General features: G+C 63.8%; 50 protein-coding genes and 1 pseudogene (2 of these 51 only partly in view). 37 read left to right on the forward strand and 14 right to left on the reverse strand.

The window, feature by feature from the left end; translation table 11 throughout:
* The 14 genes from murC to NKH30_RS15160 all read left to right on the forward strand — a co-directional run.
* Positions 1 to 423, forward strand: the final stretch of a protein-coding gene (gene murC / locus NKH30_RS15095; protein ID WP_352769040.1) for a UDP-N-acetylmuramate--L-alanine ligase. It extends 984 nt beyond the left edge of the window; 423 of the gene's 1,407 nt are visible here — the last part of the coding sequence; its start codon lies off the left edge, out of view; it ends in the stop codon at positions 421 to 423.
* Positions 420 to 1,385 (forward strand): UDP-N-acetylmuramate dehydrogenase, encoded by a 966-nt coding sequence (gene murB / locus NKH30_RS15100; RefSeq protein WP_031211769.1) that lies wholly within the window; start codon positions 420 to 422, stop codon positions 1,383 to 1,385. The genes murC and murB overlap by 4 nt, the downstream gene beginning before the upstream one ends.
* Before the next feature lie 314 nt (positions 1,386 to 1,699).
* Complete coding sequence (locus NKH30_RS15105) at positions 1,700 to 2,626, forward strand: D-alanine--D-alanine ligase (protein WP_352539522.1); 927 nt, start codon at positions 1,700 to 1,702, stop codon at positions 2,624 to 2,626.
* The gene (locus tag NKH30_RS15110; protein ID WP_352996012.1) at positions 2,614 to 3,555 is read left to right on the forward strand and encodes a cell division protein FtsQ/DivIB; all 942 of its coding nucleotides are present in this window, start codon (positions 2,614 to 2,616) and stop codon (positions 3,553 to 3,555) included. Before NKH30_RS15105 ends, NKH30_RS15110 begins: the two co-directional genes overlap by 13 nt.
* Positions 3,552 to 4,859, forward strand: a complete 1,308-nt coding sequence (gene ftsA, locus NKH30_RS15115) for a cell division protein FtsA (RefSeq protein WP_352471565.1) — start codon at positions 3,552 to 3,554, stop codon at positions 4,857 to 4,859. The genes NKH30_RS15110 and ftsA overlap by 4 nt, the downstream gene beginning before the upstream one ends.
* A gap of 68 nt (positions 4,860 to 4,927) precedes the next feature.
* Positions 4,928 to 6,598, forward strand: a complete 1,671-nt coding sequence (gene ftsZ, locus NKH30_RS15120; RefSeq protein ID WP_254818983.1) for a cell division protein FtsZ — start codon at positions 4,928 to 4,930, stop codon at positions 6,596 to 6,598.
* A gap of 279 nt (positions 6,599 to 6,877) precedes the next feature.
* On the forward strand, positions 6,878 to 7,825 hold the full coding sequence (lpxC, locus tag NKH30_RS15125; RefSeq protein ID WP_352471566.1) for a UDP-3-O-acyl-N-acetylglucosamine deacetylase: 948 nt from the start codon (positions 6,878 to 6,880) through the stop codon (positions 7,823 to 7,825).
* Positions 7,826 to 8,029: 204 nt separating this feature from the next.
* Complete coding sequence (locus NKH30_RS15130) at positions 8,030 to 8,899, forward strand: outer membrane protein assembly factor BamD (protein ID WP_352501057.1); 870 nt, start codon at positions 8,030 to 8,032, stop codon at positions 8,897 to 8,899.
* A gap of 13 nt (positions 8,900 to 8,912) precedes the next feature.
* The gene (gene recN / locus NKH30_RS15135) at positions 8,913 to 10,586 is read left to right on the forward strand and encodes a DNA repair protein RecN (RefSeq protein ID WP_352471568.1); all 1,674 of its coding nucleotides are present in this window, start codon (positions 8,913 to 8,915) and stop codon (positions 10,584 to 10,586) included.
* Positions 10,587 to 10,828: 242 nt separating this feature from the next.
* A complete protein-coding gene (gene ligA, locus NKH30_RS15140; RefSeq protein WP_352996014.1) occupies positions 10,829 to 13,036 on the forward strand; it encodes an NAD-dependent DNA ligase LigA in 2,208 nt (735 codons plus the stop codon).
* Entirely contained in the window at positions 13,036 to 13,770 is a 735-nt protein-coding gene (locus tag NKH30_RS15145; RefSeq protein ID WP_352996090.1) for a DUF2461 domain-containing protein, read from the forward strand. Before ligA ends, NKH30_RS15145 begins: the two co-directional genes overlap by 1 nt.
* A 75-nt stretch (positions 13,771 to 13,845) precedes the next feature.
* The gene (locus NKH30_RS15150; RefSeq protein ID WP_352996016.1) at positions 13,846 to 14,574 is read left to right on the forward strand and encodes an AzlC family ABC transporter permease; all 729 of its coding nucleotides are present in this window, start codon (positions 13,846 to 13,848) and stop codon (positions 14,572 to 14,574) included.
* The gene (locus tag NKH30_RS15155; protein WP_352667125.1) at positions 14,571 to 14,867 is read left to right on the forward strand and encodes an AzlD family protein; all 297 of its coding nucleotides are present in this window, start codon (positions 14,571 to 14,573) and stop codon (positions 14,865 to 14,867) included. Before NKH30_RS15150 ends, NKH30_RS15155 begins: the two co-directional genes overlap by 4 nt.
* Positions 14,868 to 15,183: 316 nt before the next feature.
* On the forward strand, positions 15,184 to 16,074 hold the full coding sequence (locus NKH30_RS15160) for a LysR family transcriptional regulator (RefSeq protein WP_352996018.1): 891 nt from the start codon (positions 15,184 to 15,186) through the stop codon (positions 16,072 to 16,074).
* Here NKH30_RS15160 and NKH30_RS15165 read toward each other — a convergent pair.
* A complete protein-coding gene (locus NKH30_RS15165; RefSeq protein ID WP_352767760.1) occupies positions 16,064 to 17,908 on the reverse strand; it encodes an aminopeptidase P family protein in 1,845 nt (614 codons plus the stop codon). The genes NKH30_RS15160 and NKH30_RS15165 overlap by 11 nt on opposite strands.
* 200 nt (positions 17,909 to 18,108) lie before the next feature.
* Here NKH30_RS15165 and NKH30_RS15170 point away from each other — a divergent pair, with 200 nt between their 5' ends.
* On the forward strand, positions 18,109 to 18,288 hold the full coding sequence (locus NKH30_RS15170; protein ID WP_352450114.1) for a hypothetical protein: 180 nt from the start codon (positions 18,109 to 18,111) through the stop codon (positions 18,286 to 18,288).
* A gap of 39 nt (positions 18,289 to 18,327) precedes the next feature.
* On the opposite strand, the gene NKH30_RS15175 is transcribed toward NKH30_RS15170, so the two are convergent.
* Together NKH30_RS15175 and NKH30_RS15180 are read right to left on the reverse strand one after the other, a co-directional pair.
* Positions 18,328 to 19,200 carry a 50S ribosomal protein L11 methyltransferase gene (locus NKH30_RS15175; RefSeq protein WP_352767762.1) on the reverse strand — a complete coding sequence of 291 codons (873 nt, stop codon included), beginning with the start codon at positions 19,198 to 19,200 and terminating at the stop codon, positions 18,328 to 18,330.
* A gap of 11 nt (positions 19,201 to 19,211) precedes the next feature.
* Positions 19,212 to 19,790, reverse strand: a complete 579-nt coding sequence (locus NKH30_RS15180) for an SCO family protein (RefSeq protein WP_352450110.1) — start codon at positions 19,788 to 19,790, stop codon at positions 19,212 to 19,214.
* 204 nt (positions 19,791 to 19,994) lie between these two features.
* On the opposite strand from NKH30_RS15180, the gene NKH30_RS15185 reads away from it, so the two are divergent.
* The 3 genes from NKH30_RS15185 to NKH30_RS15195 all read left to right on the forward strand — a co-directional run bounded on the left by NKH30_RS15185 (position 19,995) and on the right by NKH30_RS15195 (position 21,823).
* Positions 19,995 to 20,483: a CreA family protein gene (locus tag NKH30_RS15185; RefSeq protein ID WP_254818969.1), complete on the forward strand. Its 489-nt coding sequence runs from the start codon at positions 19,995 to 19,997 to the stop codon at positions 20,481 to 20,483.
* Positions 20,484 to 20,579: 96 nt separating this feature from the next.
* Positions 20,580 to 21,221: a DapH/DapD/GlmU-related protein gene (locus NKH30_RS15190; RefSeq protein WP_352471576.1), complete on the forward strand. Its 642-nt coding sequence runs from the start codon at positions 20,580 to 20,582 to the stop codon at positions 21,219 to 21,221.
* Positions 21,222 to 21,391: 170 nt separating this feature from the next.
* Positions 21,392 to 21,823 (forward strand): low affinity iron permease family protein, encoded by a 432-nt coding sequence (locus tag NKH30_RS15195; protein ID WP_031211766.1) that lies wholly within the window; start codon positions 21,392 to 21,394, stop codon positions 21,821 to 21,823.
* A gap of 69 nt (positions 21,824 to 21,892) precedes the next feature.
* On the opposite strand, the gene NKH30_RS15200 is transcribed toward NKH30_RS15195, so the two are convergent.
* Positions 21,893 to 22,765: an SDR family NAD(P)-dependent oxidoreductase gene (locus NKH30_RS15200; RefSeq protein WP_352815434.1), complete on the reverse strand. Its 873-nt coding sequence runs from the start codon at positions 22,763 to 22,765 to the stop codon at positions 21,893 to 21,895.
* 130 nt (positions 22,766 to 22,895) lie between these two features.
* Between NKH30_RS15200 and NKH30_RS15205 the strand changes: the two genes are divergently transcribed.
* Positions 22,896 to 23,177, forward strand: coding sequence for a hypothetical protein (locus NKH30_RS15205; protein WP_023676741.1), 282 nt, complete (start codon positions 22,896 to 22,898; stop codon positions 23,175 to 23,177).
* 7 nt (positions 23,178 to 23,184) lie between these two features.
* Here NKH30_RS15205 and NKH30_RS15210 read toward each other — a convergent pair whose 3' ends face one another.
* Positions 23,185 to 23,760 (reverse strand): TMEM175 family protein, encoded by a 576-nt coding sequence (locus tag NKH30_RS15210; RefSeq protein ID WP_023676740.1) that lies wholly within the window; start codon positions 23,758 to 23,760, stop codon positions 23,185 to 23,187.
* Positions 23,761 to 23,916: 156 nt separating this feature from the next.
* On the opposite strand from NKH30_RS15210, the gene NKH30_RS15215 reads away from it, so the two are divergent.
* Positions 23,917 to 25,125, forward strand: coding sequence for an MFS transporter (locus NKH30_RS15215; protein WP_352831197.1), 1,209 nt, complete (start codon positions 23,917 to 23,919; stop codon positions 25,123 to 25,125).
* Positions 25,126 to 25,134: 9 nt separating this feature from the next.
* Here the strand turns inward: NKH30_RS15215 and NKH30_RS15220 are convergent, their stop codons facing one another.
* Positions 25,135 to 26,607 carry an MATE family efflux transporter gene (locus NKH30_RS15220; RefSeq protein WP_352996021.1) on the reverse strand — a complete coding sequence of 491 codons (1,473 nt, stop codon included), beginning with the start codon at positions 26,605 to 26,607 and terminating at the stop codon, positions 25,135 to 25,137.
* A 191-nt stretch (positions 26,608 to 26,798) separates the two neighbouring features.
* Between NKH30_RS15220 and NKH30_RS15225 the strand changes: the two genes are divergently transcribed.
* The gene (locus tag NKH30_RS15225; protein ID WP_352815429.1) at positions 26,799 to 27,584 is read left to right on the forward strand and encodes a L,D-transpeptidase; all 786 of its coding nucleotides are present in this window, start codon (positions 26,799 to 26,801) and stop codon (positions 27,582 to 27,584) included.
* Positions 27,585 to 27,730: 146 nt separating this feature from the next.
* On the opposite strand, the gene NKH30_RS15230 is transcribed toward NKH30_RS15225, so the two are convergent.
* Positions 27,731 to 29,209, reverse strand: a complete 1,479-nt coding sequence (locus NKH30_RS15230; protein WP_352996023.1) for an esterase-like activity of phytase family protein — start codon at positions 29,207 to 29,209, stop codon at positions 27,731 to 27,733.
* 247 nt (positions 29,210 to 29,456) lie between these two features.
* Here NKH30_RS15230 and NKH30_RS15235 point away from each other — a divergent pair, with 247 nt between their 5' ends.
* The 6 genes and pseudogenes from NKH30_RS15235 (at position 29,457) to NKH30_RS15260 (ending at position 35,944) form a co-directional block, all read left to right on the forward strand.
* Positions 29,457 to 30,446, forward strand: coding sequence for a TIM barrel protein (locus NKH30_RS15235; protein ID WP_352539537.1), 990 nt, complete (start codon positions 29,457 to 29,459; stop codon positions 30,444 to 30,446).
* Positions 30,447 to 30,487: 41 nt separating this feature from the next.
* Entirely contained in the window at positions 30,488 to 31,546 is a 1,059-nt protein-coding gene (locus NKH30_RS15240; RefSeq protein ID WP_352539538.1) for a sugar ABC transporter substrate-binding protein, read from the forward strand.
* Positions 31,547 to 31,602: 56 nt separating this feature from the next.
* Positions 31,603 to 33,129 (forward strand): annotated as a pseudogene (locus NKH30_RS15245) (sugar ABC transporter ATP-binding protein).
* Between the two features lie 16 nt (positions 33,130 to 33,145).
* A complete protein-coding gene (locus tag NKH30_RS15250) occupies positions 33,146 to 34,123 on the forward strand; it encodes an ABC transporter permease (protein ID WP_352767773.1) in 978 nt (325 codons plus the stop codon).
* The gene (locus NKH30_RS15255; RefSeq protein WP_023721163.1) at positions 34,120 to 34,995 is read left to right on the forward strand and encodes a MurR/RpiR family transcriptional regulator; all 876 of its coding nucleotides are present in this window, start codon (positions 34,120 to 34,122) and stop codon (positions 34,993 to 34,995) included. Before NKH30_RS15250 ends, NKH30_RS15255 begins: the two co-directional genes overlap by 4 nt.
* 31 nt (positions 34,996 to 35,026) lie before the next feature.
* On the forward strand, positions 35,027 to 35,944 hold the full coding sequence (locus NKH30_RS15260) for a ribokinase (protein WP_352996026.1): 918 nt from the start codon (positions 35,027 to 35,029) through the stop codon (positions 35,942 to 35,944).
* A gap of 10 nt (positions 35,945 to 35,954) precedes the next feature.
* Here the strand turns inward: NKH30_RS15260 and NKH30_RS15265 are convergent, their stop codons facing one another.
* Positions 35,955 to 36,980, reverse strand: a complete 1,026-nt coding sequence (locus NKH30_RS15265) for a LacI family DNA-binding transcriptional regulator (protein WP_352996028.1) — start codon at positions 36,978 to 36,980, stop codon at positions 35,955 to 35,957.
* Between the two features lie 196 nt (positions 36,981 to 37,176).
* Between NKH30_RS15265 and NKH30_RS15270 the strand changes: the two genes are divergently transcribed.
* From NKH30_RS15270 to NKH30_RS15290, 5 genes are all read left to right on the forward strand, one after another.
* Entirely contained in the window at positions 37,177 to 38,211 is a 1,035-nt protein-coding gene (locus tag NKH30_RS15270; protein ID WP_352996030.1) for a Gfo/Idh/MocA family protein, read from the forward strand.
* Entirely contained in the window at positions 38,211 to 39,116 is a 906-nt protein-coding gene (locus NKH30_RS15275) for a sugar phosphate isomerase/epimerase family protein (protein WP_502911476.1), read from the forward strand. The genes NKH30_RS15270 and NKH30_RS15275 overlap by 1 nt, the downstream gene beginning before the upstream one ends.
* 165 nt (positions 39,117 to 39,281) lie before the next feature.
* Complete coding sequence (locus NKH30_RS15280; RefSeq protein ID WP_352996034.1) at positions 39,282 to 40,295, forward strand: substrate-binding domain-containing protein; 1,014 nt, start codon at positions 39,282 to 39,284, stop codon at positions 40,293 to 40,295.
* Between the two features lie 86 nt (positions 40,296 to 40,381).
* Positions 40,382 to 41,179: an ATP-binding cassette domain-containing protein gene (locus tag NKH30_RS15285; RefSeq protein WP_352996036.1), complete on the forward strand. Its 798-nt coding sequence runs from the start codon at positions 40,382 to 40,384 to the stop codon at positions 41,177 to 41,179.
* A complete protein-coding gene (locus NKH30_RS15290) occupies positions 41,176 to 42,225 on the forward strand; it encodes an ABC transporter permease (RefSeq protein WP_352450091.1) in 1,050 nt (349 codons plus the stop codon). Before NKH30_RS15285 ends, NKH30_RS15290 begins: the two co-directional genes overlap by 4 nt.
* A gap of 12 nt (positions 42,226 to 42,237) precedes the next feature.
* Here the strand turns inward: NKH30_RS15290 and NKH30_RS15295 are convergent, their stop codons facing one another.
* A complete protein-coding gene (locus NKH30_RS15295; RefSeq protein WP_352996038.1) occupies positions 42,238 to 44,961 on the reverse strand; it encodes an ATP-dependent helicase in 2,724 nt (907 codons plus the stop codon).
* A gap of 252 nt (positions 44,962 to 45,213) precedes the next feature.
* Between NKH30_RS15295 and NKH30_RS15300 the strand changes: the two genes are divergently transcribed.
* Positions 45,214 to 47,526 carry a glucose/quinate/shikimate family membrane-bound PQQ-dependent dehydrogenase gene (locus NKH30_RS15300; protein ID WP_352767781.1) on the forward strand — a complete coding sequence of 771 codons (2,313 nt, stop codon included), beginning with the start codon at positions 45,214 to 45,216 and terminating at the stop codon, positions 47,524 to 47,526.
* A gap of 10 nt (positions 47,527 to 47,536) precedes the next feature.
* Here the strand turns inward: NKH30_RS15300 and NKH30_RS15305 are convergent, their stop codons facing one another.
* Both NKH30_RS15305 and NKH30_RS15310 read right to left on the reverse strand, forming a co-directional pair.
* Positions 47,537 to 47,968: a hypothetical protein gene (locus NKH30_RS15305; protein WP_352614313.1), complete on the reverse strand. Its 432-nt coding sequence runs from the start codon at positions 47,966 to 47,968 to the stop codon at positions 47,537 to 47,539.
* Positions 47,969 to 47,977: 9 nt separating this feature from the next.
* On the reverse strand, positions 47,978 to 48,127 hold the full coding sequence (locus tag NKH30_RS15310) for a hypothetical protein (protein ID WP_023676719.1): 150 nt from the start codon (positions 48,125 to 48,127) through the stop codon (positions 47,978 to 47,980).
* A gap of 275 nt (positions 48,128 to 48,402) precedes the next feature.
* Here NKH30_RS15310 and NKH30_RS15315 point away from each other — a divergent pair, with 275 nt between their 5' ends.
* Entirely contained in the window at positions 48,403 to 49,302 is a 900-nt protein-coding gene (locus tag NKH30_RS15315; protein ID WP_352996039.1) for a dienelactone hydrolase family protein, read from the forward strand.
* On the opposite strand, the gene NKH30_RS15320 is transcribed toward NKH30_RS15315, so the two are convergent.
* A complete protein-coding gene (locus NKH30_RS15320) occupies positions 49,303 to 50,205 on the reverse strand; it encodes an EamA family transporter (protein WP_352996041.1) in 903 nt (300 codons plus the stop codon).
* A 90-nt stretch (positions 50,206 to 50,295) separates the two neighbouring features.
* Here NKH30_RS15320 and NKH30_RS15325 point away from each other — a divergent pair, with 90 nt between their 5' ends.
* On the forward strand, positions 50,296 to 50,775 hold the full coding sequence (locus NKH30_RS15325; protein WP_352996092.1) for an Lrp/AsnC family transcriptional regulator: 480 nt from the start codon (positions 50,296 to 50,298) through the stop codon (positions 50,773 to 50,775).
* 72 nt (positions 50,776 to 50,847) lie between these two features.
* Here the strand turns inward: NKH30_RS15325 and NKH30_RS15330 are convergent, their stop codons facing one another.
* The gene (locus NKH30_RS15330; RefSeq protein ID WP_023676715.1) at positions 50,848 to 51,045 is read right to left on the reverse strand and encodes a hypothetical protein; all 198 of its coding nucleotides are present in this window, start codon (positions 51,043 to 51,045) and stop codon (positions 50,848 to 50,850) included.
* Positions 51,046 to 51,192: 147 nt separating this feature from the next.
* Positions 51,193 to 51,678 (reverse strand): thioesterase family protein, encoded by a 486-nt coding sequence (locus NKH30_RS15335; RefSeq protein ID WP_352996043.1) that lies wholly within the window; start codon positions 51,676 to 51,678, stop codon positions 51,193 to 51,195.
* Positions 51,679 to 51,797: 119 nt separating this feature from the next.
* On the opposite strand from NKH30_RS15335, the gene NKH30_RS15340 reads away from it, so the two are divergent.
* Positions 51,798 to 53,213, forward strand: coding sequence for an FAD-binding oxidoreductase (locus NKH30_RS15340; RefSeq protein WP_352978198.1), 1,416 nt, complete (start codon positions 51,798 to 51,800; stop codon positions 53,211 to 53,213).
* Between the two features lie 94 nt (positions 53,214 to 53,307).
* On the forward strand, positions 53,308 to 56,504 hold the 5' portion of the coding sequence (locus NKH30_RS15345; protein WP_352996045.1) for an AsmA family protein. The gene runs 925 nt beyond the window's last position; only the first 3,197 of its 4,122 coding nucleotides appear in the window; the start codon lies at positions 53,308 to 53,310; the stop codon falls past the right edge of the window.

Here is a 56,504-nt window from a genome sequence, read left to right on the forward strand (position 1 = left end):
AACGGTGTCGATATGTTCGACGATTACGGTCATCATCCGGTCGAGATCACGGCGGTACTGAAGGCTGCGCGCAGCGCCACCAAGGGCCGCATCATCGCCGTTACCCAACCGCATCGCTTCACCCGGCTGCGCGATCTGTTCGATGAGTTTTCCGTCTGCTTCAACGATGCCGATACGGTGATGGTGGCGCCCGTCTATGCGGCCGGCGAGGAGCCGATCGACGGCGTTACGTCCGACGCACTGGTGTCGCGCATCCGCTCCGGCGGCCATCGCGACGCACGCTACATCGAAGGTCCAGCGGCGATTGCGCCGATCGTGCGCGAGGTGGCGAAGCCGGGCGATTTCGTCGTCTTCCTCGGCGCCGGCAACATCACCCAATGGGCCTATGCGCTGCCCAGGGAACTCGGCGGGACCATCTCATGATGCGCGGCCAGGCGTTGATCGAGAAGCTTGGCGACCGGCTTGCCGGACTGCGCGGCCGCATCACGCCCAATGCCGAGATGGACAAGATCACCTGGTTTCGAGCCGGCGGGCTGGCGGACGCATTGTTCCAGCCGGCCGACGAGGACGATCTTGCCACGTTCCTGAAGGCGGTGCCGGAGGAAATTCCGCTGACCATCGTCGGCGTCGGCTCGAACTTGCTTGTCCGTGACGGCGGCATTGCGGGCTTTGTCATCCGGCTTTCGGCCAAAGGCTTTGGCGAGACCGAAGTGATTGCGCCGACCACGATCAAGGCGGGTGCCGCGACACCCGACAAGCGCCTTGCGGCCGTTGCCTACGAGGCCGGCATCGGTGGCTTTCATTTCTACCACGGCATTCCCGGCGCCATTGGCGGAGCGCTGAGGATGAACGCCGGCGCCAATGGCGTCGAGACGCGCGAGCGCGTGGTCGAGGTACGGGCACTCGACCGCAAGGGCAATGTTCATACGCTGAGCAATGCCGATATGGGCTATGCCTATCGCCATTCAGCGGCGCCGTCCGGGCTGATCTTCACGTCGGCGCTGCTCGAAGGCATTCCTGAGGACAAGGCGGCGATCAAGGCCGCGATGGATGCTGTCCAGAACCATCGCGAGACCGTGCAGCCGATCCGCGAAAAGACCGGTGGCTCTACCTTCAAGAATCCTGAGGGCACCTCCGCCTGGAAGGAGATCGACAAGGCCGGCTGCCGCGGCCTGATGGTCGGCGGGGCGCAGATGTCGCCGATGCATTGCAACTTCATGATCAACACCGGAACGGCCACGGGCTACGAGCTTGAATATCTCGGTGAGACGGTGCGTGCGCGCGTGCTCGAAAGATCAGGCATCCGGCTGCAGTGGGAGATCAAGCGCATCGGTAATTTTCGGCCGGGCCATGCCGTCCAGGAATTTCTCGGGCAGTTGCTTTAGGCAAGCTGACCGCCGTTGCCTTTCGGACTCATGAATTCACATTTTGCTGCCGTTTTTGCGGAAAGTGAATCCATCGGAATCGTAAGCACTTGCCAGCGAATCAACTCTCTGATTCTCTGCCCTGAAGCGTTTCCTGATTTGAGTCGTTTCGACGCGTTACTCGCGTTTCCGTCTGGGGGGCAACCTGCCGGGAGACTCGGACTCAATGTTGCGGAAACACGGGAGCGAAGTTGCTCGGGCGCATTTGAGTGCGCGCGATGCTTTTCGGGGCATGCACGATGGTGCAGGCCTGCTGTGAGAGGAAATGACGGGGAATGACAAGCAAGCATGTGGCCGTTCTTCTGGGGGGATTCTCGTCCGAGCGGCCCGTGTCCCTGTCGTCGGGTAAGGCCTGCGCCGATGCGCTCGAGGGAGAGGGCTACCAAGTCACCCGCGTCGACGTCTCGCGCGACATCGGCTCGGTGCTCAGCGCGCTCAAGCCTGACGTCGTCTTCAATGCGCTGCACGGCCCTTTCGGCGAGGACGGCACCATCCAGGGCATCCTCGAGTACCTCGCCATTCCGTACACCCATTCCGGCGTGCTTGCCTCGGCGCTTGCGATGAACAAGGAACAGGCCAAGAAGGTCGCGAAGGCGGCCGGCGTTCCGGTGGCGGAGTCGAAGGTGGCCAATCGCTTCGCCATCCAGAACAAGCACCCGATGAAGCCGCCCTATGTCGTCAAGCCGGTCAACGAAGGATCGAGCTTCGGTGTCGTCATCGTGCATGAAGGCCAGTCGCATCCGCCGCAGATCATCGGCTCGTCCGAGTGGAAATATGGCGATACGGTCATGGTCGAGCGTTATGTGCACGGGCGGGAATTGACCTGCGCGGTGATGGGCGATGTGGCGCTCGGTGTCTGCGAGATCATCCCGACCGGCCATTCCTTCTACGACTATGATTCAAAATACGTCGCGGGCGGATCAAAACACGAATGCCCGGCAAAACTTTCACCGAATATTTACCAAAAAATACAGACACTGGCGCTCAAGGCTCATCAAGCCATCGGCTGTCGGGGCGTTTCCCGGTCGGACTTCCGTTATGACGATCGTCACTCCGAAAACGGCGAAATTGTCTGGCTCGAGGTCAACACCCAGCCGGGTATGACGCCGACGTCTTTGGTGCCGGAAATCGCCGCGCAAGCGGGACACTCGTTCGGCGATTTGTTGAGTTGGATGGTGGAGGACGCTTCGTGTCTGCGTTGAAGTGGGGACAGGGCAAGGGGAAGGGCACGGCCGGGCCGGCGCTGTTCGGCATGCCGTTGTCGTTCGACCATTTCGTGCTGCCGCGCCTGCTCCGCCGGCCGGTGCGCGTGCTGGCGCGCCTCGGCGAAGGCGACTTCGAAGCGCCGCCCTATTGCGCTGCCATGCTGTCGGCGGCACTGCTTGTTTCGAGCAGTGCCTATGGCGCCTATCTCGGCGGATATTCCGACGCCATCGTCCAGAGTGTCACCGCCCGCACCGGCTTTGCCGTCGACCAGGTCAAGGTCGTCGGCAACCGCGAAACGTCCGAGATCGATATTCTCGACAGGCTGGAACTCGACGGCTGGACCTCGCTGATCGGCTTCGATGCCGAAGCCGCGCGCGAACGCATCACCACGCTACCCTGGGTCGAAGCCGCGGCAGTGCGCAAGGTCTACCCGCATACGCTGGAAGTGCGCGTCGAGGAGCGCGAGCCGTTCGCGCTGTGGCAGCAAGGCAGCGCGCTTTCGGTCATCGAGAAATCCGGCACCGTCATTGCGCCGTTCTCCGGCGGCAAGCAGATATTGCTCCCGCTGATCATCGGCACCGGCGCGCCGGCCACAGCGCCGGATTTCCTGGCCAAGATCAAGAATTATCCGGAGCTCGCCGCGCGGGTCAAGGGCTACATCCGCATCGGCGAACGGCGCTGGGATCTCAAGCTTGAAAACGGCATCACGATCAAGCTTCCCGAAGACGGTGAGGATCAGGCGATTGCCGACCTGGTCAGGATGGATCACGAGAACGGGCTTTTGACGCGCGACATCGCCGCCGTCGACATGCGCCTTTCCGATCGTCTGGTCGTCCAGTTGACGCCGGAAGCGGCGACACAGCGCCAAGCCGCGCTCGACGAAAAGCCCAAGATGCTGAAGCGCAAGCCGGAGACGAAGATATGAGCTGGCTTGGCGGCAATAGCGATGCCTCGTCGCGCCGGTCCGGCATCCTGACGGTGCTGGATGTCGGGTCCAGCAAGGTCTGCTGCGTGGTGGCCAAACTCAAGCCGCGCGAGGATGGCAAGCTGCTGCGCGGACGCTCGCATCGCGTCCAGGTGATCGGCATCGGCCACCAGAAATCGCAAGGCGTGAAATCCGGCGTCGTCATCGATCTCGACCGTGCCGAGCACGCCATCCGTCTTGCCGTCGACGCCGCCGAACGCATGGCGGGACTGACGGTCGATTCGCTGATCGTCAACATGACTGCCGGCCGGCTGAAGAGCGAGGCTTTTTCGGCCACCATCAATCTCGGCGGCCATGAGGCCGACGAGGCCGACATCAAGCGCGTGCTTGCCGCCGGCGCCAAGCAGGCGTTGCGGGCCGAGCGCGAGGTGATCCATTCGCTTCCCGTAGCCTTTTCGCTGGATGCCGAGCGCGGTGTGCGCGATCCGCGCGGCATGGTTGGCGACCAGCTTGGCGTCGACATGCACGTGCTGACAGGCGACGCAGCGCCCTTGCGCAATCTGGAGCTCTGCATCAACCGCTCGCATCTGTCGGTCGAACGCATGGTGGCGACGCCCTATGCCAGTGGGCTTGCTGCGCTCGTCGACGACGAGCTCGAAATGGGCGCGGCCTGCATCGACATGGGCGGCGGCACGACGACGATCTCGGTGTTTTCGGAAGGCAAGTTCGTCCATGGCGATGCCATCGCGATCGGCGGCAACCACGTCACGCTGGATATGGCCAAGGGCCTGTCGACCTCGCTCGATGCCGCCGAAAGGCTGAAAGTGATGCATGGCTCGGCGCTGCCTGGCAGTGCCGACGACCGCGACCTGGTTTCCATCCATCCGATCGGCGAGGACGGCGAGGTGCCGTTGCAGATCCCGCGCTCGGTGATGACGCGCATCATCCGCGCCCGCATCGACGAGACGCTGGAATTGTTGCGCGACCGGCTGAACAAATCCGGCTACGGCAACGCCGTCGGCAAGCGGGTGGTGCTGACCGGCGGTGCCAGCCAGCTTGCCGGCCTGCCAGAAGCAGCACGCCGCATTCTCGGCCGCAATGTGCGCATCGGACGCCCGCTTGGCGTGGCAGGCTTGCCCGAGGCGGCCAAGGGGCCGGCTTTCTCGACCCCGGTCGGACTTCTGATCTATCCACAGATGGCGAGCTTCGAGAGCCGGCCGGCGAAGGGAATTTCCGGTCTTCGGATGACCGGAACAGGCGGAAAACTGCATCGAATGAGTCAGTGGTTGAGAGACAGTTTTTAATTTTGACGGGGACAGCCCCATAGGCGGCCGCGGCGGCGAAGCGGCGGGAAAGGCAAAGGACGGAGACAATGACCATCAATCTGCAGAAGCCGGACATCACCGAGCTCAAGCCGCGCATCACCGTGTTCGGTGTCGGCGGCGGCGGCGGCAATGCCGTCAACAACATGATCACCGCCGGCTTGCGCGGCGTCGAGTTCGTGGTGGCCAACACCGACGCGCAGGCACTGACGATGTCGAAGGCCGAGCGGCTGATCCAGCTCGGCGCGCATGTCACCGAGGGTCTCGGCGCCGGATCGCAGCCTGAAGTCGGGCGCGCGGCGGCGGAGGAATGCATCGACGAGATCATCGATCATCTCTCCAACACGCATATGTGCTTCGTCACTGCCGGCATGGGCGGCGGCACCGGCACCGGGGCGGCTCCCGTCGTTGCCCGCGCTGCCCGCGAAAAGGGTATCCTCACCGTCGGCGTCGTCACCAAGCCGTTCCACTTCGAAGGCCAGCGCCGCATGAAGACGGCCGACATGGGTATCGAGGAACTGCAGAAATGCGTCGATACCCTGATCGTCATTCCCAACCAGAACCTGTTCCGGCTGGCCAATGACAAGACCACCTTCGCCGATGCCTTCGCGATGGCCGACCAGGTGCTCTATTCGGGCGTTGCCTGCATTACCGACCTGATGGTCAAGGAAGGCCTGATCAATCTCGACTTCGCCGACGTCCGCTCGGTCATGCGCGAAATGGGCAAGGCGATGATGGGAACCGGCGAGGCTTCGGGCGAGGGCCGCGCAATGGCCGCGGCGGAAGCCGCCATCGCCAACCCGCTGCTCGACGAGACCTCGATGAAGGGCGCCAAGGGCCTGCTGATCTCGATCACCGGCGGCCGTGACCTGACCCTGTTCGAAGTCGATGAGGCGGCAACCCGCATTCGCGAAGAGGTCGACCAGGACGCCAACATCATTCTGGGCGCCACCTTCGACGAGGAACTCGAAGGCGTCATCCGCGTGTCGGTGGTCGCCACCGGCATCGACAAATCGGCGGCCGAAATCGCTGCCGCGCCGATCGCCATCCGCGCGGCTCCGCCGAAGCCGGTCAGCCGCCCGGCGGCCCAGGTCACGGAAATGCGCCCGGCGCCTGTCCAGCAACCAATCTATGAACCACGTGCTGCCGACCCGGTCGCCGAGGCCATTCAGCTCGCCGAAGCGAATGCGGCAGCGATGGCGCAGGCCCGCCCGGCACCGGTCGCGCATGCGGAAGACTTCCGTCCGCAGAGCAAGATTTTCCAGGCGCCTCCCGCTCAACCGCAGCCAATGATGCAGCCAGCGGTTCAGCAAGCGATGCAGCCCGCTCCGCATCGTGAAATGCCGCAGCCGGTTGCCGCGGCACCCCAGCGCATGCCGCGGGTCGAGGATTTCCCGCCGCAGGTGAAGGCCGAAGTGGAAGCCAAGGCCCGCCCCGCCGACCACGAGAACAGCGGCCCGATGGGGTTGCTCAAGCGCCTGACCAACGGCTTGACCCGCCGCGAAGAGGAGCCTGCAAGACTGCAGCCGGCGCAGCCTCGCGAACCGAAACTGCGCCAGGCGCCGGCGGAAGTGCGCCGCCTAGCCAGCCAGGATCCGCAGCTTTACGCACCGCGCCGCGGCCAGCTGGACGAGCAGGGCCGCCTGACGCCGCAGAGCCGGGCTGTCCAGGAAGACGATCAGTTGGAGATTCCCGCCTTCCTGCGCCGACAAGCCAATTGATCTGTTAACGGTTCGTAACAGTTGTTAACAGGCGAGCAGGAAACTGTTCGCCTGTTAAAATTAAAAGCAATTTCAAAACAAGGACTTATGCGGCAATCCCGCGCTGGAGCGCGGTTACAACGAGTAAGAAACCGTGATTTGGAGTCTCCCTGCGGGACCATTATCTTCGCCACCGACCAAAGTCGGTTTGCTGGGAGTCTCGGGGAAGTGGCCCTGCCTGCCGATTAATCAAGAGCCGCGCCCTCAGGGCAGATGAAGCGGACCTAGGCAGCATGGGCTATGGGGATTGTTTTGCACGACTATCAGACGACACTTAAATCGCGTGCGACGCTGACCGGCATCGGCGTTCACAGTGGCAATCCGGTCACCGTCCATTTCCTGCCGGCGGACGCCGATACGGGTGTCGTCTTCCAGCTTTCGAATGCAAGCGGAAGCCACGAATTTCGCGCGCTCGTTTCCGAGGTCGGTGCCACCGACCTCTGCACCATGCTCGGCGATCCGCAGGGCGAGCACATTGCCACGGTCGAGCATCTGATGGCGACGCTTTTCGGGCTTGGGATCGACAATCTCGTCATCGAAATCGACGGCCATGAGGTGCCTATCCTCGACGGTAGCGCAGTGATGTTCATCGAGGCCATTGACCAGGCAGGCGTCGAAACGCTGCCGGTCAAGCGTCGCTACATCAGGGTGGTCAAGCCGGTTCGCATCGAGAACGGCGCCTGCTGGGCGGAGTTCCGGCCCTATGATGGCACGCGCTTCGAGATCGAGATCGATTTCGAAAGCCCGGCGATCGGGCGCCAGCTTTTTGCATCCGACATGAACGCCGACATTTTCCGGCGTGACGTCGCGCGGGCCCGCACTTTCGGTTTCATGAAGGACGTCGAGCGGCTGTGGGCGGCCGGCTATGCGCTCGGCTCCTCGTTGGAAAACTCCCTGGTGATCGGCGACGACAACCGCGTGATCAATATGGGAGGCCTGCGCTATCCCAACGAGTTCGCGCGCCACAAGACGATGGATGCGATGGGCGACCTGGCGCTCGCCGGTGCCCGGTTCATCGGCTGCTTCCGCTCCTATCGTGGCGGCCACAGGCTGAACGCAGCTGCGCTGCGCCGTCTCTTGTCCGACCGTTCGGCTTTCGAGATCGTTGAGACGACGCGCCGCGAGCGCGGGCGTACCGCGGAGATGAGCGCCGTCAACGCACCCCTCTATGCGCCCTGGATGATCTGATTCTTAAGGTCTTGCGGCTCCCGTTGCGGTCAAGCTGTGTTGCATGGATGCATCACCGGCCTGCCAAATTACACAGCTTTCCAGGTAGCGCCAAAGCGCCACAAAAATGTGCGATTGGCCGGGGATAGCGTTGCCGGGCAAGGCAATTATGGTTTATGGCTGCTGCCGTCGACTGAAATGACGCCGAAAGGGCGGAATCCAAACATGTTTTTCAAGCGAGTTGGTCAATCGAAGGCGCCGCGGCGGGCTGTTTTCCTGGCGCTTTCGGTGGTCGTTCCATCGCTGTTTCTGTCGGCCTGCATGTCGTCCGAGAAGGACGTCGATCTGTCGACCTATGTCGATCAGACCGAGCCGGCCGACGTGCTCTACAATCAGGGTCTCGCCAATCTGAATGCCGGGCGACTGCAGGAGGCAAGCCGCAAGTTCGATGCCGTCGACCGCCAGCATCCATATTCCGAATTCGCCCGCAAATCGATGGTGATGGGTGCCTTTGCCGACTACCGTCAGGGCAATTACGATGAGGCGATCGGTTCGGCCAAGCGCTACCTGACCCTCTACCCGTCGACCGACGATGCGGCCTATGCCCAATATATTATCGGGCTGAGCTACTACCGCCAGATCAAGGACGTCACCCAGGACCAGAAGGAAGCGCGTCTTACCGCGCAGACGATGCAGGATCTGGTAACGCGCTGGCCGACTTCCGAATATGTCGACGATGCCAAGGAGAAGATCCGCTTCGCCAACGATCAGCTCGCCGGCAAGGAGATGCAGATCGGCCGCTACTATCTCGAGCGCCGCGAATACATCGCGGCCGTTAAACGGTTCCGCAACGTCGTGGAGAACTATTCCAACACACGTCATGTCGAGGAAGCGCTGGCGCGTCTGACCGAGAGCTACTATGCGATGGGGCTGACGTCGGAAGCCCAGACCGCTGCGGCCGTGCTCGGCACCAACTATCCCGACAGCCAGTGGTACAAGGACTCCTACAAGCTCCTGCAGAGTGGTGGGCTCGAGCCGCGCGAGAATGCCGGATCGTGGATCTCCAAGGCCGGGAAGCTGATCACCGGCGCCTGAGCGGCGCGTCACCATGCTCTCCAGACTGTCGATCCGCGATATCGTTCTGATCGAGAAGCTGGACATCGACTTCTCGTCCGGCCTTTCGGTCCTTACCGGCGAAACCGGCGCCGGAAAATCTATCCTGCTCGACGCCTTGTCGCTGGCGCTTGGCGCCCGCGGCGACGCTTCGCTGGTGCGGCATGGCGCGGCACAAGGCCAGATCATCGCCGTGTTCGACGTGCCGCGCAACCACGCGGCTCGCATGTTGCTTGCCGAGAATGCCATCGAGGACGACGGCGAAATCATCCTGCGCCGCGTCCAGACGGCTGACGGCCGCACGCGCGTGTTCGTCAACGACCAGCCGTCCAGCGTGACGCTGATGCGCGACATCGGCCGTGCGCTGGTCGAGATCCACGGCCAGCATGACGAGCGCGCTTTGGTCGATCCCGGCGCCCATCGCGAGTTGCTCGACAGTTTCGGCGGCCATCTCGGCGCTGCTCGGGGAACCGGCGAGGCGTGGCGGCATTGGCGTACCTGCGAGCAGGAATTTTCACGGCACCGGGCCAAAGTCGAAGCAGCTGCCCGTGAGGCCGATTATCTGCGTGCAGCGGTCGCCGAATTGACCAGGCTCGATCCGCAACCTGGCGAAGAGACCGAGCTGGCCGAATTGCGCGCCTTGATGATGCGTGCCGAAAAGATCGCCTCGGAAATCCATGATGCGCAGGATGTGCTCTCGGGTCCGTCCTCGCCCTTGCCGCAACTGGCCAGCCTGCTCAGGCGGCTGCAGCGCAAGGTCACCGAAGCGCCCGGGCTGCTCGAGGATGTCGTCAAGTCGCTCGACGAGGCGATGCTGTCGCTCGACGCGGCGCAGTCGGGCGTCGAAGCAGCACTTCGCGCCACCGAATATGATCCGCAGCGGCTGGAGAAGGCTGAGGAGCGGCTGTTTTCGCTGCGTGCCGCCTCGCGCAAGCACAGCGTCGCCGTCGATGACCTGGCGCAATTGCGTGACACCATGGCTGCCGACCTTGCCGATCTCGACGCCGGCGAAGAGCGCCTGCAGGCGCTGGAGAAACAGGCTGCGGCGGCGCGCCAGGCCTATGACATTGCAGCGGCCCAGCTGTCGTCGCTTCGCCATGCGGCGGCTGTCGGGCTGAGCAAGGCGGTGATGGCCGAACTGCCGGCGCTGAAGCTCGAACGCGCCGAGTTCATCGTCGAGATCGCTAGCGATGCCGAGAGCCGCATGGAAGAAGGCATCGACCAGGTCGAGTTCTGGGTGCGGACCAATCCCGGCACCAGGCCCGGCCCTATGATGAAGGTCGCTTCCGGCGGCGAGCTTTCGCGCTTCCTGCTGGCGTTGAAGGTCGCGCTGGCTGATCGCGGGTCGGCGCCGACCTTGGTCTTCGACGAAATTGACACCGGCGTCGGCGGCGCGGTTGCCGACGCCATCGGCCAGCGGCTGGCGCGGCTGGCAAAACGCGTGCAGGTGCTTTCGGTCACGCATGCACCGCAAGTGGCGGCGCGCGCGGCGACGCATTTCCTGATCTCCAAATCGGGCGGTGCCGACAGGGTCTCGACCGGCATCGCCGAGATGGACCGGGCGGCACGGCAGGAAGAGATCGCACGCATGCTCGCCGGCGCCACCATCACCGACGAGGCGCGTGCGGCGGCCGAGCGGCTGCTGCGGGAGAACACCGCGGCAGCGTAGAGCTGTTCATCGTTTCACCGAAACGCCGAACCGCTCTACCTCTTTGTTTCTGCGCAGTTCCGGACGGAAAACCGTTTCACACTTTTCCTGGAATTGCTCCAGGCGAGTTCGTTTCCGGCGCTCGTGACCTGAGTCAGGGTATGGCGCCATCCTGCTGTTCAGGAATGATTTTCTGTGTCTGGTCTCTCCCTCATGAGAAAATCCTGTTCTATTGTGTCGCGCCACCGTGGAGGGAGCAGTGCATGGACGAAAAACCAGTCGATTCGCTCAGCGAAAGCGAGGCGGCAAGCGAGTTGAAGCGGTTGGCGCAGGAGATCGCCGAGCACGACCGGCGCTACCATGGCGAGGACGCGCCGATAATCACGGATGCGGAATATGACGCGCTGACGCGGCGCAACCTCGCCATCGAGCAGCGGTTCCCGCATCTTGTGCGCGAGGATTCGCCCTCACGCAGGGTCGGCGCGCCGCCGGCGGAAGGTTTTGCCAAGGTGCGCCACGCGGTGCCGATGCTCAGCCTTGCCAAGGCCTATACCGACCAGGACGTCGCGGACTTCATAGAACGGGGCCGGCGATTCTTTGATCGCGACAAGGATCTGAACATCGCCTTCACGGCGGAGCCGAAGATCGACGGGCTATCGGCTTCCCTGCGGTATGAAGGCGGTGTGTTCGTGCAGGGAGCAACGCGCGGCGACGGCGTCGTCGGCGAGGACATCACCGCCAATCTCAAGACCATCGCAGATATTCCCAAGACCTTGAAGGGATCGGACTGGCCCGAGGTCATCGAAATACGCGGTGAGGTCTATATGACCTACGCGGAATTCGAGGCGCTGAAGCAACGTTCGGCGGCGATAGGCGGCCAGGATTACGTCAATCCGCGTAACACGGCGGCCGGGTCGCTCCGCCAAAAGGACCCGTTAGTTACCGCCAGCCGCAACCTTAAATTCTTTGCTTACGCCTGGGGCTATACTTCAAAGGATCCAGCTCCGACCCAATACGATTCCGTGCAAAAATTCGCGGAGTGGGGATTCAAGGTCAGCCCGCTGATGGTCCGGGCAAGATCGGTCGAGGAACTGGTCGCGCACTATCACCTAATCGAGACCCAGCGCTCATCGCTGGGCTACGACATCGACGGCGTCGTCTACAAGGTCGACCAGCTGGAATTGCAGCGCAGATGGGGTTTCGTCACTGGCGAACCACGCTGGGCCATTGCCCACAAATTTCCAGCCGAACAGGCGATGACAACCGTGCTCAGGATCGACATTCAGGTGGGCCGTACCGGTACGCTGGCGCCCGTTGCCCGGCTTACACCCGTCACGGTCGGCGGCGTCGTGGTCGAAAACGTCACGCTTCACAACGAAGATTACATCAAGGGTCTGGACAGCAACGGCCAGCCGATCCGCGACGGCTATGACGTGCGTATCGGCGACACGGTGGTCATCCAGCGGGCAGGGGACGTCATTCCGCAAATCGTGAGTGTCGTCGCCGACAAGCGGCCGACTGATGCCGTGCCCTACGAATTCCCGCACAAATGTCCGATCTGCGGCTCACCCGCAACGCGCGAGATCAACGAGAAGACCGGCAAGGAGGATTCCCGCCGACGGTGCACCGGCGAGCTGATCTGCCCCGCGCAGGCCGTGGAAGGATTACGCCACTTTGTGTCGCGCGGCGCCATGGATATCGAAGGCCTGGGCGCTGAAAACATAGACCTGTTCTTCAATGCCGGGTTGGTCAAGACTGCCGCCGATATCTTCACCCTCCGGGACCGCCGTCCCGCCGTCACCAAGGCGCTGGCGGAGCGACGGGAGGAGCAGGCCAGGCAGCGCGAGGCCGCATCGGGCAAAACGCGCAAGAATGTACGCAGCGTCGAGGAACGCAACTATGACGGCCTCGACAAGCTCTTCGCTGCCATCGACGCCCGCCGCGAACCGGAACTTGATCGCTTCATCTTTGCGCTGGGCATCCGCCATATCGGCGAAACGACGGCCGCTGTGCTCGCCCGAACCTTCTCGACGATTGAGGAGTTGATCCGCATTGGCAAGGAGACAGCAGCGGCAGCCGATCCACACACCGTTTTTCCTTCGATCAACGGCATCGGCGATACGGTGATAGGCGCGCTTCGCGATTTCTTCGGCAATGAACGCAACGACGCCGTACTTGAAGCGCTGCTCACACAGGTCCACCCGAAGCCGTACATTGTGAACGTCTCAGCCGATAGTGCGGTCGCCGGCAAGACAATCGTGTTTACAGGCACGCTGGAAAAGATGACGCGCCCCGAGGCCAAGGCTATGGCTGAACGTCTCGGCGCGAAGGTCGCCGGCTCGGTCTCTGCGAAGACCGATCTCCTGGTGGCAGGGCCAGGCGCCGGTTCCAAGCTGAAGGATGCGACCAAATTCGGCATCGAGGTGATCGACGAGGACACGTGGTTGCAGCGGATCGGCAAGGGCGGGTGATGGCGGCTGCGTTCAACGGTTTTGGGCAAAAGGCCATTCCCTTCCTCAAGGCGCTGGATTTTCATCAGAGCCGGGAGTGGTTTTTGGAAAACCGCGACCTTTTCGAACGCGACCTGCGCGATCCCTTCGGCGATCTGGTCGAGACGCTCTCCGAGCGCTTCATGGCATTGGGGCTCGGCCTGCGCGGCGACCGCAAGAAGTCGCTGTTCCGGATTAATCGCGATGTGCGTTTCGCCAAGGACAAACGGCCTTATAACCGGCATTTGTCGGCGATCCTTTCGCCCGACGGCACCAAGATGGAACAGGGCGTGTTTTACGTCCATATCGGGCTCGAGCGCTGCTTTGCCGCCATTGCCTGGTGGCAGCCCGGACCGGAGCTATTGCTGGCGCTGCGCAACGCGATCGCGAAGCGGCCCGCTGAATTCCGCAGCCTCGTCGCGGCGCTGAAGAAGAACGGCCTCGAGCTCGACCCGGACGGCTGCATGAAGCGCACGCCGCGCGGCTTCGAGCATATCGCCGAGCCCGAACTCGCTGCCGCGATCCGCAACCGGCATTTTGCCGTCCGGCACGCAATCGAGCCGGCGGATATCTACGGAGCTGGATTGGTCGACGAACTCGTCGACTTCGTCATGCGGGCAAAACCGCTGCTTGACTGGGGCAGGGCGATCGAAGGCTTCGCCGCGCTAGGCTCGGAAGCGAGCTTGCCGCGACGCTTCAGCCATCATTTCCGCTGATCGTTTGCCTCAAGCAAATTGGTGTGACAAGCCGGGCCGCTCTCTCTACATACGGCCGTTCCCAAGGAGCGATCGATGTCGGCGGAAGCAATCTCCGAAAACGGAGCGAAAAGCGATTTCTGGGACGGCGTGCGGCTCAGCATGCCCGTCGTGGTGGCGTCGGCGCCGTTTGCATTGCTGTTCGGTGCGCTCGCAGTCGACAACGGGTTTTCCGTGCTCGAAGCGTTCCTGATGAGCGCAACGGTGTTCGGCGGCGCCAGCCAGATGGTGGGCATCGAGCTGTTCGGCCAGCATGTCGCGCCGTGGCTGATCGTGCTGTCGATCTTCGCGGTGAATTTTCGCCATGTGCTCTATTCGGCTGGCATCGGCCGGCGCATTGCGCATTGGCCACTGGTGCAGCAGGCGATAGGCTATTTTGTGCTGACCGATCCGCAGTTCGCGGTGGCCGAGCGCAAGGCTGAGGCCGGCGAGACCGTCGGGTTCACCTGGTATATGGGGCTTGGGCTGCCGGTCTATTTGTTCTGGATCATCGAAAGCGCGCTCGGCGCGATGTTCGGCAAGCTTATTCCCGACACCGATGCGTTGGGCATCGATTTCCTGCTGCCGATCTATTTTCTCGGCCTGGTCATGAGCTTCCGCAAGCGGCCTCTGTGGCTGCCGGTGGTCGTCGCCAGCGCTGCCGCCTCCATCATTGCATACAAAACGGTCGGCTCGCCCTGGCATGTCTCCATAGGTGCGCTGGCGGGCGTGCTGCTCGCCGTCATCCTGCCGCCCCGCCACAGCGGCGTGGAGGCACGGCCATGAGCACGACCTTGTGGATCATCATCGCCGCTTCGATCGCGACCTATCTGACCCGCATCGGCGGTCATCTGGTGATCTCCCGCTTCGATCATATCCATCCGCGCGTCGAAGCCGGGCTCAGCGCCGTGCCGGCGGCGGTGCTGACCACGCTGGTGGCGCCGGCGGCGCTCAGCGCCGGGCCGGCGGAATGGGCAGCCTTGATCGTTGCCGGCTTGGTCTCACTGCGCGGCGGCCTGATGGCGATGTTCCTGGCGGGTGCTGCCGTGCTGATCCTCGCGCGGCAGCTCGTCGGCTGATCGACTTTTGCTTTGGCGGCGAGAGCACACATGCGCTTTACCGCAGCGACTATTGCCGCGCCGACCCGCGACAGGCTCAGCCGGATCGCCTCCGCTCTCTCCTGGTGGGCGCCACGCACGGCGTCGCTATAGAGCGCTTCGCGCTGCTTCGGCGTCAATGCGCTTAGATCGATCGGCTGGATGCCGAAGGGCTCACGCGACATTTCCATCTCCCCTGGTTTGCCGTGTTGATCGGCAGCTACACCGGCGATTTACGGGAAAGGCATAATCAGTTAAAATGAATAATTAAGATCGTTATGTTCTCCAGGAGAGATGTATGGATTTGGCCGATCTGCGCATCTTCCGCACGGTGGTGCGCGAGGGCGGAATCACCAGGGCGGCGGAAAAACTGTTTCGCGTGCAGTCGAACGTGACCACACGCATCCGGCAGCTCGAGGAGGATCTCGGCGTGCAGCTGTTTATCCGGGAGGGCAAGCGCCTGCACGTATCGCCGGCCGGCCACAAATTGGTCGGCTATGCGGATCGGCTGCTGGCGCTTGCGGAGGAGGCGCGAATAGCGATGCTCGATCCACGCCCGCGCGGCACGCTTCGCCTAGGTGCCATGGAGAGCACGGCCGCGGCACGGCTTCCTTGTCTGCTCGCCGATTATCACGCACGTTATCCCGAAGTGGAAATCCAGTTGCGCACCGGCAATCCGCAGGTTCTCGCGACCGCCATGCTTGCCGGCGAACTCGATGCAGCCTTCGCCGCCGAGCCGATCGCCGACGTTCCGTTCGAAAAGCTGCCGGCATTCCACGAGCAGCTGGTCATTGTCTCGGCGGCATCGCGCGTTTCGGTCGAAGACCACCTGGACATGCCCAAAACCATGATAGCCTTCGAGCACGGCTGCCCGCACCGCAAGCGGCTGGAACAATGGTACGCGCGTAGAGGGTTCATGGCCGAGAAAACCATCGAGCTTGGTTCATACCATGCCATCCTTGGTTGCGTGGTGGCTGGCATGGGCATAGCGCTGATGCCGAAAAGCGTGCTTTCGGGTTTTCCGGAAAGCCGCTGGCTAAAGCTGCACGAACTGCCCGGTGACGAAGACAATGCCGTCACGGTGTTGTTCTGGCGCAAGGGAGCCGGTTCTCCCAACGTCACCGCTTTGCAGGGACTGCTTGCGGAGCAAAGCCTGTCAACCGGCGTTGCCGCCGCGGCTATTGCTTGAAGTCGTGCGGCAGCGGCGCGGTTGCCTTTTCCAGCCAGGCCAGCGTTTCGCCGTCGAGCATCGGTCCGATCTCGGCCAGTACGCGCGCATGGTATTCGTCAAGCCAATGCAACTCGTCGCGGGTTAAAAGGTCCGATCGGACCAGCCGCTTGTCGATCGGCGCCAGCGTCAGAGTCTCGAAGCCGTGCATGGCGATGTCGCCGCCCTCGATTGCCTCGGCCGGTGTCACCAGAATCAAGTTCTCGATGCGGATGCCGTAGGAACCTTCCTTGTAATAGCCGGGCTCGTTGGAGACGATCATGCCGGCCAGCAGCTTTTCGGTGCCGGTCTTGGCGATACGCTGCGGGCCCTCGTGCACGGCAAGATAGGAGCCGACACCGTGCCCGGTGCCATGGGCGAAATCGCAGCCGTGTCTCCATAGCGCCAGGCGCGCCACTGCATCGATTTCGGAGCCGCGCGTGCCCTGGGGGAAGCGCAGCATGGAGATGCCGATCATGCCTTTCAGCACCAGCGTGAAGCGCTCGCGCATCTCCTCGGTTGGCGCGCCAATCGGAACCGTGCGGGTGATGTCGGTGGTGCCGTCCTGGTACTGCCCGCCGGAATCGAGCAGGAACAGCTCGCCATCCCCCAGCTTGCGATTGGTGGCGCGGGAGACGCGGTAGTGCATGATGGCGCCGTTAGGACCAGCGCCGGAGATGGTATCGAACGATACGTCGCGCAGCGGCATCTGCGTTTCTTCGCCGGTCTGACGGCGCGTCTCCTCAAGCCTGGTGACAACGGCGATTTCGTCGAGCGTGCCGGGCTTCTGGCGGTCGAGCCAGCACAGCAGCTTGGCGACCGCGGCGCCGTCGCGGCGATGTGCGGCGCGTGCGCCGGTGATCTCAGCTTTGTTCTTTGTTGCGCGTGGAATGCGGGCCGGATCGGGCACGGCAATGACGGTGCCGCCATTATCCTCGACCAGCATCCTGAGCTTGTCCGCCGCTAGAACCGGGTCCAGCGCGATTTTTGCGCCGCCCTTGGCCCGGGTGACGATTGCCGTTTCGAATTCACCTGGGTCGTGCAATTCGGCGAGCTGCGTCAGGTAGGCCGCGACGGTGCGCGAAAACTTGCGCTGATCCATGAAAAGCAGATGCGAGCCGTCGGCGGCGAGCACGGCAAAGCCGAGCGCCAGCGGTGTGTGCGGTACGTCGCCGCCACGGATGTCGAACGCCCAGGCAATGGAGGAGGGGTCGGTCAGCACGGCATGGGTGGCGCCGTCCTTCTCGATGGCCGCTGCCAGCCGCACCAGCTTGTCCTTGGCCAGTTCGCCGGCAAAGCCGATCGGGTGGATCTCGACCGGCGCCAGTGGCGGCCCGGGCTGGTCCTGCCAGATGGCGTCGATTGGATTTTGTTCGAGCGGCTCCAAAGTCGCGCCGGACTTCTCGGCCGAGGCCTTCAGCGCCTTGACGTCACTGATCGTATGGAGCCACGGATCGAAGCCCAACCGCACGCCCTTGCCGAGATTATCCTTGATCCAGTTGGCCGGCGGGTTGTCGACAAGGCTCTCGATCGAAAAGATGTCGAGGTCGACCTCCTGGCGCACCTGCAGCGTGTAGCGCCCGTCGACAAACATGACGGCGCGCTCGCCAAGCACAATGGCGACGCCGGCCGAGCCGCTGAAGCCGGTCAGCCATTTCAGCCGTGCCGAGCGGTCGGCGACATATTCGCCCTGGTGCTCGTCGGCACGGGGCACGATGAAGCCATCCAGCCCGTTCGCCGCCAACCATTGGCGCAGCATTGCCACGCGCGGCTTGCCAACGGCCGGATCGCCGGCGGAATCGAAGGTCTGGAACATGTCGGCTCTCCTCGAATGCTGGCGCGACCGTAGCGCATGACTTCGAAAATCGGAATCGATTTTCGGACCGATCATTCCCGGTTGCTGCGTGTCTCTTTGCGCATGGACGCCATGCAGAATCGACGATTTCAAAAAGCGTCAGCGGAGCTTACCTTCTTAATGTGGAGGAAAAGTCCTGTTGCCCTGCAAAGGAGACCGTCATGTCCACGATTTCACCTAGACGCGGATTTTTCAAAAACGCTGTGAAAGCGCTGATCGAAGCTCGCCAGCGCGAAGCGAGCCGGTATGTAAGCGGCGTTCTGCTTGGCTTTGACGACGAAACGCTGAAAGCTCACGGCTACGATCGCGAACAGCTGAAGAAAGCGGCGAACTCGCGCTAAGTCCGAGCGGATTCCGGCTTGCGTTGAAGGCGTCGCGCCTCAGCGCTTGAGGTGAATCGTCACCCAGCCCTCGCGGTGCAAGGTGCGGACGTGCCGGAATTTCTGGCCGACATAGGCCGCGATTACCGCATCGCGCTGGCGCTCGAGGATGCCCGACAAAACAATCGAGCCACCGAGCGCGATATGCTCCGCCATTTGCGGCGCCAGGCGCATCAGCGGCCGCGCCAATATGTTGGCGACGATCAAGTCGAAGGGCGCGCGCGCGGCAAAGATCGGGTGGTGGAATCCGGGCGCCGTCACTGTTTCGACGAGCCCCTTGACGTGGTTCAGCCGCGCATTGGCGGCGGCCACCTTGACGGCGACCGGGTCGATGTCGGTCGCCAGCACCGGTATATGCGCGAGCCTGGCCACTGCGATCGCGAGCACCGCGCTGCCGGTGCCAAGGTCGAGCGCGTTGCGCGGATGCTCGCGCCGTACGACCTGCTCCAGCATTTCGAGGCAGCCGGCGGTGGTGCCGTGATGGCCGGTGCCGAAAGCAAGGCCGGCCTCGATCTCTATGGCGATTTCGCCGCTGTGGCGCTTCCTGCGGTCATGCGCGCCATGGACGAAGAAGCGCCCGGCCCGCACCGGCTTCAATCCCTCCAGCGAGCGCGCCACCCAGTCGATGTCGGGCAGCGTTTCGCGCGCTATAGGCTTCGACAGCGACAGTCCGGCAAGTACATCCCTGAGCCGCGCCTCGACCGCATCGACGTCGTCGCCGGCATAGAGCGACACTTCGTGGATGTCGCGGTCCTCGTCGACCTCGAGCACTGCAATCGGCAGGCCCTCATCGTCGAACGCCGCACCGAGCGCCGCGAAGATGCGATCAGCCTCGATCTTGCCCGCGGTGAAATACAAACGCGTCTGCGTCATTACCGGATGTGTCAACCTTCCGCCGCCAGCCGTTTGAGCTTGGCGATGGCGGCGTCCGGGCTTTCGCCATAGGCAATAGTGCCGGCGAAATCGCCCTTGGCATTGAGCAGCAGCACCGAAGCGGTGTGGTCCATCGTGTAGTCGCCGTCGTTCGTGTCGACTTTCTTCCAGTAGATGCCGAAGGACTTGGCCATGGCGTGGACCTTATCCGGATCGCCTGATATGCCGAGGATGCGATCGGAGAAATTGCTGACATAGGTGTTCATGATTTCCGGCGTATCGCGCTCCGGGTCGACCGTAACGAAATAGGCACGCAGGTTCTTGCCGTCGTCGCCCATCGTCTTCAGCCAGCCGGCCAACTCGAAAAGCGTGGTCGGGCAGACTTCCGGACAGTGCGTGAAGCCGAAGAAGACCACGCTGGGGTGGCCGCGAAACGCGGCTTCGGTGACCGGCGCGCCCTTCTGGTCGACCAGCGTGAACGGTGCTCCGAACGGCTCGCCGCCATAATGTCCGCGGTACCAGTCGAAGGTGAGCCAGCCGATGCCAGCGGCCATCAGGACGAGAATACCGACCAGAATTGAACGCATCATCAGTGAAGTCCGTCGTTATTTCCATCGGGCGCCGGGTTGGCGCCGTGAAGGCCCTGGCTTGGCGAACACTCTTAGCGGTTCGGTCGCGCCGACGCAAAGATGTCGCGTTGCCGCAACCGGCAATCCTGTGGGAGGCGATCTGCTTGCAAAGCGCTGCCGTTCGTCCCACCTGAGGTCGGCAAATTCGAACCGCAGGAGGCCTCTTTGCGAAAACTGATTGGCGGTGCGTTAGCCGCATGCCTGGTCATTGGCGCCGGCGCGGCCGCCGCCGAGGAAGTCGGCAAGGTCGGCGTCGATTGGCTCGGCAACGATATCATCGTCGAGGCGATCAAGGATCCGAAGGTCGAGGGCGTGACCTGCCACGTCTCCTATTTCGACCGTGGCATGATCGACCGCCTGCAGAAAGGCAACTGGTTCGAGGACCCGTCCGATTCCTCGATCTCCTGCCGCCAGACCGGGCCGATCACCATTGGCGACATCGACATGAGCGAGGCCGGCGAGGAGGTGTTCAAGCAAGGCATCAGCCTGATCTGGAAAAAGCAGGTGGTGAACCGCATCTACGACAAGGCCAACGAGACGCTGATCTACCTGTCGCATTCGCGCCAGGTGCAGGATGGCTCGGCAAAAATGTCGGTCACCACCGTGCCGCTCTACGGCCAGAACGTGGTGTGGACCAGCGGCAAGCCGAAATAGAGACTGAAGGTGCTACGGGGTCCTTGGCGCGTCCAAACGGATGCGCGGCGCTGCACTCGGCTTGCGAGACTATGCGCGCGGGCGTAAAGCGCCCGCATGGACCGTCCTGAACACCTTGTCCTAAAAGATCCCGAGCCGCGCATCCATCCGACGGCGGAGCTGAAGGCGTGCAAGCTTGGACGTTATGCGTCGATCGGCGAGCGCGTCATCCTGCGCGAGGTGATGGTCGGCGACTTTTCCTACTTCGAGCGCCACGCCGAGGCGATCTATACGACGATCGGCAAATTCTGCTCGATCGCCGCCAACAGCCGCATCAATGCGCTGGAGCATCCGGTCGAGCGGCTGACGCAGCACAAAATCAGCTATCGGCCCAACGAGTACTTCCGCTGGCTGGGTGTCGATCAGGCATTCCGCGACCGGCGGCGGGCGAGAGCCGTCAGCATCGGCCACGATGTCTGGATCGGCCATGGCGCCGTGATCATGCCGGGCGTGGCGATCGGCAATGGCGCGATCGTCGGTGCCAACTCGGTGGTGACGCGCGACGTGCCGGCCTATGCAATCGTCGCCGGCGTTCCGGCCACGCCATTGCGGCAGCGCTTCAGCGCGGGAACTGCGGCCCGGATCGAACGTCTTGCCTGGTGGGACTGGCCGGTCGAGAAACTGGCCAGGGCAGTCCCCGACATGCAGGCCTTGCCCATCGAGGCTTTCCTCGACCGCTGGGAAAACGGCGCCCCCTGACTTCGGGGCGTATCTGCAAGCGGTCCGACGGCCTGCGCGATCTGCTCCTCCAACAATGTACCCGCGATCTTCCGCCACGAGGGAACCAGGAGCGGCTGCCAACTGTTTCTGCAGACACAATGAACTCGGCTTCCGTCCGGGTTCGTCGCCCGGCTGTTGAGGGAGTTTGAATGATTGAGAAGCTTTTCACCAGGATCGCCAACAACGTCGCCCATTTTGCCGGCCTGCCGCCGACGTTTGCCGTCTGTTTCCTTATCATCGTCGTCTGGGCGGCAAGCGGGCCGATGTTCGGCTTTTCGGACACCTGGCAGCTCGTCATCAACACCGGCACGACGGTCGTCACCTTCCTGATGGTGTTTCTCATCCAGAACACCCAGAACCGCGATGGCGCCGCGATCCAGGCGAAGCTCGACGAATTGATCCGGGTCAGCACAGCCCAGAACACCTTCATCGGTATCGAACACCTGACTGAGACCGAGGTCGAAGAGATCCGCAAGAAATGCGAACAGGCAGCGAAGCGGCATGATCAGAAGCTTGCCGAGTTGGCAGCCGAGAAAGCCATGGCGAAGAAGCGGAACACGAAGAAGCACGCAGCGGCGTGATATAAAGGTCCGGCGCATACCTGCGAAGATCGGATCCGATTCTTTGCTCTGGTGATCTTCGGTTCGGGATCATGCGCTGCGTGTCATGAATGCCGCGAAAGCATCCTTGTAGTCCGGATGCCAGCGCGACAGAGCAGGACGGTTCTCAATGATATCGCCAATTGCCCAGGCCATGCGCTTTTCGTCCATGGGCCGGGTCGCCTCGTTATCGGGACACAGGATGTAGAAATCGCCACGCAGCAGCGAGGCCAGCATGAAGTCGATGACCTGCTCGCCGGTCCAGGCGCCGGCCGGCTTTTCGGTCGCACCTTCGGTCAGGCCGGTAAAAGTGAACCCGGGAATGAGCAAATGCGCCGCGACATTGGCGCCGGGCTCGTTGCGCAGCGCGTGTGCAAGGCCCTCGGTATAGGTCTTCACGCCAGCCTTGGAGACGTTGTAGGCGAGGTTGCCGGGCGGCGTGGTGATACCTTGCTTGGAGCCGGTGTTGACGATCAGGCCGGGCTTTCCCGCCGCCAGCATGCGTGGCGCGAACGCCTCTACGCCATGGACGACACCCCAGAAATTGATGTCCAGCAGCCGCTTCCAGGCGTCACGGTTCTCCCAGGGCTTGCCGGGGTTATTGCCGACGCCGGCATTGTTCATCAGCAGCGACACGTCGCCGAAAGTGCCGGATGTCCGTTCGGCCAGCCGGTCGAGGTCTTCGGCCTTCGAGACATCGGTGGCGACGGCAAGTACGGCGCTCTGCCCGCCGATAGCAGCGACGGCGCGGGCAGCCTCATCAAGGCGTTCGCCGCCGATATCGGCCAGCACGATCTTCATGCCCATCGCCGCCAGCCGTTTGGCGGCGGCAAGGCCGATGCCGCTGGCCGCGCCGGTAATGACGGCGACATTGCCGGAGGCAAGTGCAGGCAGGGCGGTCTGGATCTCGGCGTCGGTGGTCATGATTTTCTCCTGTTCTGGCCGCGGCGAACTTAGCGCGGAAAAAGGCTCGCGCAAGCCGGTCCCGGCATCTTCGGGTTGACCGCATCGGCGGGCGCTGCGCATGCTGATATCGAAAAAGGAGACCTGACGATTGACCGACTGGATCGAGATCCTGAAAGAACAGACCGCCACCGGCGACCAGATGAGCCGCGAGGTACCGCAGATGCTCGCCAATCCCGACATCAGCGAAGCGCAAGTTATGACGCTGTTTTCGGCGCTCGAAAAACAGGCCGAATTCGTCGAAAAGCTGCGTATGGCGCTGGAAAAATTCGGCCATGATTTTTCAGTGATCAAGGCGGCCGAGCGGCTGGAGGAGCGCTACGCCGACCTTGCCGCTTCGGTAGCGGAAAAGCTGAAAGCAATGCGAGGCTAGACGGGGCCTATTTCTCGATCAGCCGCTCGAAGCGTCTGTCCGGCACGAACCAGATCATCGCCACCAGGACATAGATCGAGACACCGATCCAGTGATTGACGAAGGTCAGCGCGATGGCGGAAAGATAGAGGACCAGCGAGATCTTTCCCTTGAGGTCATTGCCCAACGCCCTGGCGAAGAGAGTCTCGTTGCCGTGCAGTCGATGCAGGGCCATGGTGAGGATGTTGAAGCCGATGGCGCAGAGCGCTAGGTCGACGCCATAGACAGCAACCGGCACCGGCGCGAAATGGTTCTCACCCATGAAGGCTGTCGTCGCCGGCATCAGCGATAGCCAGAACAGCAGGTTGAGGTTCGCCCACAGCACGCGGCCGTCGACCCGCTGCACGGTATGGAACATGTTGTGCAAATTGTTCCAGTAGATGCCGACATTGATGAAGGACAGCACATAGCTGAGGAAGATCGGCCAGAGTGGTGCCAGCGCGGAAAAATCCTCGCCATGCGGCACCTTCAATTCCAGCACCATGATGGTGATGATGATGGCGACCACGCCATCGGTGAATGCCTCGACTCGTCCCTTGCCCATGAATCTCCCCTGACAATCCGCTGAAGTTAAAAGAGGATCTCGCTCAGCGCCATCGGCAAAGCTGCCAAACTTGTCAGGAGCAAGCCGGGGAGGGGGAACGGCTGACGCGAAAAAGGCGTTAGGATGTCAGATCCCGAACAGCAAAAGGTCGAAAAAATGACCGCTCACGCTCAAGTCATGACGCGCGATTACGAACTCGGCGGCCGCGCTGCAGCGGCCACCGTGGCCGCTATGATCGCGGCTCTTTTCGCCGGCAGCACGGCGCTGACGCCGCTTTACATCATCTACAAGCAGGTCTTCGGCTTCTCACAGATCACTTTGACGCTGGTCTACGCCGTCTATGTCATCGGCAATCTGGCGGCGCTGCTGATGTTGGGGCGTGTGTCCGATGTCATCGGGCGCCGTCCAATGGCATTGGCCGGGATGGCGGTGGCCGTGGTCAGCGCGGTGGTTTTCCTGTTCGCCGAAAATGTCGCATGGCTCGACATCGCCCGAATTCTGAGCGGACTGGGAATCGGCGTCGGCGCGGGCACCGGCACCGCCTGGCTCGCCGAATTGCTCCCGACCGACGACAAGTCACAGGCGGCGACGATTGCCACCAGCACCAATTTTCTCGGCCTCGGCCTCGGTGCGCTGGGAGCCGGGTTGCTCGCCGAATACGCGCCTTGGCCGCTCAGGCTGACATTCGTCGTCTACCTGGCGATGCTCGCGACTGTAACCCTGCTGGTCTGGCGCACGCGGGAAACCGTTTCGCGGCCGGGGAAACTGGCTGACGTTTCGATGCGGCCGCGCCTTTCCGTGCCCGATGCCATCCGCGCAAATTTCGTTGCGCCGGCGGTGACCGGCTTTGGCGCAATGGCGCTGGTCGGCTTTTATGCAGCACTCGCACCGAGCATTTTGGCGCAGCAACTGCAGGTAACCAACCATGCCGAAGCCGGCGCTCTGTTCTTTGAATTGGCGATCGTGACGGCCGCCACCATTGTAGCGACGGCACGTCTTTCGAGCCGAGCCGCGATGTTCGCGGCGCTTGCGCTGATGATCCCAACCGTCGCGCTGATTGTTGCGGCGCAGGTCTTCGCCTCGATGACCATAATGATTGCCGGCACCGCCTTGTGCGGCGTGGCGGCAGCGCTCGGCTATCGCGGCGGCTTGCAAGTGGTGAACGAGATCGCGCCGGCGGACCGGCGCGCCGAAGTCGTCTCGGCCTTCTTCATCTGCTGTTTTTGCGGCAACGCGCTGCCGGTCATCGGCATCGGCGTTCTGTCGACGGTGGCAGGTGCGACCGCGGCAAGCCTGGCCTTTGCCGGCATGATTGTCGTCTTTTCCCTGGTCGCTCTCGGGTTTGGCGCGAAATACGCGCGCTGAGCCGACCTTTCAGCCGTTCGGTGTCTCGGGCGAAAGGTGCGCGCGCTGGCGCGGTACGCCGAGGCCGGTATCCGGCGGTTCGCCGGCAGCCGGCCGGCTCTCGATCATGTGCAGGCTGCGCCAGCGGCCGAAGCGATAATAGGCCGCGGCCAGCACGAGCGAGGTTACAGAGCCAGCCGGAAAGCTCCACCACAGAGCTTCCTCGCCGATCACGCTTCGGAAGAAATAGGCGAAGCTGGTGCGCACCAGCAGCACCGAGATCACCAGGATGATCAGCGGCGGCATCACCGCGCCGGTGGCACGCACGGTGGCGAAGAGCACGATGGTGATGCCGAACAGGATGAAGGACCACGACGCGATCTTGTTAATGTGAGTGGCGATGTCGATTGCTGCACTGTCGCTGCCAAGGAAGAGGCTGAGCACCGCGCGATCGAATACGAACAGCAGCGCGACGAGCATCCCGGTGAGCACAAGGTTGAAGCCGACGCCGGAGGTGGCGATGCGTCCAATCCGGTCCCAGCGCCTGGCGCCGACATTTTGCGCCGCCATGGACGACACCGCGGCGCCGATGGCGAGCGCCGGCATCTGGATATAGGTCCAGAGCTGTGCGGCTATGCCGTAGGCAGCCGCGACCTGCGAGCCGTACGAGTTGACCATGCCCATCACCGTCAGCGCCGCGGCCGAAACGACGATCATCTGCAGGCCCATCGGCACGCCCTTGAAGACGACGATGCGCAGCAGCGCCGGGTCCGGCCGCAGCAGAGCGAGATTAGCGCCGGCCAGCCGCAGCGGGTGCTTGCGCGCATAAAGCACGATCAGGATGGCAACCACGCTTACCGTCTGGCCGATCAGCGTCGAGGTGGCCGAGCCGGCGATGCCGAGTTCGGGGAACGGGCCGATGCCGAGGATGAGCAACGGGTTCAAAACGACGTCGAGCACGACGGCCAGCGCCATGAACAGGAAAGGCGTGCGCGAATCGCCGGCGCCGCGCAGCACCGTCATGACGAAGGACAGCAGGTTCATCATCGGCACGGCGAGGAAGATGATGCGCAGATAGGAGCGCGCCAGCGGCAACGCGTCGGCCGGCGTGCCGAGCGCATCGAGGATCGCATCGACCCAGATCCAGCCGCAGACCGCGAACACCACCGAGACGAGGAAGAAGAAGGTGGCGCTGGTTCCGACGATGCGCCGGGCTTCGGGCAGGTCACGAGCGCCGACGGATTGTGCGACCAGGATGGTCGCCGCCATGCCGATGCCGAAGACGGTGCCGAGGATGAGAAACAGCACGAGGTTGGCATTGGACGTGGCGGTCAGCGCCGCTTCACCGAGGAAACGGCCGACCCACACGGCATTTATCGAGCCGTTGAGCGACTGCAGCACATTGGAGCCGAGCACCGGCAGGGCAAACAGCAACAGGGTGCGCGGGATAGGCCCACTGGTGAGGTCGCCGGTCTGCCGGCGCGGGGGCATGTTGTCGTCCATGGCAGGCAACTCGGCGAAGGCTTGTCTGAGTCCGCAATGATTGCCGATTTAACGGGAGAGGTCGATGCGGCGCTGTAAATTCCGCCTGGCGTGCCTTGATCTAAGCATTTCTCAACCTTCCGGAATCGTATATTGATCCCGCACGCGTGGGGCCGCATTTTCCTGGATCTCATGGGTAGGCCGGGGGGCTCATGTCCGATATTCCGTTGTTTTTTGAGCGCCTGAACCGGCGCGCCTTTCTTGGTGCATCCGCTCTGGGCGCGGCCTCCGTGGCTCTTTCGTCGTGCACTACGACGGACGTGGCGGCGCCGGTGCCCGCGGCACCAAGCGATCCGGCTTTCGGCGATGCCGCAAGCATGTATGGCGCGCGCATCGACGAGGGCTATCAACTGCCGGCAATCCCGGTAGCCAAGGTCGATCCGAAATTCGTGCGTCAAATCGTGGCCGACCCGACTGGAGAAAAACCCGGCACGATCGTCGTCGATACTTCCGAGCACTTCCTCTATTTGGTGCGCGACGGCGGCAAGGCAATTCGCTATGGCGTCAGCCTCGGCAAGGCCGGTTTCGGATGGACCGGCAGCGCCGTGGTTCAGGCGAGGAAGAAGTGGCCGGTCTGGACGCCGCCGCCGGAAATGATCCAACGCCGGCCGGAACTGGCGAAATACAAGGACGGCATGCCGCCCGGCCCGCAGAGCCCGCTTGGTGCCCGCGCGCTGTATCTCTTCCGTGACGGCAAGGACACGATGTATAGGCTGCACGGCACGCCGGAGTGGGATTCCATTGGGAAGAACGCTTCCTCCGGCTGTGTGCGCTTCATGAATCAGGACATTATCGACCTCTACAGCCGCGTCGACGGCGTCGCGCCGGTCTTCGTGCGCCCGAACCTGTCGGCCGCCGGGAAGATCGCCGCCGTGTCGAACAGGACGGCCGAGCCGATCGATGCCGGCGTGCCAAAGGACGCGGAGATGTTGAGGTAAGTGCCTTCGACTGGATCGTCAGTCGCAGGTTTTGCAACGCACTGGGACACCGTCCTTGCGCGGGCGAGCCGCAACTGAAGGGCACGACCGCTCAATCGCGCCAGCTCAGGCGGACGCGTTCCGCGCGTCCGCCTGTATGGGTGCCGCTACTTCTTGGCGAGGCCTGGGAGCGTGACCTGATAGACCAGGAACATGGTGTCGACATCGGCGCCATCCTCGGCCTTGTAGGCCGCGCCTACCTGGAAGCCGTCCTGCGTGAGGAAGTCATTGTCATTGGCGACGAACAGGAAATAGTCGTCGGGCAGTGTCGGATCGAGGACGCTCACCACCGACATCGCCTCCCACTTCTCCGAAAGGTTGTTGCGGTCGTTGGGCGCGCCATTGTGCAGCCCGAAGCGGCCGAGCTCGGTCTTGTCGTTGATGTCAATGAGCGGCGTCAGCTTGGCCGGCGTCACCGATGGATCGAGCTCACCCTTGGGCGCCAGCGGCTTGTCCTTGTCGAATTCTGTGCCGGCGACATCGGTTGCCGCAGACAGATCGACGACGCTGATCTCGCGGTGGAGCGAGGTGTCGCCCTTCAGCCCCTGGCCATTGCCGCTGTCGCGCGCCAGCATCAGGAAGGTCTTGTCCGACAGCGCCACGATTTCGCTCTGCGCGGCGATCTTGGTTTTGCCCTTGGCATCGGTGAACACCGGCAGCGGCACGACATATTCATGCGCGAGCTTGAGCTGGCCGGGATCCGAGGCATCGTAGACCAGCGCGCGCGTGTTCTGACGCGTCGAGGCGGAATCGCCGCCATCCTGCCTTGGGGCCGACTGCAGCACGGCAATCAGGAACTTCCCGTCCGGCGTCAGCGCCATGCCTTCGAGGCCCTGGTTGTTCTGACGGCCGGTTTCGGGATCCTTCGGATCTGGGTCTGCCGCGCCAAGTCCCGGATTGTTGGAAGCAAAGTTTGGCGTCCCGTGACGCATCGGGACAAGCGCCGCCGGCGGCTGCGTTGCCGACATCAGACGCCCATCGGCGGAGAAGCGGTAGATGTTCGGACCGTATTCGTCCGAGATGAACAGCGTGCCGTCGGGCAGCCGCGCGATCGCTTCGTTATCGAGCGCGAGCTTGCCGTTGGCTTCGGGCAGGATCGGCATGTCGTCGGTCGCGGCACGCACGCCGTTGAGCGGATCGAGGCCGGTTGCGTCGGTACCCTTGTCGTCGGTCAAAAGGATGGTGTCTGCAAGCGTCGCCTTGAGGCCCGATTGTTCCTGGCCGGTGGCCGGTGCCGCACCCGGCGCGATCGGGGCGAACTCGATGGCGATCGTGTTGAGGCGCGGACGGTAATCGGTGGTGCCGACGACATTGTAGCCGCGATCCGGCAGCAGCCATAGCGAGCCCTTGTAGCCATCGGCGCCATGTGTCCAGCCGGCAGCGTCGATCGACATGCCCGAGCCCGAGCCAAACGTCTCGCCGAACTTGTCCTTCTGGCTGGCCGGGATGCGGCCGACACCGACCATGCCCTTGTTGACGAAGCTGACGCCGCCGACGGTCGCGGCGTTTTCTGCCAAGGCCGGGGTCAAGGCGGTGAACATCGCCAGCGCGACGGCGAGGGACGCGGTTCGGTGCAGGTTTTTCATGGGTATCCTCTTTGAGACAAAGCTGCCGGGATCTGAAAAAGCGCCGCGTCGCATCAAGGATGCCGCGAAAGCCTTCGGAGAAGCGATCTAGGACGCGAACATGATACTTGCGTGACAGTGCCGCGCTTGCTTGTCCCCCGTGGTCGCAACTGGCCTGGGTATGGCGAATTCGTCGTCGCCGAGCGAGCAATTAACAACTTTACAAATAATCGTTATAATGTAAAGTTATGACAATGAAAGGTCCCCGATGACTGCCTATCGTTTCGCCACCCGCCTCAATTCCTTTGCCTCGCGGCCACAGTCCGAGTGGCCCGATCTTGTCGGCAAACCGTCCATGCTGCAAATGGCGGCACGTGCGGCGAAGGTTGCGGAGTTGACCGATCTCGACCTCAACTACCCCGACCATGTCGATGAAAAGCCTGCGGAAATAGCGCGCAAACTCGGCGATATCGGGCTTTCCATCAATGGTTTCGCCATGCGCTACTATTCCAATCCGGCTTTCAAGCTCGGCGCCTTCACCAACCCGGATCCTGCCATTCGCCGCGAAGCCATCGACCTGACCAAGGCCGGCATCGACGCCACCCGCGAGGCGGGCGCCAGCCTGATGACCTTGTGGCTCGGGCAGGATGGCTTCGACTATGCCTTCCAGGTGGACTACGCAGCGCTCTGGCAACACGAAATCGATGGCATTCGTGAAGTTGCGGCGCATGATCCGGGCTGCCAAATCAGCCTTGAATACAAACCCAACGAGCCGCGCTCCTACAGCCTGATGCCAGATGCGGCGACTACATTGCTGGCGATCCGCGAGATCGGCCTGCCAAATCTCGGCGTGACGCTCGATTTCGCCCATGTGCTCTATGCCGACGAGCAGCCGGCCTTTGCCGCAGCACTCGTGGCGCGACACAGCAAGCTGCTCGGCGTGCATCTCAACGACGGCTACGCCAAGCGCGACGACGGCCTGATGGTCGGGGCCGTGCATACGCTGCAGACGATCGAGCTGCTCAGGCAGATCCGTCGAGACGGCTATGCCGGCGCCATCTACTTCGACACGTTCCCCGACATGACCGGGCTCGACCCGGTCCACGAATGCGAAGTCAACATCGCGACTGTCAAGCGCATGCTGCGCTTCGTCGATCGGCTGGAAAAGGACAATCGCCTGTCCACTGCCGTCGACCGTCAGGACGCGGTCGCCTCGCAGGCCATCATCCAGGAAGCCATGCTCGGGCCGGACAGCTGAGGCCGGCGGCATAGACCGTTTTTCAACAAGGGAGGAAGATCATGAAATTTCTACTTGCCACCGCTGCCGCTGCCCTGATGGCGCTGTCCATCGGCTCGGCTTTTTCCGCGGACCTCGCGCCGCTCAATTCCGACACCGAGAAGGATCGCATCGACTGGTCGCAGCTCGAGGCCAGGTTCGGTGCGTTCCCCAAGCTGCCCGAGGGTACCAAGGCGGGTGCGGTCTCCAAGACGCTGACCAATGAATACTGGCGCTCGCTGGGAGAGGGCTACAAGTCGTTCGGCGACCGCACCGGCGTGCCCGTCGTCTACCAGGCAGCGCAGAGCGAGGGCGACCAGCTCGGTCAGCTCACCATCGCCGAAGGCCTGGTCACACAGGGCTACAACGTGCTGCTCGTCTCGCCGCAGACCGACTCCAACCTGCAGCCGATCATGGAACAGGCCAAGGCGGCCAACGTGCCGGTGGTCAACGTCAACGACGCGGTCATCCCGCAGGCCGAGCATTATGTCGGTAATGTCCAGCGCGACAACGGCGTGCGCGTCGCCAAATGGTTCATCAAGAACCGGCCGGACGGCGGCAAGGTCGCCATCGTCGAAGGCCAGGCCGGCGTCTACGCCGCCGTCCAGCGCACCGATGGTTTCAAGACAACGATCACCGAGGCCGGCAAGTTCGACGTCGTCGCCAGCGTCCCCGGTAACTGGGATCGCCAGACCTCCTACGACGCGGCCACCAACATCCTGCAACAGCACCCCGATCTGATCGGCTTCTATGCCAATAATGACGGCATGGCGCTGGGCATCGTCGAGGCGGTCAAGGCTGCCGGGCTGCAGGACAAGGTTGCGGTCTTCGGCACCGACGGGATCTCCGACGCCTATGCCTCGATCCGCGCCGGCGAGCTGACTGGCACCGTCGATTCGTTCCCGGTGCTGACCGGCGAGGTGGCGCTGGAATCGGCGCTGCGGCTGGTGGCCGGGCAGAAGCTGCCGCGCGTCGTCGCCACGCCGCAGGCGCTGATCACCAAGGACAATGCCGACCGTTACTCTGGCGCCGGCGACGCCGTGCGCAAGGCGCTGCTCGAGGACGCGGCAGCGGGCCAGTAGAGCAGGGCCGGCAGGTGCCGGCCTTGGGTCGGCACCTTGCCTGGAGAACCGAAGCAATGTCAGCGCGGCTGCAATTCGAGGGCATTTCCAAAGAGTTTCCGGCTGTGCGGGCGCTGAGCGACGTGTCGTTTTCGGTCGGCGCCGGCGAGATCCATGGCCTGCTCGGTGAAAACGGCGCCGGCAAATCGACGCTGCTGCGCATACTGTCAGGCGTCTACCGACCGACGGCGGGAAGCGTGCTGATCGACGGCAAGCCGGTGACGCTGAACAATCCGGTCGCCGCACGCGCCGCGGGCGTGGCGATGATCCATCAGGAATTACAGCAGGTGCCACGCCTCAGCGTCGCCCAGAACATGTTCCTCGGCCATCCGTTGACGCGCGGCGGCGTCTTCGTCGCACGGCGCGAGCAGGAAAGCCGCGCTGCGGAAGCGCTGGCCGCCATCGACCCGACCATCGATCCGGCAGCCCCGCTTGGCTCGCTGAAGGTGGCGCAGCGGCAGATCGTCGAGATCGCCCGGGCGCTGCTCGACCGCGCCAGGATCGTGGCGATGGACGAGCCGACGTCGAGCCTCACGCCGAGCGAGTTCGAACGGCTGGCGGAAGTCATTGCCGGTCTGGCACGCGACGGTGTCGCCGTCATCTATGTCTCGCACAAGCTGGACGAGGTGTTCGGCATCTGCGAGCGCGCCACTGTCATGCGCGACGGCGTTGTGGTCGAAACCGTCGATCTCGCGCAGGTGTCGGAAAAGGCCGTCGTTTCGATGATGGTCGGCCGCGAGCTTGCCCAGGAACAACACCGCTCGCATGCTTCCCCCGAGATCAGGCTGAGCGTGCGTGGCCTCACCTTGGCAACCAAGGTCCGTGACGTTTCGTTCGACCTGCATCGCGGGTAGGTGTTGGGCATTGCCGGACTGGGCGGCTCCGGCCGCACCTAGCTGCTGCGGCTGCTGGCCGGCGCCGACCGGGCCTCATCAGGCGCAATAGAGATCGACGGCAAGGCGGTAAAGCTTTCCAGTCCGCGCGACGCGATCGCGGCCGGCATCGGCCTGGTGCCGGAGGAGCGCAAGCGCGAAGGCATCGTGCCGTTGCGGTCGATCTCCAGCAACATGGCGCTGGCCTCGATGGGCGTGTTCGCGCCGCGCGGCCTCATCGACCACCGCCGGCTGAAGCGCGTCGCAGCCGAGAAGATGAAGCGAGTCAATCTCAGGCCGTTCCTGCTCGACCGGCCAATTCGGCTGTTCAGCGGCGGCAACCAGCAGAAAGCGATCATCGGCCGCTGGCTGGCGGCGGGAACGCGGATCCTTCTGTTCGACGAGCCGACGCGCGGCATCGATGTCGGCGCCAAGGCGGAGATCTACCACCTGATCGAGGAACTCGCCGCCGAAGGCCATTCGGTTATCGTCGTGTCGTCCGAGTTGCCTGAGGTGATCCGGCTCGCCGACCGCGTGCTGGTCATGCGCGACGGCACGGTCGCCGCCGAACTGGGCCGCGCAAGTCTCAGCGAACACGCGATCGCCGCGCACGCCATACCCCAAACGGAGATTGAGGCCGGCAAGGCGCAAGGCCATCGGGCCGGTGCATAACGGACAGGACCAGCGGATGACCGATATAACCCAACACACAGCAGCGCGCCCAAGGGCAGATTTCCTGCACCGGTTTTCCGTGCGCGACGCCGGCACGCTGATCGGCCTGGTGGTGATCCTTGCCGTCTTCGGGGCGCTGGTCCCCGGCTTTTTTGCCGAGCGTAACCTGATCAACATCCTGCAGCAGTCGAGCATCAATGCCTGCCTGGCGTTGGGCATGACGCTGGTAATCATCTCGGGCGGCATCGATCTGTCCGTTGGGCCGACGGCAGCGGTTTCTGCCGTCATCTCGGCCTCGATGCTGGTTGCCGGCGTGCCGTTTCCGCTGGCCATCGCCGCCGGCTTCGCCATCGGCCTCGCCTGCGGACTGCTCAACGGCGTGCTGGTTGCCTATATCGGGCTGCAGCCCTTCATCGTCACGCTGGGAACGCTCAGCACCTACCGGGCGCTGGCGCTGATCTATACCGGCGGCAATCCGGTGCTCGGCCTGCCTGCCGGCTTCCGTGCCATCTTCAACGGCTCGCTGTTCGGATTGCCATTGGCGGTCATCATCGTGGCCGTGGTCGCGCTGATTGCCTGGATCATCCTCAAGAAGACGCCGTTTGGCGAATATCTGCTCGCCGTCGGCGGCAATGAGGAGGCGGCCTACATAGCCGGCGTGCCGATCGCCCGCACCAAGATCGCCGCCTATATGATCTCGGGCCTGCTGGCAGCGCTTGCAGCGCAGATCCTGATCGGCCGGCTGGGTGCGGCCGAACCCATTCTCGGCAATCTCTGGGAGCTCGACGCCATAGCAGCGGCGGCGATCGGCGGCGCCTCGCTGATGGGCGGCAAGGGCAGCGTCGTCGGCACCATCCTGGGTGCCGTCATCCTTGGCAGCATGCGCAACGGCCTGACGCTGATGAACGTGCAGTCCTTCTATCAGCTCCTGGCAACTGGCCTTATAATCCTCGCCGCGATGCTTATCGATCGCGTGACGAGGGGACGTGGATGACCTTGACCGGGCTGGACCTGAAAGCAGTAGGACCGCGCATTCGCATGATGATGCCGCATCTGACGCCGCTCGAGGCGAAGGTGGTTGAAACCGTCTTCGGACGGCGCGGCTTCGACGAGACCATACCGCTCAAGCAGATCGCCGAGGAGGCCGGTGTCTCGGAGGCGATGGTGGTCAAGATCGCCAAGAAGCTGGGTTTTTCCGGCTATCGCGATTTTCGCACGGCGGTCTATGAATACAGTCGCCTGCCGACCGCCGAGATGCATCAGGAGCTGTCGGTGGACGACAGTTCGGCCGAGATCGTGCAGAAGGTGTTCCGCACCTCTATCCAGGCGCTGGAGGAGACGCTCGCCATCCTCGACATGGACGATTTCGACCGTGCCGCCGATCTGCTTTACCGCGCCAGGAACCGCGATTTCTACGGCGTCGGCGGTTCGGCGCAGATCGCACGCGACGTCTCGCACAAATTCCTGCGCATCGGCATCCGCACCTCTGTCTACGACGATTCGCACATGATGCTGATGTCGGCCTCGCTGCTCGGCGCCGACGACATCGCCGTCGGCTTCTCGCATTCCGGCAACACGAGCGCTGTTATCGACGCCATCCAACTTGCGCGCAAAAGCGGCGCGCGCACGCTGGCAATCACCAACTATGACAACTCGCCATTGGCAGCCGTCGCCGACATCGTGCTCTGCTCGACCGCGCAAGGCTCGCCGTTGATGGGTGAGAACGCAGCGGCGCGCATTGCCCAGCTCAACATCCTCGACGCGCTGTTCGTGGCGGTCGCGCAACGCGACTACCAGGCGGCGGAGCGCAATCTCGGCCGCACCATGTCTGCGGTGACGTCGAAACGGAAAGACAAGAACTCATGAAAGGCAAGCGGCTCATGAAGGTCTGGGGCACATGACGGCTTCCCCGCCGCTGGTGACCGTATTCGGCAGCCTGCATTACGACATCATGGTCGAAGCCCCCGATCGCCCGCGCAAGGGCGAAACGGTGACCGGCCATGCCTGGCATCCGAAATGCGGCGGCAAGGGCGGCAACCAGGCGGTGTCGGCAGCGCGGGCCGGCGTGCGTGCGGCAATGATCGGCGCTGTCGGCGACGACGATTTCGGCCGCGCGCTTCTCGACAATCTCGATCGCAACGGCGTCGACCAGCGCTTCGTGGGAGTGGCTTCGGGCGCCGGCTCGGGCATGAGCGTAGCGATTTTCGACGACAGCGGCGACTATGGCGCGGTGATCGTCTCGGGCAGCAATCTCACTCTCGGCGAAAAGGACATTACTGAGGCGGCCGAGCCGATCGCGCAAACGGCGGTGCTGCTGCTGCAGAACGAGGTGCCGGAAGCTGCCAACATTGCCGCGGCGCGAGCGGTGAAGGCGCATGGCGGCCGCGTCGTTCTCAATGCGGCGCCGGCGCGAAAGCTGACAGCCGAACTGATCGCGCTGACCGACATCGTCATCGTCAACGCCATCGAGGCGGAGTTCCTGGCCGGCGTTTCGGTCGTCGACACGCTCGAGGGTGCTGCGAAGGCGGCCGGCATGCTCGTCGGTTTCTATCCGGCTGCAATCGTCACGGCCGGCGGCGAGGGCGTTGCCTATTGCGACCGCGACGGCCAGGCATTCGCCTTGCCGGCGATGCCGGTGGAGGTGGTCAGCACCCACGGTGCCGGTGATGAATTCGTCGGCGCCTTTGCGGCGTGGCTTGCGCGTGGAGAGCCCGTCGAGGCGGCACTTGCCGCCGCCAATGCCGCCGCTGCCTCGCTGGTCGCAACGCCGGAGCGCGGGCGCGGGGGTCTTGATCAATCTGAGCCTGCTCAGTGACCGCCGCGATTCAATCGCTGTCGCGCGCGATCAGTTCCAGCGGCCAGACTTCACGGATGATGCGTGCGCCTTCGGCGCCGGCGTAAGCCGGGATCGATGCCAGCAGCATTTCGGCCAACCGCTCGCCCATCGGCTCCAGCGCCGGGCGGAAGCCGGTCAGCGCCGGCGAAAAATAGCGACAGAGCGGCGTGTCGACGATGACGATCACCGCAACGTCGTGGCCGGGCCTGATGCCCGCCTCGGCCAGAGCCTTGCAGCCGCCAAGCGCCATCGCGTCGTTGTTGAAGATGATGGCCGTCGGCGGGTCCTTGGAGTGCATGACCTTCGGCGTCACCGCGTAGCCGCCGGCCTCGTTGATGAAGCCGTCGGCGATCAACGCGGGGTCGAATTCGATGCCGTGCCGCCGCAACGCCTTGCGATAGCCGGCGAGGAACAGATAGCCGAAATTGAGGTCGAGCGACGGGCGGATGGCGGCGATGCGGCGGTGACCGCGCGTGACGAGACGATCGACCGCGTCAGCCCCGGCTTTTTCGAAATCGAGGTCGAGCGAGGGATAGGCATCGCCGCCGGAGCGGCTGCGGCCGAGCGTCGCGAACGGGAAACCGGCCTGGGTCAAATAGTCGATGCGCTCGTCCTCGCGCCGCGTCCAGGCCAGCACCACGGCATCGGCCCGCCGCGTCTCGACGACACGGCGCAGGCGCTCCTGCTGATAGTCGCCCGGCGCGCCCATCACCACGATCAGGTCGAGGCCGCTTTCGGCGAGCTTGGCCTGCAATCCGGTCAGGAACGGAATGAAGAACGGCTCGCCATATTCCTGGTCGCCCGGATGAGGCTGCAGCATGAAGGCGATCGAATGGGTGGCGCCGCGCCGTAGGCTGCGGCCGGACTGGTTCGGCGAATAATTCAGCTTCTTGGCCGCATCGAGCACGCGCTGGCGTGTGTCGGCATTGACGTCGGCGCGGCCGTTGAGCGCGCGCGACACCGTGCCGATCGAAATATTCAGGTGACGCGCAAGGTCGTGAATGCTGGACGCCAAAGGACAGTACTCCCCCTTGCTTGGCTAGCACCGGCTGCTCTCCGGGCCAAGCCGACGCCACGATTTTTCACAGCCGGCCAATTGACATTCTACGCCATCGGGTGTGTTCTCGTAAACGTTTACGGAAGAACGCTTGCGGCTCTGCCGTGAACGCCGTGGCGATCGGTCTGGAGGGGCCGAGAGGGAGGAGTGCTGGATGATCAATGTCGTCCTGGTCGGCTGCGGCGCGATGAGCAAAGCCTGGCTCGATGCGGCCAGGCAGATCGACGGGCTTGCCATTGTCGGCCTGGTTGATCTCGACGCCGAAAGGGCGCGGGCAAGGGCGCGCGAATACGAGCTTTCCGGCGCCGTCATCGGAACCGACCTCGACGCCGTGCTCGACCAGACCAGGCCCGACGCGGTATTCGACGTCGTGGTTCCCGCCGCCCGCCGCGAGGTCGCGCTTTCCGCCTTTGCCCACCATTGCCATCTCTTGACCGAAAAGCCGCTCGCCGACAGCCCGGACAATGCGCGTGCCATTGTCGAGGCGGCCCGCAGCGCCGGCCGCATCCATGCCGTCGTGCAGAACCGCCGCTATGTCGCCAACGTCAGGCGCATCCGGCGCTTTCTCGATTCCGGCGCCATTGGTGCGCCAACCAGCATCCACGCCGATTTCTTCGTTGCGCCGCATTTCGGCGGTTTTCGCGAAGAGATGCGCCATGTGCTGCTGCTCGATATGGCGATCCACACATTCGATGCAGCCCGCTACATGGTGGCCGGCGAACCGGCCGGCGTCTATTGCCAGGAGTGGGAGCCGGCCAACTCCTGGTATCGGCAAGGGTCGTCGGCAACCGCAAGCTTCGACCTCGGCAGCGGTAAGCTGTTCACCTATGCCGGCAGCTGGTGCGCGGCCGGCTTCCGTACAAGCTGGGACAGTACATGGCGGATCGTCGCCGAGCGCGGCAGCATTGTCTGGGACGGCGCGGACGGATTGAAGGCGGAAGTCGTGCGGCCGGTCCGTGAAGGCCTGTTCGACCGCACCGAATCGATAGCCGTGCCGCCGCTCGACCCGGCAGATCGCGTCGGCGGCCATCTCGGCATCATCCAGGATTTCGTCCGCGCCGTCGAGACCGGCACCGAGCCGGAGACGCGCGGCGCCGACAACATCAAGAGCCTGGCCATGGTTTTCGCCGCAATCGAGAGCGCCGAAACCGGGCACCGGGTCGCTATCGCTGCACAGGAAGGATCATGATGCCAAACCCGCTGCTCGACATCAGGATCGGCACAATGGTGCGGGCCAATCTGGACGACCCGGCCGCCTATGTCAGGCAGATCCTGCCGCTCGGCTTCGAGAGCATCCAGCCGTTCTTCTGGCAGACGCTGGGCGGCAAGGACATTCCGCGGCTGGCGGGCGAGATCCGCGAGGCGATCGGCGATGCCGATGTCATCGTCTCGTCGATCGGCGTGTTCGGCAATCCGCTGGAGAGCGGCGAGATCGATCGCGGCGTGCTCGAGGCGTGGGAAACGATCATCGACAACGCGCATCTGTTCGGCACCAATGTGGTCAGCGGCTTCACCGGCCGCATTCGCGGCAAGCCGCTGCCCGACAGCCTGCCGCGCTTCCGCGAGGTCTGGGGGAAGCTGGCAAAGCGGGCCGCCGACAAGGGCGTGCGCATCGCCTTCGAGAACTGCGCCATGGACGGCAACTGGGCCAGCGGCGACTGGAACATCGCCCATAACCCGGACGCCTGGGAGCTGATGTTCAACGAATTGCCGGACGACAATCTCGGCCTGGAGTGGGAGCCCTGTCACCAGTTGGTCTATCTGATCGACCCGATCCCGCAGATCCGCAAATGGGCGCCGCGTATCTTCCACGTCCACGGCAAGGACGCGACGGTGCACTGGGACGTGATCCGCGAACATGGCGTGTTCGGCCGCCTGCCGTTCGTGCAGATGCGCACCCCTGGCTTCGGCGATAGCGACTGGACGCGGGTGATCAGCGAGCTGCGGCTGGCCGGCTACAAGGGCGCCATCGACATTGAGGGCTGGCACGACCCGGTCTATCGCGGCGATCTCGAGATCACCGGCCAGGCGCGGGCACTGGATTATCTCCAACAATGCCGGGGAGGCGCGAGCTACCTGCCGAACCCGGTGTGAGGCTAATGCATGTCGCGCAAAAGTGCCCAGCGGTTTTGCGATAACGACATGCATAAAAACAGGACAAGCCGACGGGAGGTGCCGGCCAGCGAAAGATTGCGGCGCAATGCCGAAGCGATCGTCGAAACCCCTCGGCTAGCGAGGGAACAAAGGGAGGATAAGTGCATGAGCATTACGATGAGAAGGACAGTTCTGCGCTCGACCGTCGCGGCAGCCGCGATGGCGCTCGCCGCCGCACTCTCGACCTTGCCGGCGCAGGCGCTCGATGCCCAGTGGTGCAAGGATGTCCATATCCGTTTCTTCGTCGGCGGCGCCGAGGGCGATGCCTTCGGCACGATCGTCTATAATGGCGCGAAGCAGGCGGCGGCCGATCTCGGGCCGAAGGTCGACTACATCTTTTCCCAGTGGGATGTCGAGAAGATGGTGCAGCAATTGCGCGAGGCTGTCGCGGTCAAGCCCCAAGGCATCGCCATGATGGGCCACCCCGGCGACGCCGCGATCATGCCGCTGGCGGAACAGGCGCACAAGGACGGCATCAAGATGATGTACCAGAACGTGCCGGTGCCGACGGTCACGGCGGCGTTCGGCGGCGGCTATGTCGGTGCCCAGCAGGAGCAGCAGGGCCGCGCGCTTGGCGCCGAGGCGGTCAAGCTGGCCGGGCTCAAGGCCGGCGACAAGGCAATCATGATCGGCCCGTTCGAGAACGAGAGCCGCGGCGCGCGAGAACGCGGCACTGTCGCTGCCCTCAAGGAAGCGGGCGTCGAGGTCATACAGCTCTCCTCGCCACCGAGCGGCGAATGGGCTTCCGACCCCAATCTGGCCATTCCGGTGATCACCGCGGCACTGCTCAACAATCCCGACGTCAAGGCGGTTGGCTATCCCGGCGGACAGATGCTGGGCAACGTCCCGACTTACATGCAGGCGGCGGGCAGGAAGCCGGGCGATGTCTTCAACTTCGGCTTCGACACCAGCCCGCAGATCGTCGAGGGCTTCAAGGGCGGCTGGGTGCAGCTGACGGCCGACCAGCAGCCGTTCCTGCAGGGCTATCTGCCGATCCTCAGCCTCTGCCAGCAGGTTGTGCTGGGTCTCGCACCGATGAATGTCGATACCGGCGCCGGCTTCGTCACGCCGCAGAATTACGAGATCGTCGCCGAGCTCGCCAAGCAGGCGCTGCGTTGACCTCCCAAGCCGCCGGCCGGGATCGAGCCCGGCCGGCGGGACCGCCGGCGAAAAGGCCGGCACGCGAAAATCAAGCGAGGATCGCCATGGCCGAACGCATCATCGAACTGCGCGACATCACCAAGTCCTACGGCCAGGTCTATGCGCTGGGCGGGGTCAATCTCAGCGTCGATCGCGGCGAGGTGGTCGGCCTGATCGGCGACAATGGCGCCGGCAAGTCGACGCTGATCAAGATCCTGTCCGGCGTGGTCAAACCGACCAGCGGCGAGATTCTCGTCCGCGGCAAGCCGGTGACCGGATGGAGCCCTGCGCGCTCGCGCGACGCCGGTATCGAAACGGTGTTCCAGGACCGGGCGCTCGCCGTGCAGCAGACGATCGTACGCAATATCTTCATGGGCCGCGAACTCACCGGCTGGCTTGGCTGGCTGAAGGTCAACAAGGAGATCGCGGAGGCGAGCCGGCTGATGCGCGAGATCGGCTTCACCTCGAAAGTGTTCACGCCACAGTCGATCGTCGGCCAGCTCTCGGGCGGCGAACGGCAGGGCGTGGCGATCGCGCGGGCCATCTATAAGAAGGCGGAGCTGATAGTCCTCGACGAACCGACGACCGCGCTATCGCTGACCGAGACCGCCAAGGTCTTCCACTTCGTGCGCCAGGTGCGGGCGAGCGGTCGCTCGATCCTGTTCATCGGCCACAACATCCACCACGTCTTCGATATCGCCGATCGCTTCGTGGTGCTGGACCGCGGCAAGGTCGCGCTCAGCGCCGACCGCAGCGAGGTCAAATCGGCCGAGGACCTGATCAATTTCATGGAAGACGTCGCCCACCCCAGCGGATTGCCGGGGTTGCACGACGCGGGCGATGCGGAGAGGGCGGCACGATGAGCAAGACCATGGAACCCGATCTGCAGAGCCCCCTCGGCGGCACGCATAATGAGGCCGCCGGGAAAGAGTGGAGACACCCGTCCGACAACTGGCTGCGCGGGTTCATCCTCGACAACCGCGCCGCGCTCGGCACGCTTGCCGTGTTCATCGTCATGATGGCGGTGTTCATGATCGCCAACCCGATTGTGTTCACCACCTGGTATCTCTACAGCTCCGTACTCACCACGCTGCCGGTGGCGCTGTTCGTGGTGGTGCCGCTGGTCTTCGTCGTCACCTGCGGCGAGATCGACCTGTCGTTTCCGGCGACGATGGGCTTTGCCTCCTGGGTGTTTGCGCTGGTCGTGCAGGCTGGCTACGACCCGTTCCTCGGCATCGCCGCCGCAATCGTCACCGGCATGCTGCTCGGCTTCCTGGTCGGCTCGCTGGTCGTCTATGGCGGGCTGTCGTCGCTGATCGCCACGCTCGGCATGAATTTCCTGCTGCGCGGCCTGATCCAGATCATCAACGAGGGCAGGTCGACGGCGCTGACCGGCCTTGCCGACAGCTGGGCCTACAAGATCTTCTCCAGCCAGCTTTACGGCATTCCGGTGCAGATCTTCTGGGCCATCGGCTTCGTCGTGCTGTCGGCGCTGCTTTACAACCGCCATCGCTTCGGTGCCCAGGTCAAGGTGGTCGGCGACAATCCAGACAGCGCCCAGCAGATGGGTATCGACGTCAAGCGCGTGCGGGTGAAAGTGTTCGTCTTCGTCGGTATCGGCGCGGCGATCGCCGGCACCTTCTCGGTGATGATCAACTTCACCTGGTGGCCGACGGCGGGCGACGGATACCTGCTGCCGGTGCTGGCATCGGTGTTCGTCGGCGGCACCCCGACCTGGGGCGGCATCGGCACGGTTGTCGGCGGCGCGATCGGCGCGGTCACGGTCTCGTTCATCCAGACCGGCGTCGTCGCGGCAGGCCTGAGCGGCTTCTATGTCCAGTTCTTCAACGGCCTGATCATCATCCTGTCGCTGCTCGGCCATAAGTGGAACCAGGCGCGGTATCGCTAGCGCCCGGCGGCCTCACACCCCGGTGACAAACCCGTCCAGTACGCGTTTCTGGCCGGCTTTGTCGAAGTCGATGGTCAGCTTGTTGCCTTCGATGGCCGAGATGTTGCCGTTGCCGAATTTCTGGTGGAAGACGCGGTCGCCGACGCTGAAGGGGGACGGCGTGTCGGCGACGGATTTGGCGACCAGTTCGCCGTCGATGGTGCGCCCCTTGACCGAGGTACGGCCGGCGCCGTAGCCGGAGTCGGTTTCGCCATAGCCGATGCGCTCGACCTGGTGGCCGGAGCGCGTGCCCCAATTGCGGTCGGTCGCCTCGGTGCGGTTGGCTTGGGCGCGCTGCCAGCCCGGCGTCGCATAGGTGCTGGAGAAAGCGCCGGATTTTTCGGCGCCGTTATTGCCGCCTATGTTGTCGAAGCGCGATGCCCCATAAGGGTTCTGCCTGCCCGCCCCTTGGCCTCCACGACCGGAGGCGAACGAGCCGCCGCCATAGGCATTGCCGTAGCCGCCGTAGCTGTTGCCGCTCTCGGAAACTTCGACATGGGCTTCCGGCAGCTCGTCGAGGAAGCGCGACGGGATGGTCGACTGCCAGAGGCCGTGGATGCGGCGGTTGGAGACGAACCAGATGTGCAGGTTCTTCTTGGCGCGGGTCAAGCCGACATAGGCAAGCCGGCGCTCCTCCTCCAGCCCGGAGCGGCCACCCTCGTCGAGCGAGCGCTGGTGCGGAAAAAGACCTTCCTCCCAACCAGGGAGAAAAACGGTCTCGAATTCGAGGCCCTTGGCCGAATGCAGCGTCATGATGTTAACGGCGTCGAGCTCGGCGTTCTGCTCGGCGTCCATGACGAGTGCGACGTGTTCGAGGAAGGAGCGCAGCGATTCGTACTCCTCCATGGAGCGGATCAGTTCTTTTAAGTTCTCGAGCCGGCCGGGCGCTTCAACCGAGCGGTCGTTCTTCCACATGTCGGTGTAGCCGCTCTCCTCGAGAATGGTCTCGGCGAGCTCGGTGTGCGGCGTGGTTTCCAGCGCCTTCTGCCAGCGCTCGAAATTGGCCGATACCTCGCGCAGTGCGGCGCGCGGCTTCGGCTTCAACTCGTCGCTTTCGGCGAGTTTTGCCGCCGCCTCCAGCATCGGGATGCGCAGGGCGCGTGCGGTGTCGTGGATCTGGCGGATGGTGGCCTCGCCAAGGCCGCGCTTCGGCACGTTGACGATGCGCTCGAAGGCGAGGTCGTCGGCGCCTTGCGCGACGACGCGGAAGAAGGCCAGCGCATCGCGGATTTCGAGGCGCTCGTAGAAGCGCGGGCCGCCGATGACGCGGTAGTTGAGGCCGAGCGTGACGAAGCGGTCCTCGAATTCGCGCATCTGGAAGGAGGCGCGGACGAGGATCGCCATGTCGTTGAGATTGTGCTTCTGGCGCTGATAGGCCTCGATGGTCTCGCCGACGGCGCGGGCCTCCTCCTCGGAATCCCAGGCGGCGTGGACATGCACCTTCTCGTCGTCCTCGGCGATCTTTTCGGTGAACAGCGTCTTGCCGAAACGGCCCTCATTGTGGGCGATGAGGTGGGAGGCGGTGCCGAGGATGTGCGCGGTCGAGCGATAGTTGCGCTCCAGCCGGATGATGGTGGCGCCGGGGAAATCCTTGTCGAAGCGCAGGATGTTGTCGACCTCGGCGCCGCGCCAGCCATAGATCGACTGGTCGTCGTCGCCGACGCAGCAGATATTTACGGTGGACAGGCGCGGGCTTCCCTCCCCCTCGAGGGGAGGGTGGCCGGCCGAAGCCCGGTCGGGTGGGGTCCGTGCGGCAGTGCTCGACCTACCGGCGGCAGTGCTCGACGCTCTAGCGGTGCCTTCTGCGGCAACCCCCTCCGCCCGCTTCGCGGGCACCTCCCCCTCAAGGGGGGAGGATTGCGGCCGTTGTGCCAACAGCCGCAGCCACATGTACTGGGCGGTGTTGGTGTCCTGATATTCGTCGACGAGGATGTAGCGGAAGCGCTTATGGTATTCCTTCAGCACGTCCGGATTGGCGCGGAAGATGCGGATCGGGTGGCATAGGAGATCGCCGAAGTCGCAAGCGTTCAGCGTTTTCAGCCGCTCCTGATAGGCCTTATAGAGCTCGCGGCCCTTGCCGTTGGCGAAGGCACGGGCATCGCCCTCGGGGATGTCGGCGGGACCGAGGCCCTTGTTCTTCCAGCCGTCGATCATCTGGGCGAACTGCTTGGCCGGCCAGCGCTTGTCGTCCAGCCCTTCGGCCTGGATAAGCTGCTTGATCAGGCGCACCACGTCGTCGGTGTCGAGAATGGTGAAGTCGGATTTGAGCCCGGCCAGCTCGGCATGTCTGCGCAGCAGCTTCACTCCAATCGAGTGGAAGGTGCCGAGCCACGGCATGCCCTCGACATTGCCTTCGCCGATCAACAGGCCGATGCGCTGCTTCATCTCGCGCGCCGCCTTGTTGGTGAAGGTGACGGCGAGGATCTGCGAGGGGAAAGCCTTGCCGGTGGCAAGGATGTGGGCGATGCGGGTGGTCAGGACGCGCGTCTTGCCGGTGCCGGCGCCGGCCAGCACCAGCACCGGGCCTTCGGTGGTTTCCACCGCCAGCCGCTGCTCGGGGTTGAGGCCGTTGAGATAATCGGGCGCGTTGTTCTGGTTGCTGCGGGCAGCCATGGCGCGCGCGGCAATGCCCGACGGGGCCGCGGGCCGCGCGTTCGGTTCGTCAAAAAAGGGCATGTCTTCCGAAAAGCCGGACATCTCCCCCCGAATGTAGTGATTCGGCAGCGAAAGGCCAGAAGTGTCTCCGTTTTGTTCTCTGTCCAGTCGGTAGACTCACAATCTGAATGGGTCCGCTAACCAAAACGCCGGGCTTGCTGAGGGTCGGCACCGTAAAACGCCGAGCTTGCTTGACAGGGGAAGCGGGCCGGAGAAAGTTGCGTGGGGGCAGGAGCGCAATGCCGGGTTGCCCATGGACGCGTCGCGGAGCGCACCAGTCGAAGGAGCACCGTCTTGGCTGTGGTCATTACCTCCCTGATCCTTTTCCTCATCGGCCTGGCGGTTGGCGGCGGCGGCATCTGGCTCGTGACGCTGGGCGGCAGCTGGTACTACGTCATCGTCGGTCTAGCTTTCCTTGTCGCGGCCTGGCTGCTCTACAGGCGCAGATCCACGGCGCTGTGGCTCTACGCGGCGATCGTGCTCGGCACGCTCGCCTGGGCGGTCTGGGAGATTGGCTTCGACTGGTGGGAGCTCGGCCCGCGCGGCGGCATCATCGTGCTTGTCGCGCTATGGCTGTTGACGCCATGGGCGCGGCGCGGGCTTACCGGTCCCGACGGACGCGCGCCGCTTATCCTCGCCGTGCTGGCATCGCTTGCCGTCGCCGGCTATTCGATGACGACCGATCCAAAGGATATTGCGGGTGAACTCAACACCGACAAGGTGACGCCGACGGCCGATCTTGGCGGCAACGTGCCGGCTGGCGAATGGCACTATTACGGTCGCACGCAATATGGCCAGCGCTATTCGCCGCTCGACCAGATCACCGCTGAAAACGTTGCCAATCTGCAGCCGGCCTGGACCTACCGCACCGGCGACGTGAAAGGGCCCGACGACATCGGCGAGACGACCTATCAGGTGACGCCGCTAAAAATCGCCGACACGCTCTACATCTGCACGCCGCATAATTTCGCCATCGCCATCGATGCCGCGAGCGGCAAGGAGAAATGGCGGTTCGATCCGCAGGTCAAGCTCAACAAGGACCGCCAGCACCAGACCTGCCGCGGCGTGTCCTATTATGCCGATGCCAAGGTCGCCGCCGGCCAGCCCTGTGCCACACGCATCTACCTGCCGACATCCGACGCCCGGCTGATCGCGCTCGATGCGGCGAATGGCCAGGTCTGCCCGACTTTCGCCGAAGGCGGCACGCTGAACCTGCTCGCCAACATGCCATATCCGAAGCCGGGCTATTATTATTCGACCTCGGCGCCGCTGATCGTCGCCAACAAGATCATCGTCGGCGGCGCGGTCAACGACAATTATTCGACGCAGGAGCCGTCCGGGGTCATCCGTGCCTACGATGCCGACACCGGCGCGCTGTTGTGGAATTGGGATTCCGGCAATCCGGACCAGACGACGCCGCTGCCGCCGGACCAGACCTACACCAACAACTCGCCCAACATGTGGTCGACGGCAAGCGCCGACGAGAAGCTCGGCCTGCTTTATGTGCCGCTCGGCAACAAGACGCCGGACCAGCTCGGCGCCGGGCGCAGCGCCAATGACGAGAAATTCTCCTCGTCGATCACCGCGCTCGATCTCAACAGCGGACAATTGCGCTGGGTGCGGCAGACCGTGCACCACGATCTCTGGGACATGGACGTGCCGGCGCAGCCGACGCTGGTCGACATCACCACGGAAAGTGGCGTGGTGCCGGCGCTGGTCGGGCCGACCAAGCAGGGCGACCTCTATGTGCTCGACCGGCGCAGCGGCGAGCCGATCGTTCCGGTCAAGGAAGTGCCGGCACCGGGCGGCGCGATCGAGGGCGACCATACCTCGCCGACGCAGCCGGTCTCGGATCTCAGCTTCAGTCCGAAACCGCTGACCGGTGCCGACATGTGGGGCATTACCATGTTCGACCAGCTGGCCTGCCGGATCGAGCTCCGGAAGTTGCGCTATGAGGGCCGCTACACGCCGCCGTCGCTGCAAGGCTCACTGATCTATCCCGGCAATTTCGGCACCTTCAACTGGGGCGGCGTGGCAGTCGATCCGGTCCGGCAGGTGATGTTCGGCATGCCGACATACCTGGCGTTCATCTCCAAGCTGGTGCCGCGCGCCGACGTGCCGCCGCCCGGTGACACCAAGGGCAGCGAACAAGGCCTGAACCGCAATGACGGTGCGCCTTACGCAGTGATATTGAAGCCGTTCCTGTCGCCGCTCGGCATTCCCTGCCAGGCGCCGCCCTGGGGCTATGTGGCGGGTGCCGACCTTCGGACCGGCAAGATCGTCTACAAGCATCGCAACGGCACCGTCTACGACATGACGCCGCTGCCGCTGCCGTTCAAGGTCGGCGTGCCCGGCATTGGCGGGCCGATGATCACTGCCGGCGGCGTCGCCTTCCTCGGTGCGGCGGTCGACGACTATGTGCGCGCCTATGACCTGACGACCGGCAAACAGCTCTGGCAGGCGCGGCTGCCGGCCGGCGGGCAGTCGACACCGATGACCTACACGGTAGCCGACGGACGCCAGTTGGTCGTCATCGTTGCCGGCGGCCACGGCTCGGTCGGTACCAAGCCGGGCGACTATGTGATGGCCTATACGCTGCCGAAATAGAGAAGTTCCTTCAGAGCCCGAGATGCCCTTTCAGGTCGGGTACCGATGCAAGTACCTCACTGGTCAGCTGCGGGCCGGCGGCTGTCTCGGCCTGCTGGACCAGCATCGTGCCGGCCTGGCTGATCTGAGCGAGCGTGAGGCCTGATGCCTTGAGTATGGCGACGCCGTTGATCAGCGCGCCGGTCTTTTCGCCGAGAGCGCCGCCGAGCGCGCCCTCCAGCGAGGACAGGAGGCCACCACCGGAAGCCGCGCCGGGAGCCATGACATCATATTGCTTGGCCAGGGCGTCGGCTCCCGGGATTTTGGCAAAGAAGCTGGACAGAGTCGTGCCTTCCGCCTCGTGTTCGAGCACCGAGAAAATCGTGCCGGCGACCTTTTCCGTCAAAGCCTGGTTGAGACCGGATTTCTGGGAGACGGTGTTGATGATGTCCTGAACGTCCATGACCTTTCCTCAGGCTTTGGTGTTTGCGGGCGGGTGCCGGTTGGCGCGGATCTTGATCAACGATCGTTTGAAGGCGGTGAAGGCAGTGAACCGCAGCGCCAGCAAAGCCATAGCGGCGAGGGCGAACCCACTTGCCAGAAGCGGGGAGGGAAAGGTCATGGGCGTGTTCCTTCGTCGTCAATCAGGCATTCTTTTCCCGCCAAATGGCCATTGTCGTTCGCCAAATGGCCCGAGTGAGGCATAGCCCGGTAACTTCTTTTTACATTGTGGTGCGTGCATTTAGCATTGCCACAAAGGACCAAAATTTAACGACAGTGGGGCTAGCGGCATCACGGCCCTCGTGCAGGGACTTATGGCAGCCTCACTCAGCCGTGACTGGACCAGGCAAGCTTCGGCTCTATGTTGCCGCGGGGGGCGCCGACGAGAAGCGCGCCATGACAACACCTGCCGAACCCACCGCCGCCGAGCCTGTCATTACCCAGGCGATGATCGATGCCTATGACGAATACACGCACCTGACGCTCGACCGGCGGCGCTTCATGGAGCAATTGACCAGGCTTGCCGGATCGGGTGCGGCAGCTGCCGCGATCGCGCCGCTGCTGGCGGCGAACTCGGCCCAGGCGGCAATCGTGGCGGAAGACGATCCGCGTGTGAAAGGTAAGGACATCAGCTCTCCCGGCAGCGCCGGCGAGATGAAGGGCTATCTGGTCAGGCCGGCGGACCAGACCGGCAAGCTTGGCACCGTCATCGTGGTGCACGAGAACAGGGGTCTCAACCCGCATATTCGCGATGTGGCGCGGCGCGTGGCGCTGGAAGGGTTCGTGGCGCTTGCGCCGGACTTCATGACACCGCTCGGCGGCACGCCGGACGATGAAAACAGGGCACGTGACCTGTTTTCCCAGCTCGATCCAGCACAGGTCGCCGCCAATGCCGTGGCAACCGTCGCCTACCTCAAAGGCTACAAGGACGGCAACGGCAAGGTCGGCGCCGTCGGCTTCTGCTGGGGCGGCGGCACGGTGAACATGCTGGCCGTCAACGCGCCGGACCTCGCCGCCGCCGTCGCCTATTACGGCATGCAGCCACAGGCCGAGGACGTGCCGAAGATCAAGGCCGCGCTCATGCTGCATTATGCCGGGCTCGACACCCGCACCAATGCCGGCATCGATGCCTTCAAGAAGGCACTCGACGCGGATCATGTCGAATACTCGGTCTATGTCTATGAAGGCGCCAACCATGCCTTCAACAACGACACGTCGGCGGCCCGCTATGACAAGAAGGCGGCTGACCTCGCCTGGGGCAGGACGATCGCTTTCCTCAAGGAGAAACTGGCCTGATCAGTCCGGCGCCGGCTTATGGAACGCCACGCCGGCCACCACCAGGGCGATGCCAAGGCAGTCGGTGAGGCTCGGCACCTGCCGTAGCACGATGACGCCGATCAACGTTGCGGTGACCGGCAGCAATGACAGCATCAGCGCGAAGCTGGAGCGCGGCAGCCTCGACATGGCAAGCTGGTCGCAAATATAGGGAATGACCGACGAGCAGATGCCGACGCCGACCCCCGCAAGCAGCAGCGGCGGCGCCGAGAAAGCCGGCAGAGCATCGGCGAAACCGATCGGCAGAACGACGAGAAGGGCGACCGCCATGGCGGCACCCAGCCCGGCGATGCCGTCACCAGCGCCGGCGCGCGCGACGCGGTGGCCAAGAACGATGTAGCCAACGAACAGCGTGCCGTTGAGGAAGGCCCAGAACAGGCCGACGGGATCGCTCGACCATTTGACGTCGATCAGCAACAGGGTGCCGGCGACAGCGATTGCGAGGGCGGCGAGATTGCGCGGGCTTCTGAGACCAACAAGCGCGACGCCGATCGTGCCGACGAATTCGATCGCTGCCACCAGCGAGATCGGCAGCCGATCGAGCGCCAGGTAGAAAGAACAGTTCATCACGCCAAGGCAGGCGCCGAAGGCCACAAGCAGCAACTGCGTCGAGCGATCGGCGCGGGCGAAGACCGCCCACGGTCGGGTCAGCGGGGCAAAGACGAGCGCCGCGGTGGCAATGCGCAGCCACGCCATGCCGAGCACGCCGACATGCGGGAACAGCAGCACCGCGAAGGCCGGTCCGAGATAGTGGAACACGGCGCTGACGCCGAACCAGAGATGCGGCGGGACCGCGTTTGCCAAGATAAAGGCGGGGCCGGCGAGTGCCGGACTTGCTGCGGGGGCTTGCGTCCGATCTTGCATGGGATCAGTATCGCAGGCGATTTTTGCCATTGATATGGATAATGGCCGGGCATTTCGGCCATTTCCTTTCCGAAAGAAAGGAGCATTCCGCTGAAACGCCTTCGAAATGAAAATAGCGATCTGGATCCGGCGGACCTGAAAATCCTGCGCCTGCTGGAAAAGGACGCGCGCACCAGCACCGCCGAACTGGCGCGGTCGGTCGGCCTGTCGGCGCCGAGCGTGGCCGAGCGCATCAAGCGGCTGCAGGAGAGCGGCGTGATCGAGGCCTACACGGTGCGCATCAATCCGGCCGCGCTCGGCATGAAATTGTCGGCGTGGCTGCGGATCAGGCCGGTGCCGGGCCAGCTCGCTGTCGTGGCCGAAATCATCCGCGACCTACCGGAAATCGCCCAATGCGACCGGGTCGCCGGTGAAGACTGTTTCATCGCGCTGGCGCATGTCGCCTCGGTGGCCGAGCTCGAGCGGGTGATCGACCGGATCATTCCGTTCGCGATGACCAATACGGCGATCATCCAGTCGTCGCCGGTGGTGCCGCGATCGCCGCTGGGTGCGGTGAAGCGCCAGCCTTGACACTTGGGATCGTTCGTCAGCACATCATCAGAAATGCAAACCGGACGGCCGGTCTGTTTTTTCCCCCACCGTTCAGGCGTGGCCGCGTTTCATCCGCGCCTGCTTCAGGATGGCGCGCCAGCGGATCATGGCGAAGGGGATCGGCTCGTTGTTGTTGGCGATGTGGAAGATCTCGTTATTGAGGTTCTTCAGCGAGCGCCAGAAATCATAGTCGGTGATGCGTGGATCAGCCGCCAGCCTGTCCGCCTCGACCTTGATATCGGTTTTCATGCACGTTCCCCGAACCGCTGCTGCTCCGCCGCCCGTATCGCAATTCGATGCGGACGGTTTTCCAACGCCGCGCTGAGTCGTTCAACGTCTCAATTCGGCTTGTTCACGTTAAAACCTCGGTAAGGTTAACGGCGGTTGGACCGTGGTTCAAGCCTGCTTACGACGAATCCCGATCGAGCGGCCGGCGCGCTCCGGCATCGGCAGGGCGGCGTGGGCGGCGCGCATCGCTTCCACCCGGGCCAGGACGTCGGCGGGGAAGGGCGCGACCTTCGGGCCAGCCATGTCGACGTGCAGCGACAGCGTTTCGGATGTGGCGGCGAGCCACCCGTCGACATGACGGATTTCCTGATAGGCCCTCAGCCGCTTCTCGTCATGGTCCAGCAGCTGGAACGAAACCGTGACCTTGTGGTCGAGATGCAACTCCTGGACGTAGCAGACATGGACTTCCGCCGTGTAGATGGTCAGCCGTCGTTCTTTCACGTAATCCGGCCCCATCCCCATCATCTCGAAGGCTTCGTCGGAGCAACGATCGAAAAGCACGTTGTAGTAGGCCATGTTGAGATGGCCGTTGTAGTCGATCCAGGCCTCCTCGATGTCCGTGGCGCGGGAGACGAAAGGGGCGGGGATGGGCATCGGAAACTTCCTTCTCGTCATGCCGGGATGAGCGTGGACTGGACAGAGCGTGGTTGGTGAGACTACGCATCCGTAGATGCAGAACAAGGGTGGACGCTGGTCCATTCGCGGAGGAATCGATGGCTCTAAGCGACCTCAATCCGGTCGAGCGCAACGAAGAAGGCATTGCCGCCGTACTCGGCATCCTCAAGCAGCGGCTCGGCGAGCGATTCCAGACCGGCCAGGCGATCCGGGCCCAGCACGCGCACACCACGACCTATATTCCGACGCAGGCGCCGGACGGCGTCGCCTTTGCCGAGACGACGGAGGAGGTGCAGGAGATCGTGCGCGCATGCGCGGCGCATCGCGTGCCGGTGATCGCCTTCGGCGTCGGCTCCTCGCTGGAAGGCCACACCAATGCGCCGGGCGGCGGCATCTCGCTCGATACGTCACGCATGAACCGCATCATTGCAGTCAATCCGCAGGACCTCGACTGCACCGTCGAGCCCGGCGTGACGCGCGAGGATCTGAACCGGCACCTGCGCGACACCGGCCTGTTCTTTCCGATCGACCCGGGTGCCAATGCCTCGCTCGGCGGCATGGCTGCGACACGAGCGTCGGGCACCAACGCGGTGCGCTACGGCACGATGCGCGAGAACGTCCTGTCGCTGACGGCGGTGATGGCCGATGGCGAGGCAGTGACGACCGGCAAGCGCGCCAAGAAGAGCTCGGCCGGCTATGATCTGACGCGGCTGCTGATCGGTTCGGAAGGCACGCTTGGCATCATCACCCAGCTGACCTTGAAGCTGCAGGGCATTCCACAGGCGATTTCAGGCGGCGTCTGCCCGTTTCCCAGCCTCGAGGCGGCGTGCAACGCGGTGATCGCGACCATCCAGATGGGCATTCCGGTGGCGCGCATAGAATTGGTCAACGCGCTGCAGATGCGGGCGATGAAGACCTATTCGAAGCTCGACTATCCGGAGAGCCCGTGCCTGTTCGTCGAGTTCCACGGCAGCGATGCCAGTGTCGCCGAACAGGCCGAGACCTTCGGCATGATCGCCGAGGAAAATAGCGGCGGTCCGTTCCTGTGGACCAGCGTCGCCGAAGAGCGGACAAAATTGTGGAAAGCCCGGCACGATGCCTACTGGTCGTCGCTGACGCTACGGCCGGGCGCCAAGGGCCTGTCGACCGATGTCTGTGTGCCGATCTCGCGCTTTGCCGAATGCGTCACCGAGACCGAGGCGGATATCGCCGAGATGGGCCTGATCGCGCCGATCGTCGGCCATGCCGGCGACGGCAATTTCCATGTGCTGGTGCTGATGGACGTGGACGACCCGAAAGAGATCGCATTGGCCGAAAAATTCGTGGCGCGGCTCAATTTGCGCGCCATCGCCATGGACGGCACCTGCACCGGCGAGCATGGCATAGGGCAGGGCAAGATCGGCTTCCTGCGGCATGAGCTCGGCCATGGCGTCGACATCATGCGCACGATCAAGCAGGCGCTCGACCCGCTGAACATCATGAACCCGGGGAAGATACTGCCGGGAAAGGACTGACATCAGGCCGCTGCCGCGCCCCGATTTGCCTCTTTATCGACACGCTGATGCGGGTAGAGTGCCACTGACTTTACTATCAACTGTCTAGGAGTTCATGCTCGCACGCCTGTTCGTGATCTTCGGTGGGCTTCTTGTGCTGGTGCTGTGTGCGGCGCTGGTGGTGCCGTACTTTGTCGACTGGACAGGTTACCGTGCCGATTTCGAGCGCGAGGCCAGTGCCGTCCTGGGCCGCAAGGTGACCGTGCGAGGCGATGCGACGGCAAGGCTGTTGCCGTTCCCCTCGGTGACCTTTTCCAACGTCGCCGTTGCCGGTGGCCCTAACGGCCAGCCGGCGATGACCGTCGAAACCTTTTCGATGGATGCAGAACTCGCGCCATTCCTGCGCGGCGAGGTGCTGATCTTCGACATGCGCCTGGTGAGACCGAAGGCGACGATTGACATCGCCGCCGACGGCACGGTCGACTGGACGATACGGCCGTCCTCGCCCTTCGATCCCGGCCAGATCTCCATCGAGAAGCTGACGGTGACGGAAGGACAGATCGCGCTCAGCCACGCCGCCGGCGGGCGCAGCCATCTTATTTCCGAGATCAACTCGACGATCTCGGCCAAGTCGCTGGCCGGCCCCTGGCGGCTGGACGGCTCGCTGTTGCTGGACGGGTTGCGGACGACGATCGCCGCTTCCACCGGCAAGGCCGAACCGGACGGGCAAATGCGGCTCAGGCTCAAGGCCGATCCGGACGCCTATCCGCTGGTCATCGAGACCGACGGCTATGTGGGCCTCGTCGAGGGCGCCGCCGTCTATTCGGGCCAGTTCAAGATATCGGGCGCAGACCCGACTGCGGCGCGGCAGCTGGGCACCGGCGGCGAGGCGCTGAAAGTCAGCGCCGGCAAACCGGACCCGGGCTTCAGGCTGAACGGCAAGTTTTCGCTCGACCACCAGAAGCTCGGCGTCGACGAATTCCGCTTCGAGACCGGGCCACGCGACAATCCCTACACCGCCGACGGCAAGGCTGCGGTCGACCTTGGGCTGAAGCCGCATTTCTCGATCGAGGCCAATGGCGCGCAGGTGCAGTTCGACGAGGCCGTGGGGGCGGCGGCCGGTGCCGGATTGACGCTGTCCGAGCGGGTGGCGGCGCTTGAGCAGGCGCTGCTCGATCTGCCGAAGCCGACCATACCGGGCACGGTCGAGGTGAAACTGCCGGCGGTGGTGGCAGGCGATACCACCGTTCGCGACGTGCACCTGTCCGCCGAGCCAGCCGAGGGCGGCTGGTCGGTAAAATCGCTGGCCGCCACGCTGCCCGGCCGCGCCAAGCTGGAAGCCAACGGCATGGTCAGCGTCGAGGACCATTTCGGTTTCACCGGATCGCTGCTTCTGGCGGTGGCGCAGCCCTCCGGCTTCGCCGCATGGCTGTCGAAGGACGTCGACGAGGCGATCCGCCGCTTGCCGGCCGCCGGCTTCAAGGCCAAGGTGGATTTGAGCGAGAAGCACCAGGCCTTCAGCGATCTCGAACTCATCCTCGGCAAGGCGAAGTTCTCCGGCCGCATCGATTCCAGCCAGCCCGACGACACAAGGCCATCGGTGCTGATGCAACTGGAAGGTGGCGAACTCGATGTCGACGGGCTCGCCGCCTTCGCCTCGATCTTCGTCAGCGACAAGGGCGCCAACCGCTTTTCCGACCGCGACCTCGATTTCCAGATCAAGGCCGGGCCGGTCAGCGCCGGCGGGTTGACCGCCGATAGCGTCGACACCGCGCTTAGATTGCGCGAGGGGCTGCTTGAGATCGACCGACTGTCGGTCGGCGGACTTGCCGGCGCCTCGATCAGCGCCACCGGCCGGATCAAGGATTTCCCGGCGAGCCCGACCGGCAAGCTCGACGCCTCGGTGGTCGCCGTCGACCTCAAGCCGCTGATCGACGTCGCCGTCCAGCATTATCCCGGCAATGCAGTGCTGAAGGGCCTGGCGGAGCGTGCTGCTGCCTATCCCGAGCTGTTCCAGGATGCGCGTATCGATGCGGTCACGAGTGCCGCAGACAATGGCGATGGTACGACCGGACTGGCAATGAGCGCACAGGGCAAGGCCGGTGGCTCGGCCTTTTCGGCGTCGTTATCCGGCAAAGGGGCGCTCGACCGGCCTCTCGAAGCGCCGGTGACGCTGACCTTCAACGCAAGGAATGCCGACGCCACGGCGCTGCTGGCGCTTTACGGTTTGCCGGCGCTGCCACTCGGCATGCTCGGCGAGGCGACCACCGAGGTCTCGGCCAAAGGCACGCTTGGCGGTGGCCTGGCGACACGATTCAGCCTGGCCGGCAACGACTTCAAAGCTGGTTTCGACGGGACAATTGCCGACACGGCTCAAGGCGCGGCCGCCAAGGGCAAGGTCAGCCTTGAAACGGCCGACATCGAGCCATGGCTGATGACGACCGGCGTTGGCCTGCCCGGCATGGGCACCGGCATGTCGACGTCGCTTGCAGCCGATGCCGATTACGGCAATGGTCTCCTGGTGCTGAGCGGCCTCAGCGGCGCCGTCAACGAAGCGGCGGTCTCCGGTGACGTAAATATCGACATCAAAGAGGGGCTGCCGCATCTTGCCGGCGCGCTGTCGCTGGACGAGCTGGACCTCGATCCGATGGCGGTGATGCTGTTCGGTGACCAGGCCTTCCTTGTCAATGACAGGACCTGGCCGACAGCACCGTTCAGCCAGAAATCCAGTCTGCCATTTACCGCCGATCTCGATCTGACGGCGGCGTCGCTTGCCGCCGGCCCGCTTGCCACCGCCTATGACGCTGCGCTGTCGCTGCAGCTCGACCAGGAGGGCATCCGCGTTTCCGACCTCAAGGCAAAGTTCCTCGGCGGCGCGTTGAGTGGCCTGTTCGAGCTCAAGAACAATGACGGCACCGGGCTTTTCTCCAGTCAGATGAAACTCGCCGGCGCCGATCTGGCAGCCGTGCTGCCGGAGGCCGGCATCAGCGGAAGCGGCGAGTTCTCGACGGCGCTTTCGACCAGCGGCAAATCGGTCGACGCGATGGTTGCGGCGCTGTCCGGTTCCGGCACGGCGACGCTGAAGGGCATGACTATTGCCGGCTTCAATCCCGATGCCTTTGGCGCATTCATTGCCAAGGCCGACGCGATAGGGCGCGATATCGACGCGTCGAAGACCGCCGGCTTTGTGCCGCAGATCGCCGCGGCGGGCAGTTTTCCGGCGCAGGACACCGATATTGCCTTCACCATCGCCGGCGGCACGCTGAGGGCGCCGCCGGTCAAATTCGAAAGCCCGGGCGCGACGCTGTCCGC

This window comes from Mesorhizobium sp. M1273, from assembly GCF_040318195.1.
GTDB lineage: Bacteria > Pseudomonadota > Alphaproteobacteria > Rhizobiales > Rhizobiaceae > Mesorhizobium.

What these genes read in the sequence shown, in the direction of transcription:
- murB (WP_031211769.1), top strand. Translation starts at nt 420, where the DNA reads ATGATGCGCGGCCAGGCGTTGATCGAGAAGCTTGGCGACCGGCTTGCC.
- NKH30_RS15105 (WP_352539522.1), top strand. Translation starts at nt 1,700, where the DNA reads ATGACAAGCAAGCATGTGGCCGTTCTTCTGGGGGGATTCTCGTCCGAG.
- ftsA (WP_352471565.1), top strand. Translation starts at nt 3,552, where the DNA reads ATGAGCTGGCTTGGCGGCAATAGCGATGCCTCGTCGCGCCGGTCCGGC.
- ftsZ (WP_254818983.1), top strand. Translation starts at nt 4,928, where the DNA reads ATGACCATCAATCTGCAGAAGCCGGACATCACCGAGCTCAAGCCGCGC.
- lpxC (WP_352471566.1), top strand. Translation starts at nt 6,878, where the DNA reads ATGGGGATTGTTTTGCACGACTATCAGACGACACTTAAATCGCGTGCG.
- NKH30_RS15130 (WP_352501057.1), top strand. Translation starts at nt 8,030, where the DNA reads ATGTTTTTCAAGCGAGTTGGTCAATCGAAGGCGCCGCGGCGGGCTGTT.
- recN (WP_352471568.1), top strand. Translation starts at nt 8,913, where the DNA reads ATGCTCTCCAGACTGTCGATCCGCGATATCGTTCTGATCGAGAAGCTG.
- ligA (WP_352996014.1), top strand. Translation starts at nt 10,829, where the DNA reads ATGGACGAAAAACCAGTCGATTCGCTCAGCGAAAGCGAGGCGGCAAGC.
- NKH30_RS15145 (WP_352996090.1), top strand. Translation starts at nt 13,036, where the DNA reads ATGGCGGCTGCGTTCAACGGTTTTGGGCAAAAGGCCATTCCCTTCCTC.
- NKH30_RS15150 (WP_352996016.1), top strand. Translation starts at nt 13,846, where the DNA reads ATGTCGGCGGAAGCAATCTCCGAAAACGGAGCGAAAAGCGATTTCTGG.
- NKH30_RS15155 (WP_352667125.1), top strand. Translation starts at nt 14,571, where the DNA reads ATGAGCACGACCTTGTGGATCATCATCGCCGCTTCGATCGCGACCTAT.
- NKH30_RS15160 (WP_352996018.1), top strand. Translation starts at nt 15,184, where the DNA reads ATGGATTTGGCCGATCTGCGCATCTTCCGCACGGTGGTGCGCGAGGGC.
- NKH30_RS15165 (WP_352767760.1), bottom strand. Translation starts at nt 17,908, where the DNA reads ATGTTCCAGACCTTCGATTCCGCCGGCGATCCGGCCGTTGGCAAGCCG.
- NKH30_RS15170 (WP_352450114.1), top strand. Translation starts at nt 18,109, where the DNA reads ATGTCCACGATTTCACCTAGACGCGGATTTTTCAAAAACGCTGTGAAA.
- NKH30_RS15175 (WP_352767762.1), bottom strand. Translation starts at nt 19,200, where the DNA reads ATGACGCAGACGCGTTTGTATTTCACCGCGGGCAAGATCGAGGCTGAT.
- NKH30_RS15180 (WP_352450110.1), bottom strand. Translation starts at nt 19,790, where the DNA reads ATGATGCGTTCAATTCTGGTCGGTATTCTCGTCCTGATGGCCGCTGGC.
- NKH30_RS15190 (WP_352471576.1), top strand. Translation starts at nt 20,580, where the DNA reads ATGGACCGTCCTGAACACCTTGTCCTAAAAGATCCCGAGCCGCGCATC.
- NKH30_RS15195 (WP_031211766.1), top strand. Translation starts at nt 21,392, where the DNA reads ATGATTGAGAAGCTTTTCACCAGGATCGCCAACAACGTCGCCCATTTT.
- NKH30_RS15200 (WP_352815434.1), bottom strand. Translation starts at nt 22,765, where the DNA reads ATGACCACCGACGCCGAGATCCAGACCGCCCTGCCTGCACTTGCCTCC.
- NKH30_RS15210 (WP_023676740.1), bottom strand. Translation starts at nt 23,760, where the DNA reads ATGGGCAAGGGACGAGTCGAGGCATTCACCGATGGCGTGGTCGCCATC.
- NKH30_RS15215 (WP_352831197.1), top strand. Translation starts at nt 23,917, where the DNA reads ATGACCGCTCACGCTCAAGTCATGACGCGCGATTACGAACTCGGCGGC.
- NKH30_RS15220 (WP_352996021.1), bottom strand. Translation starts at nt 26,607, where the DNA reads ATGGACGACAACATGCCCCCGCGCCGGCAGACCGGCGACCTCACCAGT.
- NKH30_RS15225 (WP_352815429.1), top strand. Translation starts at nt 26,799, where the DNA reads ATGTCCGATATTCCGTTGTTTTTTGAGCGCCTGAACCGGCGCGCCTTT.
- NKH30_RS15230 (WP_352996023.1), bottom strand. Translation starts at nt 29,209, where the DNA reads ATGAAAAACCTGCACCGAACCGCGTCCCTCGCCGTCGCGCTGGCGATG.
- NKH30_RS15235 (WP_352539537.1), top strand. Translation starts at nt 29,457, where the DNA reads ATGACTGCCTATCGTTTCGCCACCCGCCTCAATTCCTTTGCCTCGCGG.
- NKH30_RS15240 (WP_352539538.1), top strand. Translation starts at nt 30,488, where the DNA reads ATGAAATTTCTACTTGCCACCGCTGCCGCTGCCCTGATGGCGCTGTCC.
- NKH30_RS15250 (WP_352767773.1), top strand. Translation starts at nt 33,146, where the DNA reads ATGACCGATATAACCCAACACACAGCAGCGCGCCCAAGGGCAGATTTC.
- NKH30_RS15255 (WP_023721163.1), top strand. Translation starts at nt 34,120, where the DNA reads ATGACCTTGACCGGGCTGGACCTGAAAGCAGTAGGACCGCGCATTCGC.
- NKH30_RS15260 (WP_352996026.1), top strand. Translation starts at nt 35,027, where the DNA reads ATGACGGCTTCCCCGCCGCTGGTGACCGTATTCGGCAGCCTGCATTAC.
- NKH30_RS15270 (WP_352996030.1), top strand. Translation starts at nt 37,177, where the DNA reads ATGATCAATGTCGTCCTGGTCGGCTGCGGCGCGATGAGCAAAGCCTGG.
- NKH30_RS15275 (WP_502911476.1), top strand. Translation starts at nt 38,211, where the DNA reads ATGCCAAACCCGCTGCTCGACATCAGGATCGGCACAATGGTGCGGGCC.
- NKH30_RS15280 (WP_352996034.1), top strand. Translation starts at nt 39,282, where the DNA reads ATGAGCATTACGATGAGAAGGACAGTTCTGCGCTCGACCGTCGCGGCA.
- NKH30_RS15285 (WP_352996036.1), top strand. Translation starts at nt 40,382, where the DNA reads ATGGCCGAACGCATCATCGAACTGCGCGACATCACCAAGTCCTACGGC.
- NKH30_RS15290 (WP_352450091.1), top strand. Translation starts at nt 41,176, where the DNA reads ATGAGCAAGACCATGGAACCCGATCTGCAGAGCCCCCTCGGCGGCACG.
- NKH30_RS15295 (WP_352996038.1), bottom strand. Translation starts at nt 44,961, where the DNA reads ATGTCCGGCTTTTCGGAAGACATGCCCTTTTTTGACGAACCGAACGCG.
- NKH30_RS15305 (WP_352614313.1), bottom strand. Translation starts at nt 47,968, where the DNA reads ATGGACGTTCAGGACATCATCAACACCGTCTCCCAGAAATCCGGTCTC.
- NKH30_RS15310 (WP_023676719.1), bottom strand. Translation starts at nt 48,127, where the DNA reads ATGACCTTTCCCTCCCCGCTTCTGGCAAGTGGGTTCGCCCTCGCCGCT.
- NKH30_RS15315 (WP_352996039.1), top strand. Translation starts at nt 48,403, where the DNA reads ATGACAACACCTGCCGAACCCACCGCCGCCGAGCCTGTCATTACCCAG.
- NKH30_RS15320 (WP_352996041.1), bottom strand. Translation starts at nt 50,205, where the DNA reads ATGCAAGATCGGACGCAAGCCCCCGCAGCAAGTCCGGCACTCGCCGGC.
- NKH30_RS15330 (WP_023676715.1), bottom strand. Translation starts at nt 51,045, where the DNA reads ATGAAAACCGATATCAAGGTCGAGGCGGACAGGCTGGCGGCTGATCCA.
- NKH30_RS15335 (WP_352996043.1), bottom strand. Translation starts at nt 51,678, where the DNA reads ATGCCCATCCCCGCCCCTTTCGTCTCCCGCGCCACGGACATCGAGGAG.
- NKH30_RS15340 (WP_352978198.1), top strand. Translation starts at nt 51,798, where the DNA reads ATGGCTCTAAGCGACCTCAATCCGGTCGAGCGCAACGAAGAAGGCATT.